Source organism: Azospirillum melinis, assembly GCF_013340935.1.
GTDB classification, from domain to species: Bacteria; Pseudomonadota; Alphaproteobacteria; order Azospirillales; family Azospirillaceae; genus Azospirillum; species Azospirillum melinis.
Genome location: NZ_WHOS01000045.1, coordinates 1 through 57671, shown reverse-complemented (window position 1 = coordinate 57671; position 57671 = coordinate 1). Strand labels below are relative to the sequence as shown.

Genomic DNA, 57671 nt, shown 5'->3' with positions numbered 1-57671 from the left:
GTCTCGGTCGCCGTCCTGATGCGCGCGGTCACGTCGCGGATCTGGAAGTCCTCCTGACCATGGCGTTTGGTCATCAGGGCCTTGACGGCATCGCGGGTCTCGGCGATGCGCCCGACATTGTGGACCGACACCAGGATCAGCTGGAGGTCGGGCTTGCCGACCAGCCGCTGCACCCCGGTGGACAGCGGCACGAACACCCAGTCGTCGGTGTCCTGGCTGCCGGTGAGGTCGCCCTTCTGCCCCATCACGCCGGTGACCTGGAAAGGGATGTTGTTGACCTGCACATGGCGTCCGAGCGGCGACTCCCCGTTCGGGAACAGCCGTTTCGCGACATTGTGTCCGAGCACGGCGACCGCCGCCCCGGCCCGCTCGTCGGCGGTGGTGAAGAAGGAGCCGAGCGCCACCGGCCAGCGGTGGGTCAGCGGCAGCGAGGCCGAGGTCGCCAGCCCACTGGTCCGGTGGTCGATGTTGCCGTAGCGCACCATCACCGGCATGTCGAGATAGGGCATGACGCTCTCGACGTTGGGAAGCCGCAGGATGGCCTCGCCATCCGCCTCGGTCAGCGGCGTGGTCGGCAGGCGGGGGTCGCCGCTGCCGGCCAGCACATAGACCAGGTTAACCCCCAGCGCGCCGACCCGCGCCATCACCGCCCGCTTGGCGCCCTCGCCGATGGCGAGCAGCGCGATCACCGACGCCACGCCGATGACGATGCCGAGCAGGGTCAGCGCCGTCCGGAAGCCGTTCGCCCCCAGCGAGCGCAGCGCCGCCGCGAACGCCTCCCCGGCGCTGGTCCGGACGGACGCGGGGGAGTGGCGCTCCACCGAGGCAGCGGCCGGGGCGGGAGCTGAGGCACTGGACCGGCTGCCGGTGTCGGCGACGATGCGCCCGTCCCGCATCTCCACCACCCGGTCGGCGGCCTCGGCCACCTTGCGGTCGTGGGTGATCAGGACGATGGTGCGGCCCTCGGCGGCCAGTTCGCGCAGCAGGGCCACCACCTCGGCGCCGCTGGCGCTGTCGAGCGCGCCGGTCGGCTCGTCGGCCAGGATCACCGGCGCGCCGTTCATCAGCGCCCGTGCGATCGACACGCGCTGCTGCTGGCCGCCCGACAGCTGGTTGGGCCGGTGGTGGCGGCGCTCCCCCAGACCGAGCCGGCCGAGCAGGGCCGCGGCGCGGCTTTCCCGCACAGCGGCGGGCAGGCCGGCATAGCGCCCCGGCATCTCGACATTCTCCTGCGCCGAGGTGCCGGGGATCAGGTGATAGTGCTGGAAGACGAAGCCGAAACCGTCGCGCCGCAGCGCCGCGCGCTCGTCGCCCTCCAGCTCCGACACGTCGCGCCCGTTGACCCGATAGCTGCCGGAGGTCGGGCGGTCGAGCCCGCCGAGGATGTTCATCAGCGTCGATTTGCCCGAGCCCGAGCTGCCGACGATGGCGACGAACTCTCCCGCCTCGACGGTCAGCGAGACGCCGCGCAGCACCTCAACCGCGACGCCGCCGCCGGTGGCGTAGGTCTTGCGGATGTCCTCCAGGACGAGGAGGGGGGCGCTCACAGCCGGAACCCGATGCGCGGCGGGCGGCCGTCGTCGGTCCGCCAGCCCACCACGATCCGCTCGCCCTCGGCCAATCCTTGCAGAATCTGGGCATTGAAGCGGTCGCGCACGCCGATGCGCACCTCGCGCGTCACGACGGTGCCGCCCTCCCCGATCATCGCGACGCTGTGCCGCCCGGACGCCTCGTCCGTCGCGGTGAGCGCCGCGACCGGGACGGTTAGTGCGTCCTTCGCCTCGGCGGCGACGAAGAAGACCTGGGCGGTCATCTCGGGGCGCAGCTCGCCACGCTCGTTGGCGACCTCGAACAGGGCGGTGTAGAGCACCACGGTGCTGGCCCCCGTCCCGCCGCCCGAGGACGCCGCGCCGTTGGCGGACCCGCCGGTCACCGGCTTCGGCGGCGCCGGCAGGATCTGCTGCAACCGCCCCGTCCAGCGCCGGCCGGGATGGCCGAGCGTGGTGAAGTAGAGCGGCATGCCGTCGGTCAGGCGGGTGACGTCGGCCTCCGACACCTGGGTCCAGACGGTCATGGCCGACAGATCGGCGATCCGCATCAGGACCGGCGCCTCGTAGGTCGAGTTGATGGTCTGGCCCTGGCGGGCATCCACCGCGATCAGCGTGCCGCTCATCGGCGCGTAGATGCGGGTGTAGCCGAGCTGCGCCTCGTCGGCCTGGAGGGTCGAGTCCGTCTGGCGGATCTGGGCGAGCGTGGCGTCGACCTGGGCGGCAGCGGTGCGCGCCTCCATCCGCGCCTGATCGTAGGACTCGCCGCGCCCGGCCTCGACCCGGCGCAACGCGGTCTGGCGGGCAAGCTGGGCCTGGGCGAAGTCGGCGCGCGCCCGCAGTTCGTCGAGCAGGGCGGTCAGGCGGGCGCGCTCGGCGCGGCCGGCCTCGACCTTGGCCTGTTGCAGGGCGGGGTCGATCTCGGCCAGCAGGTCACCCTCGCGCACCATCTGCCCGACCTTGACGTGCAGCCGCATCAGCTGCCCCGACACCTGGGCGCCGACATCGACATAGGCGCGCGGCTGGATCTTGCCGAGCGCGGTCACCGTGTCCTCGACGGTGCCGCGCCCGATCACCGCCAGCTCGGCGGACACCGCCGGGTCGCCGGGACGCAGCAGCGCGGCGGTGGCGAAGCCGGCGACGACCACCCCGACGGCGAAAACGGCCCTGTACCGGCGGCGGGCAGGCGGGGGGGATCTGGTCATGGTGGCGGTCGCTGTCCCTGGTGGAGATAAAATGCGCGAATGCGTGTCGTTCTCAATCATAGACGTTTGCCGACCCCTCGATCCTCACCCCTGAAGCGACGCCATCCACCGGACGGAAACCGGCGCACAGAGCACCTCCACGTCATGACGACCGCCGCCTGTCACCCCCTCACCCCCGTTTCGCAAAGTTTTTCCCAAGGGCCGATGTATTGATTGCGAATGATTATCATTCATGGTTAGGACTGGATTTCCGATGGATCGCTGGAACGGGTGTCGCCGAGGTCATGGCTGAAAGAGACCGGTCTTCCCTGTTGGGTCTGCTGATCGTCCATTACGAGGAGATGACCGGCCATCTGGCCCGGCGCCTCGGATCGCTCTGCCTTGCCGAAGACGTCGTGCAGGACACCTACCTGCGCCTGCGCAGCCTGACCGCCCTGCCGGAGATCGACAACCCGCGCTCCTACCTGTTCCGCATGGCCGACAACATCGCGCTCGACCGGCTGCGGGCGGAGACCCGGCGCGGACGCCGCTTTGCCCCGGCCGAGCTGGGGATGGAGCGCCCGCTGGAGGAGCCCGACGCGGAAACCGCCCTGGAACACAAGCAGCGGCTGGAACGGCTGAGCCACGCGCTGGCCGAACTGCCGCCGCGCTGCCGGGAGGTGTTTCTGCTTCACAAATTCGATGGATTGAGCCATGCCGACATCGCCGCGCGCCTGGGCATTTCGCGCAGCATGGTGGAGAAGCATGTGATGAAGGCCTTGGCCCATTGCCGCGACCGGCTGGCTCTGTGACCGGCCGCGACGGCAGACCGCCGGAGCCGTCCGGCGACCCGCGCGAGGCGGCGCTGGCATGGTTCGTCCGGCTGGAGTCCGGCGATGCGGACGCGGCCGACCGGGCGGCCTTCGCCGACTGGCTGGCGCGGGATCCCGCCCATCGGCAGGAATTCGACCGGCTGTCCGGGGTCTGGAGCGACCTCGGCAGCCTGCCGGACCCGCGCATGCCGACACCGCGCTTGCCGGACCCACGCCGGGCCGTCCGCCCGCAGCCGACCCGGCGCCGGTTGCTGGCATTCGCCATGGGCGGGGCCGCGGCCTGCGCCGCCGGGCTCGGAGGCACGGTGGTCCTGACCGGCTGGCCGGGCGAGATCCGCACCGGCACCGGCGAGCGCCGCTCGCTGGCGCTTGCCGACGGCTCGTCGGTCGAGCTCGACGCCGGCAGCGCGCTTGCCGTGGAGTTTTCCGCTGCGGAGCGCCGGGTCCGCCTGATCGACGGCCGGGCGCGCTTCGTCGCCGCCGCCGATCCGGGGCGCCCCTTTGCGGTGGCCTGTGCCGACGGCAGCGTCACCATGGTCGACGCCACCGTCACCGTGCACCGCCGGCCGGACGATGTGGTGGTTGCGGTCGAAAAGGGCACGGCCACGCTGGCGGCGGGGAACCGGCCGCCGGTGCATCTCGCCGCCGGCCATTGCCGCAGCTACGGTCCGGACGGACCCGGCCCTCTGCTGCGCGACGGGTTGGCGGCGGAGACCGCGTGGCGGCAGGGGCGGCTGGTCTTCCAGGCCCAGCCGCTCGATGCGGTGGTCGCCGACCTCAACCGCTACCATCCCGCCCGCATCCTGCTGTGGGACAGTCCGCTCGCCGCTCTGCTGGTCGACGGCAGCGTCGACATCGCCCGCCCGGACGCAGCGCTCAACGCCATCGTCCGCACCCTGCCCGTGCGCACGATGCGGCCTTTTCCCGGACTGGTCATCATCCGTTCCGTCTAGCCGATTCCGCAGAGTTTTTTTGCGAAGGGGGGTGAGGGACCGCCCTTCGGCCAGCGTCCTGACTCACCGAATGGCAAATGCAACTCATTCGCATTTTTGGGGGTCGTAGCGATGGTTGGTACTGGGGGCCGCCCGGCGGGCTGGATGGACAGGAGACAAACGGGCGGCCGGATCGGTTGGAAGCCGGTCCTGATGGGGATGCTTCTGGCGTCGACCGCGCTGCATGGCGCACAGGCGGCGTCCACCGCCGCGGCCGTTCCGCAGGTGGCGCAGCAGACCGGCACGCGCGCCTTCGCCATCGCCGGCGGTCCCCTGCCTGGCGTGCTGGCCGCCTACGGTCAGGCCGCCGGGCTTCAGATCCTCTACCCGACCGACATCGCGCAGGGCCTCTCCTCCCCCGGCGTGACCGGAACCATGGCCCCGCGCGAGGCGCTGGTGCGTCTGCTGGCGGGGACCGGACTGACCGCGCGCTTCGTCGATGCCGACACGGTGACGCTGGAAAAGCCGGTCAGCGGCAGCGACGGCGCGACGATGCTCGATACGATGACGGTGCAGGGCGTCGCGTCCAGCGACCGCGGCCGCAGCGAGGGCAGCGGCTCCTACGCCGCCGCCGGCCCGTCGACCAGCGCCACCAAGCTCGACCTGACCCTGCGCGAGACGCCGCAGTCGGTCAGCGTCATGACCCGCCAGCGCATGGACGACCAGGGGCTGAACGAGATCCGTGACGTTCTCAACCAGACCGTCGGCGTGACGCGGCAGCAGTCCGCGGCACTCGGCGCCGACGGCTCCGAGATTTATGCCCGCGGCTTCGCCGTCAGTAACTATCAGGTCGACGGCATCCCGCGCTCGACGGTGTACGGCTTCGGCGACAGCATCTCCGACATGGCGCTGTTCGACCGTGTCGAGGTGGTGCGCGGCGCGTCCGGCCTGCTGAACGGCGTCGGCGATCCCTCCGCAGCGGTCAATCTGGTCCGCAAGCGTCCGACCCCCACCGTCCAGGGCTATGTCCAGGGGCAGGGCGGTTCCTGGAACCGCTACCGCGGCGAAGCGGACCTGTCCGGCCCGCTGGTCGAGAACGGCCGCCTGCGCGGGCGCGTCGTCGGCGCCTATCAGGACGGCGACAGCTTCATCGACCGGCTGCACGAGCGCAAGAAGGTGCTCTACGGCGTTCTGGAGGCCGATGTCAGCGACGACACGCTGTGGACCGCCGGGATCGAATACCAGAAGCACAGGTCGGACGACGCCTCGCGCGCTGGCTTTCCGCTGTTCTTCGCCGACGGCGGCAGGACGGACTTTTCGCGCTCCTTCAACAGCGGCGCCGACTGGGCCTATTTCACGCACGACAACCTGACCGTCTTCAGCGACGTGAAGCACCGCTTCGGCAATGGCTGGACGGCGACGCTGAATGTCGAGCACAGCACGCGCGAATATGACGGCTTGCTCGGCTACGGCGTGCGCGGCACCCTCAACCGCGACGGCACCGGTATGGCGATCTGGCCCGGCCGCTGGAATTCGACCCTGCAGCAGACCTCCATCAACGCCGACGTGACCGGCCCCTTCGAGCTGTTCGGGCGGACGCACGACCTGATGGCCGGCGTCGGCGGCTATTACGCCAAGCGCAGCGGGCTCGACTATCCGCTCTGGTACATCGACGGCTACGACACCTCGATTTCCAACTACTACACATGGAACGGCCGCATCGCCCAGCCGACGCTGAACCCGACAGGCTGGTCGCAGACCAACGAACGGCAGATGGCGGCCTATCTCGCCACGCGGCTGCGGCCGACCGACACCCTGTCCGTCATCCTCGGCAGCCGCATCAGCCGCTGGGAGCAGAGCGAGGAGAGCCACCCGAACACCGCCGCCGGCACCGCGACGAAGCGGTCGGAGAACGGCGTCCTCACCCCTTATGCCGGCATCGTCGTCGACGTGACCGACATCTGGACGGTCTATGGCAGCTACACCAGCATCTTCAAGCCGCAGGACTACAAGGACGTCGCCGGCAAGAGCCTCGACCCGATCGACGGCGACGCCTATGAGGCCGGGGTCAAGGCCGAGTTCTTCGGCGGCCGCCTGAACGCCAGCGCCGCCGTGTTCCTGATCCAGCAGGACAATCTGGCCGTCGCCGACAGCGGCCGCTTCACCCCCGACGGCGGTCAGGCCTACAAGGCGGCCAAGGGCGCCAGGAGCAAGGGCTTCGAACTGGAGCTGACCGGCGAGATGCTGCCCGGCTGGCAGGTCGGCGGCGGCTTCGCCCACACCACCGTGAAGGATGCCAGCGGCCAGCGTCTGACGACCTATGTGCCGCGCGACACGCTGAAGATGTTCACCACCTACCAGCTGCCGGGCTCCTGGGACCGCCTGACCGTCGGCGGCAATGTGAAATGGCAGGGCGACATCTACAACGGCACCGGCAGCCGGCGCACCGAGCAGAGCAGCTACGCCGTGGTGGACCTGATGACCCGCTACCGGATCACCGAGAAGGTTTCGGCGACGCTGAACGTCAACAACCTGTTCGACAAGAAATACATGACCAGCATCCAGAGCTACGGCTATTACGGCGAGCCGCGCAACGCGATGCTGTCGCTCCGCGCGACCTGGTAAGCGGCGGGCGGACCCGCAACTCTCCCACTTGGTTCAGCCGCTTCGCCGAAGCCGGACCGAAGCCGGATCATGACTCCGCCGGCCGGCCGAGCAGTTCCGTCAGTTTCAGGAACTGGCCGGCCAGCGGGCTTGTCCGGCGCCAGACCATGCCGACGGTCCGGGAGGGCTGGGGATCCTTGAAACGGACGACGGAGACCGCACCCGAACCGGTCTCCACCCCCACGGCCATCTCCGGGATCAGCGTCACCCCCATGCCGGCCCTGACCATCTGGACCAGCGTGGAGAAGGAGTTCGCCTCCAGCGCCTTCCGCGGCGTGGAGGACGGCATGTTGCAGAAGGACAGGGCCTGATTGCGGAAGCAGTGCCCCTCCTCCAGCAGCAGCAGCCGCATCTCCCGCAGCATTTCCCCGGTGGGCACCGGCTTCCCCGCATCGTCGGCCGGGCGGACCAGCAGGAAATCCTCCGCGAACAGCGCCACCTCGGTCAGCGACGGCTCGAACACCGGCAGGGCGACGATCGCGGTGTCGAGCCGGCCGTCCGCAAGCTCTTCGATCAGTTTCGAGGTCATAGCCTCGCGCACCTCGATCTCGACCTGCGGGTGCTCCCGCGTGATCGCGCCGATCACGGCCGGCAGCAGATAGGGGGCGATGGTGGGGATCATGCCGATGCGCAGCCGGCCGCTGATCCGGTTGCGCGAGACCTGGGCAAGCTCCCCCAGCTGATCGACCGAACGCAGGATGTCGCGGACGCGCAGGGAGGCCTCCTGCCCGAAGGCGGTCAGGCGGATGCTCCTGCCGCCCCGCTCGACCAGTGCCGCCCCCAGCGCCTCCTCCAGCTCCTTGATCTGCATCGACAGGGCGGGCTGCGAAACGGCGCAGGCCGCCGCCGCGCGTCCGAAATGGGCGTGCTGCGCCAGCGCATCGAAATAGCGAAGCTGCCGGAGGGTGACCGAGCCGGGAATCATAAGCTTGCCTTATCGCAGCAATCACCAAAGACCATTTTACCTGATCGCGCGTTAACCATACAGTTTTATCCACGGATCATTCAGTGCCGCCACGCGAATCCGTAAGCGAAGCAGGAGGAACCTATGGACGCGAAGACCGACGAGAGCGCAGGCAAGTGCCCGTTCAGCGGGGGAGGCGGGGGAAGCGGAGGTGGTGGCGGCGGAGGCCGGGGCCGCCGGAACCGCGACTGGTGGCCGAACGCGCTCGATCTCGAAATGCTCCACCGGAATTCGGCCCTGTCCGACCCGATGGGCAAGGATTTCGATTACGCCAAAGAGTTCCAGTCGCTCGACCTCGACGAGGTCATCAAGGATCTGCATGCGGTGATGACGGACTCGCAGGACTGGTGGCCTGCCGACTTCGGTCATTACGGCGGGCTTATGATCCGCATGGCCTGGCACAGCGCCGGCACCTACCGCATCACGGACGGCCGCGGCGGTGCCGGCACCGGCCAGCAACGGTTCGCACCGCTCAATTCCTGGCCGGACAACGCCAACCTCGACAAGGCGCGCCGTCTCCTGTGGCCGGTCAAGCAGAAATACGGCCGCAAGCTCTCCTGGGCCGACCTGATGGTCCTGGCCGGCAACGTCGCCCTGGAATCGATGGGCTTCAAGACCTTCGGCTTTGCCGGCGGCCGCGTGGACGCCTGGGAACCGGAGGAGCTTTTCTGGGGTCCGGAGGGCAGCTGGCTCGGCGACGAGCGCTACAGCGGCGAACGCCAGCTCGCCGATCCGCTGGGCGCGGTGCAGATGGGGCTCATCTACGTCAATCCGGAGGGGCCGAACGGCAATCCCGACCCGGTGGCGGCGGCCCGCGACATCCGCGAGACCTTCCGCCGCATGGCCATGAACGACGAGGAGACCGTCGCGCTGATCGCCGGCGGCCACACCTTCGGCAAGACGCATGGCGCGGGCGATCCGTCCTTCCTCGGCCCGGAACCCGAAGCCGGGGCGCTGGAGGACCAGGGTGTGGGCTGGAAGAGCAAGCACGGCACCGGGTTCGGCGCCGACGCCATCACCGGCGGCCCGGAAGTGATCTGGTCCCAGACCCCGACACAGTGGAGCAACCACTTCTTCGACAACCTTTTCAAGTTCGAATGGGAGCTGACCAAGAGCCCGGCCGGTGCGTGGCAATGGCAGGCGAAGGACGCCGAGCCGTCGATCCCCGGCCCGGCCCCCGGCTCCGCGAAGCGCCTGCCCACCATGCTGACGACCGACCTGTCGCTGCGCTTCGACCCGGCCTACGAGAAGATCTCGCGGCGCTTCTACGAGAATCCGGACCAGTTCGCCGACGCCTTCGCCCGCGCGTGGTTCAAGCTGACCCACCGCGACATGGGGCCGGTCGTCCGCTATCTCGGCCCGCTCGTCCCGAAGGAGACGCTGATCTGGCAGGACCCGGTCCCGCCGCTCGATCATCCGCTGGTGGAGGATGCCGACGTCGCCGCCCTCAAGACCCGGATTCTCTCGTCCGGCCTTTCGGTCCCGCAGCTGGTGTCGGTCGCCTGGGCGTCGGCGTCCACCTTCCGCGGCTCCGACAAGCGCGGCGGCGCCAATGGCGCACGCATCCGCCTCGCCCCGCAGAAGGATTGGGAGGTCAACGAGCCGGCACAGTTGCAGACCGTGCTGCAAACGCTGGAAGCCATTCGGACGGACTTCAACGCGGCGGCCGGCGGCGGCAGGAAAATCTCGCTTGCCGACCTGATCGTGCTTGCCGGCGGTGCGGCCATCGAAAAGGCGGCCCAGGACGCCGGCCTGACCGTGCAGGTGCCGTTCTCGCCCGGCCGCACGGACGCATCGCAGGACCAGACCGACGTCGAGTCCTTCGCCCCGCTCGAACCGCGCGCCGACGGCTTCCGCAACTATGTCAACGGCGGCAGGCAGCAGTTCATGATCCCGGAAGAGGCGCTGGTGGACCGGGCGGCATTGCTGCGGCTGACCGGCCCGGAGATGACGGTTCTCGTCGGGGGCCTGCGCGTTCTCGGCGCCAATGCCGGCGGCGCCAGACATGGCGTTTTCACCGACCGGCCGGGAACGCTGACCAACGACTTCTTCGTCAACCTGCTCGACATGGGCACGGAGTGGCAACCTCCGGATGCGGACGGCATCTATGAAGGGCGGGACCGCAGGACGGGGCAGCCGAAATGGACGGCGACCCGCGTCGACCTGATCTTCGGGGCGCATTCGCAGCTCCGCGCGGTCGCGGAGGTCTATGCCTGCCGTGACGCGCACGAGAAGTTCGCGAAGGACTTCGTCGCCGCCTGGACCAAGATCATGAACGCGGACCGCTTCGATCTGGCCAGACCGTCCCACTGACGCGGACGGACTTCACCGGGAGGCGCCCCGGCCCCTGAAAGCGGGGCGCCTCCACAGGTCAACTCAATGGGCGGACCGATGAGGAACATGGGAGGCTCGATCATGAGCGACCGCCAGACACAGACCGACCGCGAGTGGCTGATCTTCATCGAGAGGGACATCGATGCTCTCGACCGGCAGATCTACCACGCGCGATGGACGATCACCCAGTCGAAGACGGCCCTCGAACGGCTGTGCGCCGCCCGCGACTCCCTGTTCGCCCAGGCGCAGGAGATCCTGGACCGCCTCGACGGCAAGCCATCGGCCTAGCCGGCCGCAGCACTCCACCGCCGGCCCCGTGACAATGCCCGGTCCGGACAGGCAGGACGGCGTCCGATAATAAGAATGGTTCGCATTCTAAGCTCGGTGCGGCTATACCGGTGCGACCGGCGTTCCGGGCGATGGCCCCAGGACTGCCGGCTCCCCTGCACCCGGCAACCCGCGCATCCGTGACCGACACTTTCCGCCCTCCCCTCCCCGCCGACCTCCAGCCCCGGCGCGCCCGATGACGGGCACCGTCGGCACATGGGCACGCAGGATCGCGGAGCTGTTCGATGCGCATCGGCTGCGGGTGGAGCGCGCCATCGCCCGGCGGACCGGCGATCCGCAGACGGCGGGCGATCTGGCGCAGGATGCCTTCCTGCGGCTTGCCCGTCTGCCCGACGGCGAGACGGTCCAGAATCCGGCGGGCCTGCTCTATGTGGTGGCCGACCGCATCGCGCTGGACCATTGCCGGGCCGCCCGGCGCCAGCGCCTGCGCGAGGCCGGTCCGCCCGACGATGATCTGCCGGCCGCAGGCCCCGCCGCCGACGCGGTGGTCGAGCGGACCCAGACCATGGTCCGGCTGCGCGGCGCCATCGATGCCCTGCCCCCCAAAACCCGCGAGGTGTTCCTGCTCTACCATGTCGAAGGGCTGCCCTACCGCGCCATCGGCGAGCGGCTGGGCATCTCGCCGCGCACGGTGGAATACCATCTGCGCACGGCGCTGGAACAGTGCCGCGCCCACATGAGGCGGCGCCCGCTGCGCTGACCGGCGTGGCCCGCATCCCGGCGGGTCATTTTCTTTGAGGGATCGGCCTCCGCCGGTCGTCTTCAACCATACGAGGCAATCAGGAGCTTGCGGCAAGACGTGACGGATCATCGGGACGACCAGCGCAGGGGACCAGCAGAAAACGAAACGGCTGACAATGGATCCGACATCGACGGATCCGATGGGGACCGGCTGTTCTCCGAAGCCAACGCGTGGTTCTTCCGCCTGCAATCCGACGATCACACCCCGGCGGAACGTGCCGCCTTCGCCGACTGGCTGGCCCGCAGCCCAGCCCATGCCGATGCCTGGACCGGGCTGCAATCCCTGCTGCACGACCTGAAGGAACCGGCCCGTGCCGCTTATGCCGCATCCCGCAGCGCACCGTCCCGCCGCCCGGCGGCGGCCGGTGTCCGGCGCTTCGCCGCGGCGATGGCGGTCCTGCTGGTTGTCGGCGGGCTCGGCGTCTGGCGTGGACCGATGCTCTACCAGAATGCCGTCGCCGATCAGGTCACATCGGCCGGACAGCGCCGGACCTTGACCCTGCCGGATGGCTCCACCGCCGAGATGAACGGCGGCACCGCTCTCGCGCTCGATTTCCGGGACGGCGAGAGGCGCGTCCGCATCCTGCGCGGGGAGGCGTGGTTCCACGTCACCCGCGACCCCGACCATCCCTTCGTCGTCGATGGCGGGGCCGGCGCCGCCCGCGTGCTGGGCACCCAGTTCAGCGTCCGGCGCGAGGACGGGCGCACGACCGTCACCGTCGGCGAAGGGCTGGTGGAGGTCTCCGCCCATCCCGGCACCGACAGCCACGCCCCCTGGCCCGACAGCGTCCGCCTGCATCCGGGCGAAAGCGCGGAGGCCGGTCCGCTCGGCCTGAGCGGGCCGCGGGCGGCCGATCCCGCCGTCGCCTTCGCATGGCGCCAGGGGCAGATCGTCTTCCGCCAGCAGTCGCTGGCCTCCGTCATCGCCGCGCTGAACGGGCAATGGCCGGGCCGGGTGGTGTTGCTGAACGACGAGGCGGCGGAGCGCGTGGTCTCCGGCGTCTTCGCACTCGACCGGCCCGATGCCGTGTTCGATGCGCTGGAACGCGGCCTCGGCGTCCACGCCACCCGCATCACCCCCTACCTGACCCTGCTGCGCTGAAAAATGCGCGGGATCCAAAAAATGCTGCCGGCCTGAAAAAACCTCCCAGGGATCTCCGCCGTCCCATCGTCATGTCCGGGAAAGAAGAGAATGAGACGCAGTCGCAGAACGCGGCGCGGTCTCTCACCGGATATCAGAGGCGAGCGATGGCATTGGCGAAGTTTGGGGCGAAGTTTGGCATGAAGGACGGATCTCGGGGCGGTGACCATGGTGGCCCGTCCGGCCGTGCATTCCTCGGGCGGCTGCTGGCGACGACGGTGCTGATCGCGCCGGGGCTGCTGCTGCCCGGCATTCCCGCGGCAATGGCGCAAACGAACCCGGCAGGCGCCGTCAGCTTCGCCATCGCGCCGCAGTCGGTCGACGGGGCGCTCGCCGCCTTCTCCGCCGCCACCCGCATCCAGGTGCTGACCCCCGGCGCCGTGACCCAGGGCGTCGCCTCCCCCGGCGTCAGCGGCGCGATGACCGCGCGCGAGGGGCTGAACCGCCTGCTGTCCGGCACCGGGCTGGTCGCCCGCTTCCTCAACACCGAAACCGTCACGGTCGAACGCGTGGCGGCTGGCGGCGCCGTCCAGCTCGATCCGGTGCAGATCGAAGGCAACCGGACCGCAACCGGTCCCAGCGCCCTGCCCCCGGCCTTTGCCGGCGGACAGGTGGCGCGCGGCGGACGGATCGGCGCGCTCGGCAACCAGGATGCGATGGACGTTCCGTTCTCCGTCACTGGCTACACCGCCGAGACCATCCGCAACCAGCAGGCGGAGACGATCGCCGACGTGCTGGCCAACGACCCGGCGGTGCGCAGCAGCCTCGGCTACGGCAATTTCGCCGAGAGCTTCGTCATCCGCGGCTTCCAACTGGCGGGCGAGGATCTGTCGGTTGACGGACTCTACGGCACGGCGCCGCGCCAGATCGTCGCCACCAACATGTTCGAACGGGTGGAGGTCCTAAAGGGCGCCAACGCCTTCCTGAACGGGGCGGCCCCCAGCGGCTCCGGCATCGGCGGCGGCGTGAACCTCGTGCCCAAGCGGGCGGAGGACGAACCGCTGACCCGCCTGACCGCCAGCTATGCCATGGACAGCCGGCTCGGCCTGTCCGCCGATGTCGGCCGCCGCTTCGGCGACGCCAACCAGTTCGGCGTGCGCGTCAACGCCGCCGTCCGCGGCGGCGACACCGCCGTCGACGACGAGAAGCGGACGCTGAAGCTCGGCTCCCTGGCGCTGGATTACCGCGGCGAGCGCGCCCGCGTGACGCTCGATGTCGGCACCCAGACCCAGCGGGTGGAGCAGGGCCGCCCGGTGGTCTATTTCGGCAGCTTCGTGCCGGCCGTGCCGTCGGCCTCGCAGAACTACGCGCAGCCCTGGACCTATTCGCAGATGCGCGACACCTTCGGACAGGTCCGCGCCGAATACGACATCCTGCCCAACCTGACCGCCTATGGCGCCTTCGGCCTGCGCAGCATGCGCGAGGACGGCGACTACGGCTCCCCCACCGTCACGCGGCCCGACGGCACCGGCACGGTCAGGCGCCTGACCGTCCCGCGCGAGGATTTCACCAGCACCGGCCAGGCCGGCGTCCGGGCCGACCTGCACACCGGCCCGGTCCGGCACCAGCTGAACGCCGGCGCCTCCGCGCTGCGGACCACCAACAACAACGGCTTCGAATTCGGCACCACCACCGCCATCAACCTCTACCGCATGGTCGGGATGCCGCGTTCGGCGACGACCTCGGCCAGCGGCATGACGGGCGACCTGCCGAAGGTCAGCGAGTCGGTGCTGCGCAGCCTCTACGCCTCGGACACGCTGTCGATCCTGGACGACCGGGTGATGCTCACCGCCGGCCTGCGCCAGCAGAACATCCAGGTCCGCGGCTACAACCGGGCCAACGGCGCCCGCACCTCCGATTACGACCAGTCGGCGTTGACGCCGGTGGTCGGGCTGGTGGTGAAGCCGATCAAGGAACTGTCGCTCTACGCCAACCGGATCGAGGGGCTGGCGCAGGGTCCGACCGCCCCGTCCACTGCCGCCAATGCCGGGGAGATCTTCGAGCCCTACCGCTCGGTCCAGTACGAGGTCGGCGGCAAGCTCGATTTCGGCAGCTTCGGCGGCTCGCTGTCGCTGTTCCAGACCACCCAGCCCAGCGGTGTCACCGACGCCTTCAGCCGCCTCTACAGCGTGTCGGGAGAACAGCGCAACCGCGGCGTCGAACTGATGCTGTATGGCGAACCGGTGCAGGGCCTGCGCCTGCTGGGCGGCGCCACCGTCATCGATCCGGAACTGACGGACACCGGCAACGCCGCGACCGAGGGCAAGGACGCCGTCGGCGTGCCGCGCCACCAGTTCAACGCCAACGTCGAATGGGACCTGCCCTTCCTTCCCGCCTCCTTCCCCACCGTGACGCTGACCGGCCGCGTGATCCACACCGGGTCACAGTATCTCAACACCGCCAACACGCTGAAGATCCCGAGCTGGACCCGCTTCGACGTCGGCGCGCGGATGATCGCCGACGTCCAGAACCGCCCGGTCACCATCCGCGCGGCGGTGGAGAATGTGACCGACAAGGCCTATTGGGCGTCGGCCTATGGCGGCTACCTGAGCCAGGGCGCCCCGCTGACCGCCAAGCTGTCCGTCTCGGTCGATTTCTGACCGGCCGGCAGATGTTGAGGGCGGCATGAGGAGCTTGCGATGACCAACCGAACCATCCGGGTCTGGACGCTGATCCACAAATGGACCAGCCTGATCTGCACGGTCTTCATGTTGCTGCTGTGCCTGACCGGCCTGCCGCTGATCTTCCATGACGAGATCGAGGCGCTGACCGCCGAACACACCCTGCCGCCGATGCCGGCCGAAACGCCGCTGAAATCGCTGGACGAGGCGGTGGCCACGGCGCTGGCCACATACCCCGGCGAGCGTCCGCTGTTCCTCAGCTTCGACGAGGACCGGCCGGTGGTGAACGTCACCACCGGTCCGGGGGCCCGCCCGCCGGTGTCGCAGATGCACATCTCCGCCATCGACCTGCGCAGCACCCGGATCCTGGCCGATTTGAACGACGACAAGGGCTTCATGCATGTAATGCTGCGCCTGCATGTGGACATGTTCGCAGGCCTGCCCGGCGAGCTGTTCCTGGGATTCATGGGCTTCCTGCTGTTCGTCGCCACTGTGTCGGGCGTGGTGATCTACGCCCCCTTCATGCGCAAGCTGTCCTTCGGCACCGTGCGGGCCGGGCGCAGCAGGCGGCTGAAATGGCTCGACCTGCACAACATGCTGGGCATCGTCACGCTGATGTGGGTGGTGGTGGTCGGGCTGACCGGGGTCATCAACACCCTGTCGGTGCCGCTGGTCGCCTACTGGCGGTCCAACGAGCTGGCGGCGATGATCGCCCCCTACCAGGGCAAGCCGGTTCCGGAGCGCTTCGCCTCCGTCGACGCCGCCGTCCGCACCGCGATGGAGGCGGCCCCCGGCATGCGCCCGCAATTCATCGCCTTCCCCGGCGTGCGCTTCTCCAGCAACCACCATTACGCGGTCTGGCTGAAGGGAGCCACGCCGGCCACCAACCGCATCCTGACCCCCGCCCTGATCGACGCCGAGACCGGGGCCTTCACCGACATGCGCTCCATGCCCTGGTACATGCTGGCGCTGCGGCTGTCGCAGCCGCTGCATTTCGGCGATTATGGCGGGCTGCCGATGAAGATCCTGTGGGCGGTGCTGGATGTGCTGACCATCGTCATCCTCGGCAGCGGCCTCTATCTCTGGTTCGCCCGCCGCCGCACCGCGCAGGACCACGCCGCCGCCCCCGGATTGCGCACCACCGTGGGAGAGGCTGCGGAATGAAGCCGCGCGCCCCCCTCCCCCTGCCGGCGATCTTCGGCATTCCCGCCGCAATCGCACTCGTGACCACCGCCGGATTGGTCACCGCCTTGCTGGACGACGGGCTGGTGGACGCCCTGTCCTGGGCGGCGCTGTCGGTGCCCGTGCTGGCCGCGGCCTGGTCCTGGCGGAACCGCGAGCGCTGACGGCTCATCCCGGCTTGGCGGAAGATCTTGGCGGCAGATTTTGGCGGAAGGCGGGAGCCTTGTCTTGCAAGGCCCCCGCACCCCGTTACGCCGGAACGGACTGCCGCACGTCCAGCCCTGCCCGCCGCTCCACATCCGCCAGCAGGGCGGCGAGGCGGTCGGCTTCGGCCTGGACCGCCGCCGCGTCGTACCAGCCGGGCAAATTGTCCTGGTCGGTGCGCGCCGTCGGGGCCTGCCCGGTCACCTGCACGAGGTTGGTTTCCTCGTTCGGATCCCGGTTCAGGTCGTACATCTCCCACTCCAGCAGGAGCGGGTTCGCCGGGTCGAAGTAGCGGGCCAGCTTGGCGCTGTCGGTGCGTACGCAGCGGATGTGGTTGGGCTGGCGCACCGGGCCGGGGGACAGGTCCGGCACCGGCGTGACCTTGAAGCCGCCGCTGCGCACCGCCTCGACGGTCCGGCAATACACCTCGTAGGCGCCATAATAGTCGGGCTCGGTGATCCGGCCGCCTTCGGAGGGCTGGGTCACCTCGTCGTCGGTCATGAACAGCACGCCTTCGCGCGGCTGGCCGTTGGGGTAGGTCACCGGCGTGCCGGGGGCCTTCAGCACCGGGGTCAGGTCGACGCCCGGCAACGGCGCCATGGTGTGGCGCTTGGCAAGCTCGTCCGCCGCCTTGTCCAGGGCCTTGCGGCCGACGCCGGTCAGGCCCAGCACGGTGGGCACGAGGTCGGCATGGCTGGTCACTGCATCCACATGCCGCAGCGAGGTTCCGTCGCCGCCCATCGACGCCGGGAACCGCACCACCATCGGCACATGCACGGCCTCCTCATAGGCGACGTGCCACTTCTCCAGCATCATGTTGTGGGCGGCACCCAGCTCGCCATGGTCGGCCACGAAGATCACGATGGTGTTGTCAGCCTGGCCCGAATCCTCCAGGGCCTGGAGCACGCGGTTGATCTGCGGATCGACCTGGGAATGCAGCCAGGCATAGAATTGCAGCAGCTGGATGCTGTACCCCTCCGGATCCTCGGAGAGCTGGAACGGGATGGTGAATTTCAGCGCCATCGCCACCGCGGCTTCCCAGTCGGCGGACCCGGCCACGTCCCCGGCGGCGCTGACGGCGCCATGGCTCGCCTTGGCGGACAAAGCGAGGCCGATCTTGTAGGCGGCGTCGAACTGGCAGGACGGCTTGGTCGACAGATCCTCGTTCCAGGTCGGAATCCGACCAGCGCAATCCTGCGGGAAGCCCTGCGGGTTGAGCGGCATCGCCATCGTGCCCTCGGTCGGCGGATACGACGACTGGCCCTGGAGGGGCACGTCGAGCGGGCCGAACACCGGCTGGGTCTTCGCAGCACTTCCATCGGTCGGCGGCAGGGCCTGCGAAATCACCGTGGGGTAAGTCGCGATGTCGTGGGGGTTGGTGAAGGACACCACCGCGAACCACGGGCGCTCTGCCGCATCGGTGGCGGGGGTGTTGGGGCCGCGCCGCGCCTCGTCCGCCGAAACCCCGTAATTGTAGGGCAGCGCCAGCCCGCGGCGGCGCAGGAACAGGCAGGCGTTGTCGGCGAAACCGGCGTCGCGGTAGAGGCCCAGGTTGTTGATCGCCGCCCCATGGGGCTCGGGATAGGACAGCTCCCAGTCGGAGAAGCCGTAGCGCTGGAGCGAATGGCCGGCCGGGTTGCTGACATGCCATTTGCCGAAATAATGCGAGGAATAGCCGATGGCCTGCATCCAATGGCCCATGGTGGGATGGCCGTCGGCCTCCAGCCAGGGGAAGCGCGCCGCGTTGCCGTCCTTGAACATGCCGTCGGTCTGGGTCACGCCGGTGCGGTTGCCGTACTGGCCGGTGAACATCACCGCACGGCTGGGGGTGCAGGCGCTGGACGCGATGGTGTGGTTGTGCAGCGCCACCGCGTTCCTGCGCAGCCGGGTCAGGCCGGGAAAGAAACGCGCATAGTCGTTCTCGCCCACATCCGCCTCGCCCCGGAAGCCCAGGATCCGCTTCAGCGGTTCCGCCAGCCCGCCCTTGGGACCATAGGAGAAGCGCGGGTAGCGGTACTGATCGACGGAGATCAGCAGGATGTTGGGCTGCGCGCCGTTGCGCTGCGGCCGGTTGGCGGTCTCGGTCATGGCATTATTATCCTTTGCGGTCCATATCGGGGAAAAGCAACGTCAATGGGTAATCGGCCTTCGGAAAATGAATGAATTTCCGTTGTGGAAGCTGGCCTGAATCCAGTCTTCTCCGTTTACCCCTTAAGGGTAGTTTGATAATATTCAGGGCGTCAAACGGTATTGGTGATAAACTTCGCTTAAGATTCGCAAATTTTATTCATACAGATGCATGCATTTTCCTTAAATATCACCTCCTATCTTTTGACATTGTTGCTGCAACGCTGGAAATCGGCTTTGCCATAGCGCGTCTGTGGCGGCAGGCCTGCTCACGGCAGGTCGCAGCGCCCCTTGGCAGCGTTCTTGCCGCATGGCCGTGGTTGCCGCGAGAGCCTGACAGGTATAGGGTTATCGTTATATCTTTCCAAATATAACTGTTTGAGGCTGCCGAGGCATGCTCCCACTCTCCCGCAGGATCGCCGCGCCGCTGCTCGGTTCCATCCTCATGTTCGGCTCCGGAGCGGGCTGGGCGTTGGAGGACCGGGTCGTCGTGATGACCAGCTACCCGGACGAGCTTGTCCAACGCTATGAGCAGGCGTTCGAGCGCGCCAATCCCGGCACCGACCTGCAGGTGGTCTGGAAACCGTCACGCGACGCTGCGGTTGAACTGGCCAAGCCCGACCAGGGCGGCGTCGACGTCTATTGGACGCCCTCGCTCGGCAGCTTTCCACGCCTGCGCGATGCAGGGGCCTTCCGGCCGCTGGCGGTGGACCGCGCCGTCCTGCCGGGCGTGGTCGATGGGCAATTCGTCTCCGACCGCCAGGGCTTCTTCGAGGCGTTCGAGGTCGCCGGCTATGGGATGATCATCAACCCGGCGGCTCTCGCCCGCGACCGCCTGCCGCAGCCGGCGACCTGGCGCGATCTGGCGGCGACGCGCTGGACGGGACGGCTGGCCCTGCCCATCGCCGGGCAGGTCGGCTTCTCCGGAGCGCTCTACGACATCCTGTTGCAGGCGGAGGGCTGGGAGGCCGGTTGGGCCCTGCTCGGCGAGGCGGCGGCCGACGCGACGCTGGTCGGCAGCGGCGGGCAGGTCAGCGAAAGCGTGGTGAACGGCGAGGCCGACGTCGCCGTGACGGTGGATTTCTTCGCCCGCAGCGCCATCGCCAACGGCCATCCGGTGGCGCTGGTCTACCCGCCGCGCACCGCCTTCCTGCCGGCCCAGGTGGCGATCGCCAGGGCCGCGCCGCATCCGGACGCGGCGCGCGCCTTCGTCGATTTCGTGCTGTCGGCGCCGGGGCAGGCACTGCTGTTCCATCCCGACATCCGCCGCTATCCGGTGCGTCCCGACGTCTATGCCCAGGCGCCGGCCGGCACCGTCAATCCCTTTCAGAGGATCGGGGCCGAACCCTATGCTTACGACATGGAGATGGGCTTGAACCGCCACGGCCTGATCGCGGCGCTGTTCGACACCCTGATCGCCGCGCGGCAGGACCGGCTGAAGACCCTGTGGGGCGCCATCCATGCCGCCGAAGCCGCGCTGGCCGCCCAGTCCACCGCCCAGTCCACCACGAATCCCGACCCGGAGCGCACCGCCCTGGTGGGCAGGGCGCGCATGCTGGCCGGTTTCGTTCCGGTTGCCGGCGCCGACGTCGACCGTCTCGCTCCAATGTTCCAGGACCGCCGCTCCAATCGCAATCCGGAGGAGCAGGCGGCCATGCGCAAAGACTGGTCCGCCCGCATCGACGCCGCCCATGCCGAGGCGCTGGAGCTCGCCCGCCGGGCGCTGCCGACGCCATGAGACGGGTTCTCCCTCTCGCCGCGGCCCTGCTGGTCGCCGCGACGCCCGTGCTGGCCGACGAGGCGGTGACGGTGCCGGTGCAGGGGCGCGACGCCTTCTCCAGGCCGCTGCCGGCTCTCGACCCGGTTCGCCGTGCCGCCTTCCATGCCGGCCGCTCGCTGTTCCAGCAGGTGTGGACAGTCGGCCCGTCGGAGGTGCGGCCCGATCTCGATGGGCTCGGCCCGCTGTTCAACCGGCAATCCTGCATCGCCTGCCATGCCAAGAACGGCCGCGGCGAACCGCCGGAGGGCGAGAGCGACAGCATGCGGTCCACCCTGGTCCGGCTGTCGGTTCCCGGCTCCGGGGTGGGAATGGCGCCGCAGCCGCATCCGGTCTATGGCGACCAGTTCAACCCCGACGGCATCCCCGGCGTGCCGGGCGAGGGCCGGGCGACGCTGGTCTGGTCGGAGCGCATCGACCGTCTGGCCGACGGCACGCCGGTCGCCCTGCGGCGGCCGGACCTGCGGCTGGGCAATCTCGGCTACGGGCCGTTGGGGCCGGAGGTGATGACCTCGGTGCGGATGGCGCCGCCGCTCGTCGGGCTCGGCCTGCTGGAGGCGGTGCCCGAGGCCGATCTGCTGGCGCTTGCCGATCCGGACGACCGCGACGGCGACGGGGTGCGCGGGCGGGTCAATCTGGTGTGGGATGCGGCGCGCGGCGCCTACGCAATCGGCCGCTTCGGGTTGAAGGCCAACCAGCCGAGCCTGCGCCAGCAGAATGCCGGTGCCTTCGACGGCGACCTCGGCCTGACCTCCACGCTGTTTCCGCAGCATGGCTGCACGGCGGCGCAGACCGCCTGCCGGGCGGCAGCAGGGGAAGGCCCGGGAGAAGACGCGGGAGACGATGCCCGGCCGGAGCTGAGCGACGAACAGCTCGATCTGGTGACGCTCTACACCCGCGCCCTCGCGGTGCCGGCACGGCGCAACGCCGACGATCCCCTGGTGCGGGTTGGAGAAGGCCTGTTCGCCGCCATCGGCTGCGCCGCCTGCCACACCCCGACCCTGCGCACCGGCCCGTCGGCGGCCCTGCCGGAACTCGCCGGCCGGACCATCCACCCCTTTACCGACCTGCTGCTGCACGACATGGGCGAGGGGCTGGCGGACGGGCGGCCGGACTTCCAGGCGACCGGCCGGCAGTGGCGGACACCGCCGCTGTGGGGGCTCGGCCTGACGGCGGCGGTCACCGACCGCCCGACCTACCTGCATGACGGCCGCGCCCGCACCCCGCTGGAGGCCATTCTCTGGCATGGCGGCGAGGCCGAACCGGCGCGCGAGGCGGTCCGTCGCATGCCTTCGCTGAACCGCAAGGCACTGCTCGCCTTCCTCGACTCCCTGTAACGCCACGTCCCACAGCGCTTCTACATTCTTTCGAATATAGCGAAGCCGCCAGCGGGCGCTTGAAGGGTCCGGTTCAAGCGCCCGGCCGGGATCAGAAGCTGTAGCGCGCGGTGACGAACATCGTCCGGCCCGGCTCCGGAAAACCGTCGGCCAGCGAATAGTTGGCGTCGAACAGGTTGCGCACCCCGGCCGACAGCTGGGCGTTGGCGGTCAGGTCGTAGCTGGCCTGGAGATTGGCCAGGACATAACCGCCGTTGCCGAGGAACACGGTGCCCGCGGTGCTCTGGCTGTAGCGGCCGCTTGCCGCCTCGACGCTCGGGACGATGCCGAGCTGTTCGGTCGGCCGCCAGTCGGCGTGCAGGAATAGCTTGTGGTTCGGCGTGCCGACCGCCTTGAGGTTCGGGATGTTGGGGTCGGACAGCGTCCGGATGGTCAGCGTGTAGTTGCCGCCGACCTCCAGCGCCGGGGTCAGTCTGGTGGTGACGGCGATCTCGAAGCCACGATAGAGGCCGGAAGCCATGTTGCGGCTCTGCGTCGTCGACTGGCCGTTGATGACGATCGGCGCGTTGGCGATCACGTCGCGCAGGCGGCTGAGGAAGACGGCGCCCTCGACACGGGTGGCCCCGAAACGCTCCGACGCGCCGATCTCGTAGTTGATCGCCTTTTCCGGCTTCAGGTCGGGATTGGAGGCGGCGCCGTTGAACCGGGTGCTGAAGCGCTCAAAGATGCTGGGGAAGCGGCTGCGGGCGGAGATGCTGGCATGCGCCTCGCCGGTCCTGGAGAAGCGGTAGACCACGGCGCCCTGGGCATTGGTGGCGTCGCTGTCCGCGCGCTTGTAGTCGATCATCGAGCCGGTGGCGGTGCCGTTCCAGTCCTGCGCCTCATGCAGGCGGCGCCAGTCGTGGCTGGCGCCGATCACGATGTCCAGCGCCTCCGTGGCGTGGAAACTGTTCTCCAGCGCGACCGACCAGGTGTCCTCCAGGTCCCGCTGCTTGGGCTCCAGAAAATTGCCGGGGTAGAGGCGCTGCCATTCCTTGTGGTCGTCGCGGCGGAAATGCAGGGCACCCTTCAGCGTGTTCATCGGGATCAGATCGGTGCCCAGCTCGACGCTGCCGCCATAGGCCTTGTCGTCGTAATAGCTGCGGAAGGAGCGTGACGTCGCCTGCCGCGTCAGGGCGGCATCATCGAAAGAGTAAAGCCCGTTCTGGAAGGTGTTGTAATAGAGCTTGGTCTTTGCGTAGGACGCGCTGCCGATCCTGGTGTTCGACAGCCAATAGACGCTCTGCAAATCCCAGTAGGGCCAGCTCCAGTAGCGCTGGTTGGCGACGGTGTCGTTCACGTTCAGCGGCGCGCCCTTCCTGCCCGACTGTTTCTGGACATTGATCGAGTATTCGTCGGTGTCGTTGGGCGTGAAGCCGGCCTTCAGGTTGACCGACCAGTCCTTGGTCTGCGACTGGTTGCGGTTGCCGCCATTCTCCGACGCCACCGGTTTGAAGCTCTCCGGCAGGCGGCTGTGGGTGGTCTCGGTTTTGGTGCCGCTGGCTTGCAGGTAGAAGCGCTCCTGCCGGGTGCCGGCCATGCCGTAGGTGGTGTAGCCGCCCAGGGCCGCCCGGTTGTCGAAGGACAGCCCCTGGCGCAGTTCCGCTTCGAAGGCGCGGGTCGGCTTGCGGGTGACGAGGTTGATGGCGCCGCCCATGGCGCCCGGTCCGTCCAGCACCGAGGCGTAACCCTTCGACACCTGAATTTCCGACAGGTCGGGGGTCAGCAGGCGGCCGAAATCGAGCCGGTTGTCGGCGGGAAGATAGATCCGCACACCATCCATCATCACCGGGATCTGGTAGCGGTCGAAGCCGCGGATGTAGACCAGCCGTTCGTTGCGCTGCCCGCCGGTCGTCGACGACGTGACGCCGGGAATGATGTCCATCGCCTGATCGAGCGACTGTTTGTTGAAGGTCTGCATCTCGTCCGCCGACAGGCTGGAACCGCCGATCGGCTGCCCGGCCGCCTGGGCCGACACGTTGATCTGGCCGAGCGTGAAGACGCCGGCCCCGGCATTGACAGCCGGATCGTTGGCGGCGTCGGCCGCGACCGCCCCGCCGGCGCTCAGCACCCCAATCGTAAACGTAATATACAGACAGGAACTACGCATCTCGCCCCCAATGGTAAGCCGTTACCCTCTCACCGATGCGGCGGACCCCTGCGGACCCCACCTGCCAACCGCAATCGATGTATCTGTACGGATATATCGATTGCGGTCACTCTGTCAAAAGGCTCTCTGCCTTGGGAGCAGGACGATCCGTCACTTAAGGCATGGCGTGCGGCCTCGTCGGGACGATGTCGCCATAGCAGTCGGAGTGATGGGAGCAGGCATCGCAGACGGTTGGCCGGTCGGTGGGCCGGCCTTCGGCGTGGAGCCGCTCGTAGAAGAAGCGCTTCCAGCGCAGCTTGCGGGTGTTGGCGGACGCCAGCGGTTGGAAATGGCGCCGAAGCAGATCCGCCAGCGAGTTTCGCCCCGCCAGCCCGAGGGAACGCCAGAGATGATCGTTTTCCACGCAAGCGCGCGCGATGACGACGGCGAAGGCCTCGGCAATCGGCTGATCCGTGCTGCGGTTGCGCAACAGCAGACCGAGGAAGTCCTCCTCCTCGCACTTCAACCACATGATCTCTGGCCGCATGGTCTCCGGCGCGGCTAAGGCGATGGAGGCGAGGCAGGCGTGGCGATGCTCCGCTTCCGCGTCGGCCAGACGATGGACGTGCCGGGAAAAGCAGCGCCCCGGCGTCCAGCCGGCAGCGGCCTCCGGGAAGACAGTCCCGACCAGGGCGCCCAGCCTGTCCGGGGACAGACCCAACGCGCATGGGTAGGGTGCCGACGCGTCGCTGCAACGGCGCAGCAGCATGCGCCCGAGATCCTGCGTATCGGCAAGGCTGCCTGATGCCGAGCACGCCATCAGGCGATGGTAAGCCACCGAGTCCGTCACGCCCGCCTCTCGTCGATCATGGTCGTCCGTATCTAGCGACCGATGACCGCTCGTGCCAAGGGGATGCTCTCGGGTCGGGCGGGCCGCCCGGCGCGTAGAGGGGGCGGGGCACGGTCAGCGCTCCCCGCCCGATGGCAGGCCGACCGGGTCGAAACCGAAGCGCGCCAGCGTCGCCTGCCCCTCCGGCGACAGGATCGCCAGCATCAGCCCGACGGCGGCCGGCTTCTGGAGGCTGGCGATCGCCAGGCCATATTCGGGACCGGTGGCGTAGGGCGGCGGAACCGGCACCACCTGGAGGTCGGGCGTGGCCTGGAGCCGCTGCTTGGCGCCGCTGCAATAGGCGATCATGACGGTGATGTCGCCGCGCGCGAAGGCCGAGGCAATCGGGTCGGGATCGGACGGGTCGGCGGCGGTGCTGCCGCCGACGATCTTCCTGGCCTTGGCGTCGAGCGTGGCGAAGGCGCCGGGATGCTGCTGCCCGATCCGCTGGAACATCTCCCAGGTGTAGTCGCCGCCGGGATCGGCCTTGGGCGTCGAGGTGCCGATCCGCACCGACGGGTCGAGCAGCCGCTCGGCGAAGGAAGCCGGCTCCAGCCTTGCCTCGGGTTTGGCGAAGGCGCACAGCCGGTTGCGGGTGAACATCGCCACGGCGGCGGCCCGCCCGTCCTTGCGCAGGGTCAGCGCATGTCCCATGTCGGCCGAGGTGAAGAGATCGACCGCCTCGCCCGCCTCGATCCGGTCGCGCATCAGGCCGGACGGTCCGAAGGCGGTGCGCACGCTGTTGCCGGTCGCCTTGGCATAATCGGCGGCGATGGCGGTCATCGCGGCGCGCAGGCTGCCCGCCCCATAGAGGACGACTTCCTCGGCGCGGGCCGTGGACACGGGGATGGCGGACGAGACAGCGGCGGTGGCGGCCAGCAGCGTCAGGACGGCAAGGCGGCGGAGCGGAATCATGGACTCTTGACCTCGATCGGTGGGGCGGCGGGCGTCAGCCCCGGATCGGGAAAGGCGGCGGCCCATTCATCATGAAGCAGCGCGCCGACCGCGCCGGCGGCGGACCTGCGAAGAACCGGGAGATGGACCATCGGGATGGCCGCATCTCTATATTCAAGCGAATATAACGTAGCAGGCTCGGCGAGGATCGGGCAATCATCCTGTTGCGTGACCGTGGCAGCGGAAGCCGGGTTGGGCCTGCTCCGGTCTCCTCGCCACGACCTCTAGATGGCACCATAAAGGGCAGTTCGGGCTCTGTTGCAAAGTTGACCGGCACGCGGCGGAATGGCTGAAGGTTGGAGGGAGCCAAGCCCTGTCGGACCTCAAGGAACGCCACTTCGGGGTGAGACCGTGCTGCGGGCGCTCCGCAAAGGCCAAGCGTCCAGCTTCAACATCACCCGCGACATGCAGGGGAGACGCGCCTTGTCGAACGGAACGGGCCATCAACCTTGGACCCGGTGCGCTCGCCGAGGCCGTCCAGTCCATCGGCCAGCAGCTCGAGCTCCAGGACGCATAGCATCGGCGGTGATGCCCGTAACCGTCATCTCGCGCCTGCCGGCCAACTTTGCAGTTTCAACAATCTGACATTGCCCTTGGCAGTCAGCCCAAGACCGGACCGCCTTCCTCGAGCAACGCCCCAGCGCCAGGAACTGAGGGAATCAGGCCCAGACGGGTGAGCATGCCGTACACAGTGCAGACCGCCGTGGAGACTGTCGGGATGCCCAGCATCTCCTCGATGGGGCGGATTGCCGGCAGGGATGGCATCTGCACGCAGGCCGAGGCAACAACGACGTCCGCCCCAGCCGTCTTCAGCGAACGCACGTCCTCGACCAGCCGCATGGGATCCCGGCGGCCGACCTCCAGGTTGTCGGCGATCTCGAAACAGCGCCAGTCGATCACCTCGATCCCTTCATGCTCGATGTAAGCGACCACCAGCTCGGTCAGGGGACGGGTATAGGGTGCCATCAGGGCGATGCGGCGCGCGCCGAGCGCCTTCAGCCCCTCGACCAGCGCGCCGGCCGAGGTCATCACCGGCGCTGCGCAATGGTTGTTGTGGGCAACTTCGGCCAGTTCGCGCTCCACAGTGCGGTGGTGGCCGAGGCCCATCGCCATGATGGCGACGAGGCAGGCCGTGCTCATCACGTCGACGCGGGCGTCGGCGAGTTCGGCGGCACAGCGCAGCCCCTCGCGGTTCATCGCCTCCAGCTCCTCCTTCACCACACGGTGCATGCGCATCCGGCTGGAATGGAAGGTGAAGCGTTCCGGCAGCACCGCCTCGCGGGCGCGCAGCATGGCCGGGATTTCAGTTTCCATGGTCGTGTTGGAACTGGGCACGATCTGCCCGATGCGGTAGGTGCGGGTCATGATGCGGGCTCCTCAGCTGCGCGATCGGGCGGGTTGCGGGGGAAGGGCGCCGGCCGTGCTGCCGGCCGTCCGCGGCAGCCGGCCAAGCGCCCAGAGCAGCAGGTTGCCGGCCAGCGCGATCAGGCACGGAATGGCGGCCACCACCAGAAGGTCCGCGGTGGACCAGTTCAGCCGCATCAGTTCTCCGCCGATGACCGGCCCGAAGATCGATCCCAGCCGGCCGATGCCAAGCGCCCAGCCCGCACCCGTCGAGCGAACCGGCGTCGGGTAGAAGGCGGCGGCGAGCGCGTTCAACGCGGACTGTCCTCCCAGGATGCAGAAGCCGGCCACCGCGATCACCGCGCCCGCGATCCCCAACGAGCCGGAGACCTGTCCGATCAGAGCCACGCCGAGTGCGCCGGCCAGCAGATTGATCGCCAGGGTCGGGCCGAAGCCGTGCCGGTCGACCAGCCAGCCGAGCAGCAGGTTGCCGACCAGCCCGCCGACCCAGAAGATCGTTCCCACCATCACCGCTGCCGAGGCGGGATGGCCGGCCTCCGTCATGATCACCGGCAGCCAGTTGGCGAGGAAATAGGCGGCAAGCAGGTTCATGAAGTTCAGCAGCCACAGCAGCGGCGTTGCCACCGCCATCGTGCCGCGGAACAGCTCCAGGATCGGCGCACCGCGCGCCGGACGGTCGGCCGCAGCCAGGATCGTGTCGTCGCGCACGGTCAGGTCCGGCTCGATCCGGACAAGCCAGCGCCGCACCTGCTCCAGCTTCCGCCCCCTCACCGTCAGGTATTGTAGGGATTCCGGCAGCAGGGCCAGCATCGCCACGCCCAGCAGCAGCGGGGCGGCCGCACCGGCGAGGAAAACCGCATGCCAGCCATAGGCCGGGATGAGCAGACCGGCGACGACCCCGCCCACGGCTCCGCCGAGGATGAAGCCGGATGAGGCGACCATCATCAGGGTGATGCGCACCCGCGCCGGGCTGAACTCCCCGGCCAGCGCCACGGCGTTCGGCACGATCGCACCCATGCACAGGCCCGTCAGGAAGCGCATCCATCGCAACTCCTCGACGCTGGCGGCCTGCGCGGTCGCGAAGCTGGAGAGTGCCAGATACAGCATGGCGGCGATCAGCACCGGGCGGCGGCCGAACCGGTCGGCGACCATGCCCATGACCAGGGCACCCAGGGTCATGCCCAGCAGCGCGGCACCGAATACGGTGCCGAGATCCGCCTTCTGGATGCCCCAGTCGCCGATGATGGCCGGCGCCACATAGCCCATGGCCTGGACATCGAAACCGTCGACGATCATGCACAGGGTGCAGAGCGCGACGACGCGCAATTGCAGGCCGCCCAGCCGGCTGCGCCCGATGACGTCGGAGACGCTGACCGTGTTCATGCCGTCCTCCCCAGGGGTTCGTCGGTGTTCTGCGCCTCATAGGCGGCGGTGAAGTGCGGATCGCGGCGGCGCAAATCCTCGTGGCTGACCTGCCCGGTGCGCCGCATGTAGTCGTAGGCGAAGCCGACGGGGTCGAGGTGGAGCTTGCCGGCGACCGTCTCGTACCAGTCCAGGCTGCGCGCGGCGGCTCCCTGGAAGCTGGAGGAGGACCGGCGGCGCTGCGCTTCGAAGGCGGCGAAGGCGGCGGACAGGTCGCCGGGATGGTCGACGATCCCGCGGTGAAGCGCGATGGCGTCCTGCATGGCCATGCGGGTGCCGGACCCCAGCGAGAAATGCACGGTGCGCAGCGCGTCGCCCAGAAGCACGACGTTTGCGTGGTGCCAGCGTTCGTTGCGCACGATGTTCGCCTCGAACCAGTGCGACCGGTTGGTCAGCAACGGGTTGCTGCCGAGGTCGGCATGGAATATCTCGGCGCAGGCGCGGCTGCTCTCCTCCTCGCTCATCCGGTCGAAGCCGGCGCGCAGCCACGTCTCCGGATCGACCTCGACCAGAAAGGTGCTGAACTCCGGGCTGTACTGGTAGCTGTGGGCGATGAAAACGCCCGCCGCGGTTTCGCGGAAGATCAGCGAGACGGGATGGAAGCGCTGGCGCGTACCGTACCAGGCGAACTTGTTGCGCCGCCGTTCGAAGCTGGGGCGGAACTGTTCGGCGTAGTGCAGGCGCACCGCGCTGTTGGCGCCGTCGGCCCCGACCAGCAGGTCGGCGTCATGCGCCAGCGCGTCGATGTCCGTGATGCGTTCGCCGTGGCGGATCTCCACACCCACCCGCAGGCAGGCCTGCTCCAGCGTTTCCAGCATGGCGAGCCGGGCGGTGCGGGAGAAGTGATTGCCGTGGATCTGCACGCGGGTGTCGCGGTGCACGATCTCCATGTAGTCGCAGCATTCGTGCCCGGCGGTGAACTCGGCGAAGAAATCCGGGTCAGCCTCCTTCAGAAAGGAAAGACCGACGTCGGAGAAAACGACACCCCAGCCGTAGGTGGCGCCCCGCGGGTTCTGTTCCAGGATTTGGATGTCGTGCGCCGGGTCGTGCTTCTTGGCGAGCAGGGCGAAATAAAGGCCGGCCGGGCCGCCTCCGATGATGGTGATCTTCATGCCGGGCCTCCTTCCGCCGCACAGCCTTCCGCCGCACAGGCGCCTTGGTAGCGTTCCAGCGCCTGCCGGAATGCCGGGGGGATGTCGATGGAGCGGCGTTCGCCGCGGGCGACGCAGACCGGGGTCAGATGCGCCAGGAACGCGACGTCGCCGTCGAGTGTGCGGGCGCAGATTCGCAGCACGTAGGTCCGGTTCCGGATTTCCGTGACCGTGACGGTCATCTCGAACTCCTCGTCCGGCCGCAGCGAGCGGCGGAAGTCGAAGTCGAGCGCGCGGGTGGGCGTGCCGAACCCCTGCTCGTCCTTGGCGCGCTGCGGGGTGGTGCCGAACAGGCTGCCGTAGAACAGCTCCGCGGCCGAAATGACGTATTCGCTGAAGGTGACGGTGTAGACGACGCCGGCCGGGTCGCATTCCCCCCATTTCACGCGGCGGCGGATCACCAGGGGGTTGGTGCCGACGATGTATTCGGTTGCTGTGAAGTCATTGGGGGTCATGCCGCACCTGCCGTGGATTCAGCCGCCAACATGTCGGCGATCAGTGTCTTCAGCGCCGGCTTGTTCAGCTTGCCGACGCGGGTGAGGGGGAACTCGTCCAGCACTTCGACGCGCTCCGGGCATTTGTATTTCGCAAGCCCGCAACCGGTCAGGAAGGCGCCCAGCTCCTGCACGTTCGGAGCCGGCATGCCTGGCCGCGTGATGATGAAGATGCAGCCCTTCTCGCCATAGACCGGATCGGGCATGGCGACCAGCTTGGCGTCGGCGACGCTGGGATGGCGGCTGACATAGGCCTCCACCTCCTCGCAGCCGATCTTCTCGCCACCGCGGTTGACGTTGTCGCGCAGGCGCCCTTCGAAGGCGTAGCAGGTCTGCCCGTTCACGACATGGGCCGTCATGATGTCGCCCGTGCGGTAGAAGCCATCGGACGTGAAGGCCCCGGCGTTCGCCGCCGGGTTGTCGAGATAGCCGCGCAGGCTGGACGGGCCGCGGAAGCACAGCTCGCCCATCTGGCCGGGCGGAACCGGGGTCTCGGTTCCCGGTTCGAGCAGCCGGATCTCGTCGAACGGACAGCCGGAGGTGCCCTGCGTGCGGTGCCGCCGCTCGGTCGGGGCGTCGGCCGGCGAGCCGAGAAGCAAGCCCTCGGTGATGCCGTAAAGGTTGGAGCAGGGCACGCCGATGTGCTCCTCCAGCTTGTCGGCACGGCTCATCGTCGCGAACAGCCGGAGGGAGGACAGGTCGTGCCGCCGGATGTCCGCATAGCCCATCAGCTGCGGCGCGATGGGGCCGACCGACAGTGCGTGGGTGACGCGGTGCGCCTCGATCAGCTCCAGCATGCGCCGGATGTCGACCTTCGGCATCAGGACGACGGTCGCGCCGCCGAGCATCATCGGCATCAGCGCATAGACCTGGGCGGCATTGTGCAGCAGGGGCAGCGACCACAGGATGCGGCTGTCCGCCGTCATCCGGTAGAGCCCCATCAGGTGCCGCACATGACCGAGATATTCGGCATGGAAGCGCGGAATGATCTTGGGCAGTCCGGTCGTGCCGCCGGACAGCTGGAAGGTCAGGACGTCCTGCGGACCGAAGGGCATGCCGGCCAGCCGGGCGCGCGCGGTTTCCGCCGGAACGGCGGCGATCAGGTCCTCCAGCGCCAGTCCGGCGGCCCCCCCGCCCTGCGCAACCACGAGATGTTGCAGGCCGGGGTGCCGTTCCATCATGGACATGGCAAACCCGGCGAGGTCGAAGCGGCTGAAGTCCGCCTGGACGAAGTAGCCGCGGGCGCCGCTCTGCCGGGCCAGCTCGCCGATCTCCACCTCGCGGTGCTGCGGCAGCGTGCAGACGGGGACGATCCCCGCCTTGAAGCAGGCGGCGAGCGCGATGACGGTCTCAACCGTCGTGCCCATCTGGAATATCGCGCGGTCGCCGGCGGCAAGGCCCAGCGCCAGCAGCGCCGCGGCCAGCCGGTCGCTCGTCCCGTCCAGTTCGGCGAAGGTCACGGTCCGCTCGTCGCCGATCAGAGCCGGCTTGTCAGGATGGCGCGCTGCGGTGGCACGCAGCACGTCCCCGACGGTGGACGGGATCCAGGCTCCGTCGGCAAGGTATCGCTCGGCCTGATCGGCCGGTGTGTAGACGACTCCGCTTATGGGATTGCGGATTCCTGTCATCTCTGTCCTCCCCTTGATGCGTTTTGATGCGCGGACCGCCTTAAGCAGCGGGGGCGATGACGACGCGGTCGCGGTCGAAGATCTCGATCCGGCCGCGGATGCCGCCGGTGAAAAGTCCGTACCAGACCGCCGGCTTCAGCCCGAGCGCACGACGCTGGAACTCGACCGGCCCTTCGGCATCGATACGGTCGTGGGTGTCCAGCGCGGTGACGGTGCAGTCGTCGCGTCCGCGGGCCGCACGGGTCAGGCTGGCGAATTCCTCCAGGCGCGGCACGAAGATGCTGACCGCCGCGGCGCGGTCGCCGTCCGCATCCAGCAACCTGGACTTCCGTGTCCAGATCTCGTCGATGGCGACGACGCGCCGGCCTTCGGCGGATGCCGCGTCCTCCGCGTCCAGGGCGGCCCGCAGGGTCAGGGCGGCGTCGGTGGCATCGATGGCGTTCAGCGGCCGCAGCTTGCGGGTGATCTCCACGAAATAGCCATTGGGATCGCGCACGTAGATGGACTCGATCACCTCGTGCGTAGTCTCCACCGAGACTGCCAAACCTTCGGCTTCCAGGCGCCGCTTCCAGTCCTTCAGCTCCTCTTCGCTGTCGACGAGCCAGGCGGTGTGGGTCGCATCGAAGACGTGGTCATCCGGCAGCGGCGGCATCGCTGCGCGCCCTTCCAGCGCCTCCGGCTGGTCGGACCCGAGATAATAGAAGAAGGCGATGGTGCTGCCGTTGCCGCTGTCGAAGAAGAAATGCAGGAAGTCGGGATGGGTGGCCGGGCCCCAACCGCGCGCCGAGATGACATGGACGAGCGGCAGGCCCAGCTTGTCGCGGTAGAACTCCACGGTTTCGCGCAGTTTCCAGGTCGGGCGGGCGCTATGGTCCACGCCGCGCAGGCGGAGCCTGGTCGCAGGTTGGTCGAGCATGCTGGTCTCCTTGAATTTCTATCGTTCAATTCCTATCGTTCGCGGCGCTCAGCCGCCGAAATGGTCGCGCAGCCACCCGCCGACCGCCCGGCCGGCGGCGTAGCGCCCCGGCTCCTCATCCGGGGTCAGTGCGCGGCCGTGGTGGTCGCCGCGGATGCGCAGATGGGTTTTGCGTCCTGTGGCGAAGCCGTCGAACAGAGACGCTACCCTCGACGGGAAGGTCGAGACGTCGCCGGTGTATTCGACCAGCAGCAACGGCTGTTCGACGGCTGCCGCGGTCTTGTGCAGGGAGGCGTTCGACGACAGGCCCGACCAGGTCGACAGCCACGCCTCAGGGGAGCAGACGCGGGCGAAGCCGACCGCGCCGTAGTTGGAGGCGAAGGGATCCCGCCCCCACAGGGAGCCATAGCCGCGGTCGGACGGATCGAGGCTGGGGTCGAAACAGTGCAGGTCGGCATCGGTCCGCCAAACGGTCATGAGTGGCGTGTGGGCGCCGCGCCGCCGGTCGTCGATGCCGCCGGTCTCCTTGGCGCGCTTGCGCGCCGCCAGCCGTTCCCCGATCAGGGCACGCGCCCGTTCGTCCAGGCGCGCGACCCGGGCCTGCTGCGCGGAGCGGTAGCGTTCGACGAAGTCCGGGGAGTAGCGGGACGGTCCCGGAGGCTCCGCGAAACCGTTCGCCGGACTGAAGGGATCGAGCGCCGGATCCACCGACAGCGCGTCATCCTCGTCGGTCACCGACGGGTCGATGCATCCCATCAGCAGCATGCCCTGGCCGGGGTGTGGCGCAACCAGCACCAGCCCATCCACCACCGGCATGTCAAGCGATGCGAGGTTGGTCGGCCGCCCGCCGGGCGTGCGGGCGATCCGCCGGTCCGGCGCCAACTGCGACTGCTGCATGTAGAAGGCGTAGAGACTGCCGCCGCCGGAGTTGCCGAGCAGGACGATGCGGCGGAAGCCCTGGGCGCGCAGGAAGGACAGCCCGGCGGCGACATCGAACAGAGCCGTCTCGTGCTCAAGCCGGCTGTCGTTGCCGACGGAGCGCGGCGACTGGGACCAGGCGGCGAAGCCGGCCTCCACGATGTCCGGGACAAGGTAATGGCAGGCCATGAATTCCCGCGGGTGCATGATGCACACGACCGTGTCGCTGCGCCCGCGGACATAAAGCGTGCCTCCCGTCGCCGCCCGGTCGGCCGTGCGCAGCGCCACGTTGCGCGTCAGCGTGCCGTCGGGAAGGTCGCGCGGGTTCCAATCGGTGTTGAGAAATCCCGCCGTCGCCGCCTGATCCGCTGACTGATGTGCGGCAGGCGCAGGTGTGCCCGAAACCGGCATGTCCATCGTCTCCCTTACGAAGGGCGGCGCGATCCGCCCGTATGTTGGTCTTGAGGCAGGCCGGCACGGCTGTTGATCGATGCTGCCCACCCTGCATATTTGACATGGTGACGAATAATTGACAGTACCGTCAATAGGTGGAAATTCCTGTCAAGGCGCGCTTTGTCGCACCCGCGCTGTGGTCATTGCCGTTCAGGGCAATGTTTTCAAAGCCTTCGATGCCCGCGGGATTGGGAAGCCTCGTCCGTCAACGCTTCAAAAATTTGACGTTCGCGTCAAAACCTCCCATCCTGCGGCGCGGAGAAGCCGGATAGGAGGACGGGGTGGGCAGAACATCGGCCAAAGCGGAAACCGGCCGGAAGGCGTTGCTGCGCCAGAGCGTGCTCGACGCGGCGGCAAAGCTGTTCGCCGAACGCGGCTTTGCCGGCACCAGCTTCCAGGATATCGCCGACGCGCTGAGTGTCGGACGCACGGCGCTGTACTATTATTTCAAAAGCAAGGAAGAGGTGCTGGCTTCGCTGGTGGAGGAGGTCACCGTCGTCAGCGATCGGCAATCCGCCATGCTCTCAGCCCGGACCGACGACGATCCGGTCGAGGTGCTGCGCTCCATGGTGAGCGGCCATGTCGAGCTTCTCCTCTCGCACGCCCTTCAGTTCCGGGTCGTCGATCGGACCGAGGTGGAACTGCCCCCCGACCTGCGCGCGGTGCACGAGCGCTCCAAACGGGCCGTGCTCGACCATTTCACGACGCAGATCGCACGAGGGATCCAGCAGGGCGTGTTCCGTCCGGTGGACCCCCGCGTCGCCGCTTTCGCGCTGATCGGCATGTGCAGCTGGACGACCTGGTGGTTTCACGATGGCGGGCGCAAGACGGCCAGGGAGGTCGCCGGGATTCTGGCGGATCTGGCGGTGCATGGCCTTTTGCGGACGGACGGTCAGCGCAAGGCGACCAGCGAGCCCGGCGATCTGTTTCGCCAGCTGCACGAGAATCTGGACTGCCTGGAACTCCTCTACAAGCGGCGGGATGCGGGAGCCTGACGGGGTTCCATTGATTTTGGCGCACAATCCTGCGTGAGAGCGGGGTCCACCGGCGGCCGGTTGTGATCGGGCGCCCTTGCGGCAGGCGGGCATGCCCGAGCTGGTCATCTGCCGGCTTCGGTGCCGCCCGACGGACGTGGAGGGAGCCGGATGGTCGCTCCGTCGCAGCGTGGCCGGCCCGTCATGCGCGGTGCCGGTCCCACAGTTCCATGAGAGAATCGATGGAGGCGCTGAGTTTCGCGGGCTCGGTGCGGTCCCTCGCCTCGAAGGCAATGCCCATGAGAAATGTGTGAAACACGGTCGCCAGCGCATCGGCGTCGGTCGAAGGCGACAGCTCTCCGGAGGCGACGGCACGGGCGATACAATCCCTGATCCCCTGCCGGTTCTTCATCCGATCGGCCGCCAGGACGCCGTCGATATGCCGGTTCTCAGGCGCGCAGTTGTTCGCTCCGAGGATCATGAGGCAACCCGGCGGATGCTCCTGGTTGGTCTGCATCTCGGCGGAGCGCCTCAGCGCACGCTCAATCGCCTGTCGCGGCGGCAGGCTGCCATCCGTCAGGCAGGCCGTCACCTGACCATACGTGGACTGGTATCGCCCGACGACTTCGCGGAACAGCGCTTCCTTCGATCCGAAGGCGGCATAGAAGCTCGCGGAAGAAATGTCCCCCATGCAGGCCTTGAGTTGCGCAAGCGAGGTCGGCTCGTACCCTTGCGCCCAGAACAGGGACAAAGCGGCATCGAGCGCCTCGTCGCGGTCAAACTCCCTCGGGCGTCCGGTTCGCGCCATGTCCCCTCCCTGCAGCCATTTCTATACTAACCGATCCACAAGTGCTTGCCAAGGGACGCCCGCCCCCGATATATGGACCGAACGATCCATATATAAGCGAGGGTTCGATGGCATCGACGACCACGATAACGACGCATGAGGAGACGGACCGGTTGCCGCTGGCAGGGCTGCTGGCTCTCGCGATGACCGGCTTCCTCTGCATCGTGACCGAAACCCTGCCGGCCGGACTGTTGCCACAGATCAGCGACGGACTGGCCGTGTCGTCATCGCTGGCAGGGCAGACCGTAACGGCCTATGCCATGGGCTCCGTCCTGGCCGCCATTCCCCTGACGCTTGCCACGAGCGGCTGGCGGCGACGCACTGTTCTCTTGCTGACCATCGTCGGGTTCCTGATCTTCAACTCGATCACGGCGATTTCCACCGCCTATTGGCTGACGCTGGCCGCCCGGTTCTTTGCCGGCGTCTCTGCCGGCTTGGCCTGGAGCCTGCTGGCAGGCTACGCACGCCGGATGGTTGCCTTGAGCCAGCAGGGCAAGGCTGTGGCGATTGCAATGGTCGGGACGCCGATCGCACTTTCCCTCGGTGTTCCGCTCGGAACGTGGCTCGGAACCTCGGTCGGCTGGCGCTGGGCCTTCGGCATCATGTCGTTGCTGACGCTGAGCTTGATCGCCTGGGTTCTCGCAAAGGTCCCGGATTATGCCGGGCAGGCCAAAGGCGAACGCAGTCCGTTGCCGCAGGTCTTCAAGACCCCCGGCGTTCGGCCGGTTCTCTGCGTGGTCATCGCATGGATGCTGGCCCACAATCTTCTCTACACCTACATCTCCCCCTTCGTTGCCGTGGCAAATCTCGCCGACCATGTCGATTTGGTGCTTCTGGTTTTCGGCGTCGCCGCGCTGGTCGGCATATGGGTCGCCGGAAAATCCGTCGATCGGGCTCTCCGCCGGACCGTGCTCCTCAGCTTGCTGGCGTTCGGCCTCACCTCGCTGGTGCTAGGGGTCTGGGCGGTGGTTCCGTCGGTCCTCCTGGTCGCGGTGGCGACCTGGGGCGTCACCTTCGGCGGTGCCGGCACACTTCTTCAGACGGCCTTGGCCGATGCCGCCGCTGACGGAGCGGACATCGCATTGTCGATGAACGTCGTCGCCTGGAACGCTGCGATCGCCGGCGGCGGTCTTCTCGGCGGCGTTCTGCTCGATGCGTGGGGAGTGTCCGCGTTCCCATGGGCCATGGCCCTGTTACTGGCAATCGGCTTCCTCATCGCCTGGCGCGCGAGGATCCACGGTTTTCCGGCCGGCCACCGCCTTTCGCCCGGCCAGGCCCTCGGCCACTGAGCGGTCAGACCGGGCTGGCGGCGATGGCCGGCCCGATAGACAAAACCGAACTCACCAGCCATGGCCCCGAGCGTGACGGAGGCGGTGCCCTGCCGATCATCGTCATCCTCGACAGCGGCCTCTATCTCTGATTCGCCCGCCGCCGCACCGCGCAGGACCACGCCGACACCCCCGGCTTTCGCACCACCATGGAAGAGGCTGCGGAATTAAGCCGCGCACCCCCTTCCCCTGCTGGCGATCTTCGGCATTCCCGCCGCAATCGCGCTCGTCACCGCGGCCGGGCTGGTCACCGCCTTGCTGGACGACGGGCTGGTGGACGCCCTGTCCTGGGCGGCGCTGTCGGTGCCCGTGCTGGCCGCGGCCTGGTCCTGGCAGAACCGCAAGCGCTGACGGCTCCTTCAGGCGCCGCGTCCGGCAGAAGGCGGAAGCCCCCGTTTTCAATGCCGCCGGAGCGCCCTTGGCGTAACCGTCCGGCGGAGGATCCGGTGTCAGGTCTTCAGATCGACGCGCTTGTAGAATGCCGAGGCCGCCTGCTCCTCCGCCGGCCGCTTGGCCATCTCCGCCACGCTGTCGGCATGCTGCGCGTTGGCGTCCCCAAGGCCCTTCTTCAACTGCTCGGCCAGACGCGCGCCTTCATCGCTTTGGGCCTTCATGCGGTCGAGACGCGTGCCGCTCCCGGAAACGCCGGACTTGGCCTGCTGCGGCTTCACCCCGGCCTGGCTGGCCTCGCCCGCAAGGCGCGCGGCCTTCTCCTCTGCATTCTCCGGCGGTTGCGGCAGCGGCTTGATGCTGCTGGGATCGAGGGTTTCCGTTGGCCCCAGCTCCTGCTGCATGGAGGTTTCATGGGCGGCGATGTCGTCGACGCTGCGGATGGGGTCACTCATCGCGCTCCCCTGCGAGGTCGCGGCGTCCGCCCCCTTGCCCGAGCGCGTCAGCACGTTCAGATGGATGCCGATATCCTTGGGATCCCCCTTGTAGGCCGCCAGGCTCTCCGTGCTCAAGGTGACGGTCACTAGGCCGTCCGCGCTTGTGAAGCCCTTCTCGAAGCCGCCACGGATGCTGCCGCCGTTCTTTTCGGTGTCCGCGCGCAGGTCACTGTACAGCTTGGACAAGCCACGGCTGAGTTCCGGATTCGAGGCGAAGCTGCCGCCGCGCTCAAGCCGAGGGGTCGATGCGTAGGCGTTGGATATTCCACTCATCACATTCTCCTCATGCATGGGCTGGAGGTTGGGCAAAAGACATCCTGGAATCTTTCATCGCATCATAGCGGCAGAGATCCTTAAGGATTGTTAATCGGAGCCATAAATTCCCGTTATCGTATTCAAGATTAGATTTCTAACTATTTTTAAGCCGGCAAGGCCAGATATTTATCGTTCATTGCGTGTCACGACGCCTTTCCATTCCTCAAGTCTTGTATGATGGCTTCAAGGGTTTCATCGGTGACGGCGCCTTGCGATATCAGCCCGTACTTCGTCGATGGAACCCAACCGAAGAAGAAGGGAGTGCCACCAATCTTCAATTTGGCGATCAAGTCCATGTCCGCCTTCAATCCGGCCTTGAGCGGCTCCGAGATTCGGTCGGCCTCCCATCTCGGAATATCCAGACCGACCTGTTTCGCGAATGACCTGAGATCATCCTCGGTGAAGCCCGTCTGCTTCTGTCCGGCGAAGACCGCGGCGCGATACTCATGATACTTGCCCTGCCGATCGGCCGCCTTGGCCGCCAACGCGGCAAGCTCGCTCGATGGGTGGAGGAAGCCGAGATCCCGGTAGATGACCCGGATCGTCTTGTGTTCTTGAATCTTCGCGCGAACGGCGTTCTCGGCTTCCTTGCAATAGTGGCAATTGAAGTCGGAGAATTCGACGATGGTCAGATCCGCCTGTTCGGCTTTTGCGCCGACCCCCGGCAGAGTGCTGTCGATCAGCACGTCCGCGCTTGCCAGAAAGCTGAGCAGATTGGGCTGCTGACTCGCCATATATGCATTTATGGATTTGAGGACGAGCTCTGGATGCGCCTCCACCCATTTCGAAATCTGGTCGTCGATCGCGGATGGAGACAGGTTCGCGTGTGGATTTACCTGCGCCCCCACATCCGCCGCGCCGCAGCCAACCACGCACAGGCCGATTGAAACGATCAACCGTTGAACTGCCTTCATCATCGAACCCCTGCCCTACAATAGCTCTGGTCGTTTCTTCGGCACTCGAACCGGAACGGCCCCGGCGGCATTCGAATGCCGCCGGGGCCGTTCCACCGATCACTTGAGCGAGTACGTGATCGAGTTGATGCAGCTGCTCCCGCTGCCCGACACGCCGTGGCTCACAACGGCGCAGACAGAGCCGGCGCTCTGCAGCACCGCAGTTTCGGACGTGAGGACGCAAGATCCGCTGCGGGAGTAGCTGTACCCACAGGAGTGCCCACCCGTCGCCGTGTAGGTGAAGACGCCGTTGGCCGGGGTGTTGAGCGGAACCGAGTAACGCGCCGTCGGGGCCGCCGAGGCGGTGACGGACGACGGAAGCGCCACGATCGCCGTCCCGTTCGGCCCCCCGCCAGAGGTCCAGTTCATCGTGGTGGTGCCGAGATTCTGCATGGTGATGCGAACCTCGGGGGTGGCATGGGCGATGCTGGCGGCACCGACGGTCATCACGGCCGCGATAGCCATCAGGCCAAGCTTGTGACGAACTGACATAAATTTCCCCCTTAGGTTATGAATCTAATGATTAGATAGTGATTTTTTCGCTCTCTTACCGAAGAGAAGCATCTTTAGGTAAGCAATTTTCTTATTTGATGCAACTTTAAAATTGCTACAAAATTGCATTTACTCTATATTATATGTAATAATAAAAATTTAATTTCTTTGAGTTGCGGAATATATTCCTGATATTCCCCACCTGCGCAAAAAGGCATCGCTGGTGAACTGGTTCTGTTGCAAAGTCTGACGTTGGTCGCGGAGAACCGCGGCATCAGCACTGTCGGATGGCGATCCCGAACAGGTCGGCCGGCATGTCGTTGGCCCGAATGGCGGCGACCTGCCCTTTGCGCACCATGGCCAGGATCTCGTAGCCGGCGATCGTCCAACGTGCGGTGTGGAAGCTTTTGAACCCGAGCCCCGGCCGCACCGCCGTTTGATCCACCGGTGGTCCTGTTCAACGATATTATTCAGGCATTTCACTTGGCGCAGCTTGGGCAAGCGCCACAGTTCGCCGGTCTCCTTCATCGTCCTGGTCGCACTCGGGTAAGCAGGGTTCTTGTCCACGGTGAGGGTGCGCGGGTTCCACGGTGTGCGCTTGCTTCAGCGCCTTGCGGACGAAGCGCAGGGCGGCCGCGGCATCGCGCTTGGCGCTGAGCAGGAAATCGATGGTCTGCCCACACGTGCATCGGCGGCGCGGTACAGGTACACCCACCGATCCTTCACCTTGACGTACGTCTCATCGACCCGCCAGGAGCCGGTCGTCGTGCGCAGATGCGGGCGCAGACGCTTGTCCAACTCCGGGGCGTAGACTTGAATCCGGCGGAAGAGCGTCGTGTGATCGACCGCCACGCCGCGGTCGGCCAGCATCCGTTCCCGGTCGCGGTAGCTGATCGGGAACTGCAGGGACCAGCGCACCGCCCACAAGATGACCCCGGCCGTGAACCGCCGACCCTTGAACGGGTTCTTCTCGGACCCCATCAGCCTGTCATCCAAGCCGACGAAAAGCGCCGCGTTTTACCCGATCTCTGGCCCGTCGAAAACGCTGAACAGACCCCGCTGGACGAGAATCCCCTGCTACGGACAAACTCTCAGGCATCGAGTTCGTTGTTAACGAAGTTGCTACGATAAACATGCCGGATTGCGTCAAGCATTATTGCAATTTCTGGAGAGGTGTCGTTACACCGGAAGCTCATGAAAAGCGGCGAGACCGCATGTGATTCTTCAAGTTGGCGATACTCGACTTTGTCCCGGCGCAGATGCTGCACAGATGCGGTCACCAGGCTAAATCCAACATCGGCTGCCACCAAACCCAGTGCCGTCTGCACATCCCGCACTTCCAGAATGGTGTCTGGCTTCAACCCTCGGGAGCGATAGAGCGCGAGCACCTGATCGGCAAAGCTCGGTCGCGGCGATTTGGGGTAAACAACGAGCGTTCCGGCTGTCAATTCATCAAGACGGAGCGGGCGCTCCTGCTCCAGCAGTCGGTGCCCTGACGGAATGGCGGCAATGATGGCTTCGTAGCGGAGCAGAGTCCGCGTGATGGCGGTGTCCTCCAGCGGAATGCGGCCGAAGCCGACGTCGATGCGACCCTCTTTTAGCGCCGCGACCTGCTCGACCGTTGTCAACTCCACCAACGAGACTTCCACATTCGGACGGATCGAGCGGTAACGGCGGATCATCTCTGGCAGCCAGCCATAGAGTGTGGACGCCACGAAGCCGATGGTGAAGCGGCTATGCTCGGCGTGGCGCAGGCGGCGAGCCAACGCCTTGATTTCATCGACGCGCTCCAGCACGTGGACCGCCTGTTCATAGATCAAGCGCCCTGGCTCCGTCAGACGCAGGGGACGGCTGTCCCGTTCGATGAGTTGAAGGCCAAGCTCCTCTTCCAATTGCTGTATCTGTCGGCTCAACGGCGGCTGCGCCATGTTCAGGCGCTCTGCCGCACGCGTGAAGTTCCGCTCGTTCACGACTGCCATGAAGTAGCGGAGATGCCGAAGTTCCATGAACGAGCCTCTCCCTCATTGAGTACGGCGGCCGGGGAGATAAGGCCGCCGCGCCATACCATACCTGGAGGGTATCAAACCAGACCAACTCGGTCTTTCACAATGTGCATGGCAACAGATAGCGTGATGGCACAACAAAGTTTTGCCGAGGACAGCCGCAGGATGACCAGAATTGACGGCATCGAGACCCTCATTGTCGATGTGCCGACCATTCGGCCGCATGTGCTCTCGATGGCCACCATGCACCGGCAGACCATCGTCGTAGTCCGGCTTCGCTGTTCCGACGGCGTTGTGGGCATCGGTGAGGGCACAACGATCGGGGGATTGAGCTACGGCGAAGAATGCCCCGAAGGTATCAAGCTGGCGATTGACACTTATATAGCCCCGGTGCTGCGAACCAGCGACCCCACCCGCGTTGCCGCAACCATGGCGCAGGTCGGCAGAGCCGTTGTTGGCAACCACTTTGCCAAGGCGGCGGTCGAGACGGCGCTCCTGGATGCCATGGGAAAGCGGCTCGGCCTCCCCGTTTCCGAACTGCTGGGCGGGCGCCACCGTGACACGCTGCCGGTCGCCTGGACGCTCGCCAGCGGCAACACGGCGAAGGATATCGACGAAGCCGAACGCATGCTGTCTTCGCGGCGGCACAACATCTTCAAGCTGAAGATCGGCAAGCGCCCGGTGGTTGACGACGTCGCGCATGTTGCTGAAATCAAACGCGCGTTGGGCGACAGAGCAAGCGTGCGCGTCGACGTCAACCAAGCCTGGGATGAAGCCACCGCGTCGCGCGGAATTGCAATGTTGGAGGACGCAGGCGTCGATCTGATCGAACAGCCGGTGGCGCGCAGCAATCGCTCGGCACTCGCACGTCTGGCCGCGCGCTTCATCGTGCCGATTATGGCCGACGAGAGTCTTCACGGGCCAGAGGATGCGTTCGCCATCGCATCTCAGGCGGCAGCCGATGTGTTTGCCGTCAAGATTGCCCAGTCCGGCGGTCTTCAGGCTGCGGCCCGCGTCGGCGCCATTGCGGATGCGGCGGGGATCGGGCTTTACGGCGGCACCATGCTGGAAGGGGGGATCGGCACCATCGCCTCCGCTCACCTCTTCACCACGTTCCCGCAGCTCGCCTGGGGCACGGAGCTGTTCGGTCCGCTGCTGCTGACCGAGGAAATCCTGACCGAGCCCCTGGCTTATGGCGATTTCAGCCTTCAGATCCCCAACAAGCCGGGCCTCGGCATCGACTTGGACGAGGACCGCATCGCCTTCTTCCGGCGTGACGGCCGGTAACACTCGCACACCCCCCCTTGATCGAGGCCAAGACCATGCTGTTCCAAGTCGAAATGGATGTCCGCCTGCCGCCTGACATGGCGCCACAGGTGGCAGACGAGTTGAAGCGGGTCGAGCGCGAACGCGCCCAACAGATGCAGCACGAGGGCAAGTGGCGGCACCTTTGGCGTGTCGCTGGCCGCTACGCCAATGTCAGCATCTTCGATGTCGAAAGCGCGGACGAACTTCACGCGCTGCTCACCTCGCTGCCGCTTTTCCCCTACATGGCGATGACGGTTACCGCCTTGTGCCGCCATCCCTCGTCCATCCGTGACGATGACCGCTGAACCGGTCGCCGCCTACCCGCCGATGAGGCACCCATAACCAAGGTTTAGGGAGAAAACGATGAACAAGAACCAGATCCAAGAGTTCGCGAAGCGCATCTCCGGCACCCAGATCGGTCCGGCCAACGAGCGGGTGAAGGCGATCGTCGACCGCATTCTGCTCGACCTTTTCGTGCTGATCGACGAGATGGACGTCACGCCCGAAGAATTCTGGTCGGCCTGCAGCTATGTCACCGAGCTCGGGAAGTCCAATGAAGTCGGACTGCTGGTGCCCGGTCTTGGCGTCGAGCATTTCCTTGACCTGCGCCAGGATGAGAAGGAGCGTGCTGCCGGAATGGACGGCGGCACACCGCGCACCATCGAGGGTCCGCTCTATGTGGCCGGTGCTCCCGTCTGCCAGGGCGAAGCCCGGCTCGACGACGACACTGACGACGGCGAAATCCTGTTCATGGATGGCCGCGTCCTCGACACCCGTGGCAATCCGGTTGCCGGTGCGCAGGTCGAGGTCTGGCACGCCAACAGCCGTGGCAACTATTCCTACTTCGACCAGTCGCAGAGCGCCTTCAACCTGCGCCGCACCATCGTCACGGATGCCGAGGGGCGCTACCGCTTCCGCAGCATCATGCCGTCGGGTTATAGCTGCCCGCCCAACGGGCCGACCCAAAAGCTCCTGACCCTGCTGGGCCGCCACGGTCATCGTCCGGCGCACATTCATTTTTTCGTGTCGGCACCCGGCTATCGGACGCTGACGACGCAGATCAACATCAAGGACGATCCCTACGTCCATGACGACTTCGCCTTCGCCACCCGCGACGGCCTGATCCCCGAGGTCGAGCACCACACGGACCCGACCGCCCTCCACGACATGGGCGTGAACCGGCCCTTCGCCACCATCACCTTCGACTTCGTTCTCCCGTCCGCACTGGATGGCGTGTTGAACACGCTTCCTGAGCGTCCGCGCGCCACGGCCGCCTGATCTTCCGGGGGGCCATGCCCGGCCCCATTCCCGCCATCTTGTGGAGGACCAGATCATGACTGCCAATCTCATGGCGCGGCTGGACGGCGCTGTCGTTGAGGACAAAGAGCAGGGCATTTACCGGTGCAGGCGCGACATTTTCACTGACCCTGAGCTGTTCGAACTGGAGATGACGCACATCTTTGAGGGGAACTGGATCTACCTCGCCCACGAAAGCCAAATCCCCGGCAAGAACGACTACTTCACCACCTTCATCGGCCGGCAGCCGATCATCATCGCCCGCAACAAGGACAACGAGCTCAACGCCTTCATCAACGCCTGCAGCCACCGTGGCGCGATGCTGTGCCGGCACAAGCGCGGCAACAAGGCAACTTACACCTGTCCGTTCCACGGATGGACTTTCAACAACTCCGGTAAGCTGCTGAAGGTCAAGGACCCGGAGTCCGCCGGCTACCCTGACGCCTTCAATCGGGAGGGATCGCACAACCTGACAAAGGTTGCCCGCTTCGCATCCTACCGCGGCTTCCTGTTCGGCAGCCTGAACGCCGATGTGGCACCGCTCACCGAGCATCTGGGTGAGGCCGCCAAGATCATCGACATGATCGTCGACCAGTCGCCGGATGGGCTGGAGGTGCTGCGCGGCTCCTCGTCCTACATTTATGATGGCAACTGGAAACTCCAGACCGAGAATGGAGCCGACGGCTATCACGTCAGCGCCGTGCACTGGAACTATGCGGCAACCACCAACCACCGCAAGACGGCCGCCGCCGGCGACAGCGTGCGGGCGATGGACGCCGGAAGCTGGGCCAAGCAGGGCGGCGGCTTCTATTCCTTCGAGAATGGTCATCTGCTGCTGTGGAGCCGCTGGGCCAATCCCGAAGACCGCCCGCTCTATGAGCGCCGGGACGAGCTGGCGGCACAGTACGGGGCCGCGCGGACCGACTGGATGATCGGCAATTCGCGCAATCTGTGCCTCTACCCCAACGTCTACTTGATGGACCAGTTCAGCTCGCAGATCCGCACCTATCGACCGCTGTCTGTCGACAAGACTGAGGTCACGATCTACTGCATCGCGCCGAAGAACGAGAGTGCGGAGGCCCGCGCCCGCCGCATCCGCCAGTATGAGGATTTCTTCAACGCCAGCGGCATGGCCACTCCGGACGACCTTGAGGAGTTCCGCTCCTGCCAGACCGGCTATCTCGGCAGTGCCGCCCCCTGGAACGACCTGTCACGCGGAGCGGCCCATTGGGTGGAGGGTGCCGACGAGGCGGCCAAGGCCATCGACCTGCAGCCGCTGATGAGCGGCCTGCGCACCGAAGACGAGGGGCTGTTCGTCGTCCAGCACCAGCACTGGCTCGACACCATGCGCCGCGCCGTGGCGGTGGAAGAGGCATCGTCCGGCCTGAAGACGCTGGCTTGACGGGGGAACGCATGACCATCACTCCTGAGACTCTGCAGGCCTTCCTCCACCGTGAGGCCCGCCTGCTCGATGAAAAACAATGGGACGACTGGGTGCAGCTTTACGCACCGGACGCTGTGTTCTGGATGCCCGCCTGGGATGATGACGGCGCGCTGACCACCGACCCGCAGCGCGAGATCTCCCTGATCTATTATGGCAACCGCGGCGGCCTTGAGGATCGCGTGTTCCGCATCAAGACGGAACGGTCGAGCGCCACCAGTCTGCCGGAACCGCGCACCTCGCACAATATCAGCAACCTCGAAGTCATCGAGCAGCGTGACGGTGTCTGCAAGCTGCGCTTCAACTGGTTCACGCTGAGCTTCCGTTACAAGGCGACCGACACCTATTTCGGCACGTCCTTCTACACGCTGGATGTTTCGGGTGAGACACCACTGATCAAAGAGAAGACGGTGGTTCTGAAAAACGACTACATCCACCACGCCATCGACATCTACCACATCTGATCGGCCGGGCGGGATCGATCATCCCGGACGGGCGACAACTGGCCCGACGCCCTTCTGTGCGTCTCAAAGCCAGGGAGACGACTCATGAGCTTTCACATCGCGCTGACCTTTGAGGACGGGCTGACCCGCTTCATCGATGCCAACCTCGGTGAAACGGTCGCGGATGCCGCTTATCGGCAAGGCATCAACATCCCGCTCGACTGCCGCGACGGCGCCTGCGGCACCTGCAAGAGCTTTTGCGAGGCCGGGCGCTATGACGGCGGCTCCTACATCGAGGATGCCCTGACAGACGCGGAGGCGGAGGAGGGCTACTGTCTGACCTGTCAGATGCGTCCGGCATCCGACATCGTCCTGCGCATCGCCGCATCGTCGGACATCTGCAAAACAAAGGCGATGAACGTCTCGGCCGAGGTGGTGTCCGTCACCCGCCTGTCGGACAGCAGCATCGGACTGTCCCTGGCCTTGGACAATGCCGCGCGCCTGGCCTTCCTGCCCGGACAGTACGTCAACATCGAGGTGCCGGGCACGGGACAGACGCGCTCCTACTCCTTCAGTTCGCCGCCAGGGGCAGAGCTTGCGACCTTCCTGATCCGCAACGTGCCGGGCGGGCTGATGAGCGGCTACCTGACAGGCAGGGCCAAGCCGGGCGACCGTCTGACCCTGACCGGACCGCTCGGCAGCTTCTATTTGCGCGAGGTCCGACGGCCGGTACTGATGTTGGCCGGTGGGACAGGGTTGGCGCCCTTCCTGTCGATGCTGGACCGCATCGCTGCGGTGGAAGGCAGCAATTCGCACCCGGTTCACCTCATCTACGGTGTCACCCTGGACCACGATCTCGTTGAGGTCGAGGCGCTGCAGAGATTTGCAGAGCGAATCCCAGGCTTTACCTTCACCACCTGCGTGGCCGACCAGGGCAGCAGCCATCCGTTGAAGGGATACGTCACCCACCATCTTCGGCCGGAGCATCTGAACGGCGGGAATGTCGACGTTTACCTCTGTGGTCCGCCGCCGATGGTTGAGGCCGTGCGCACCCATTTCCGCGACTGCGGCCTGACCCCGGCAAGCTTCCATTATGAGAAATTCGCCGCCAGCGAAGGGAATGGCCGATGACCATGAGCGGACGCTTCGATAATCAGGTGATGATTGTCACCGGTGCCGCTCAGGGCATCGGGCGAGCGGTTGCCGCACGGGCGGCAGGTGAAGGAGCCAGGCTGCTGCTGGTCGACCGTTCCGAATTGGTGCATCAGGTGGCGGAGGAGTTGTTGGGCCAGGGCGCCCCGGCGCTGGCGCTCACCGCCGATCTGGAGACCTATGCCGGCGCACAAGCGATGGTCGATGCTGCGGTTGAAGCTTTTGGGCGCATCGACATCTCCGTCCACAATGTCGGCGGCACCATCTGGATGAAGCCCTTCTGGGAATACCAGGAGGAGGAGATGGTGAAGGAAATAAACCGGTCACTCTGGCCGACCCTCTGGTCTTGCCGGGCGGTGGTCCCAGTGATGATCGCGCAAGGCCGCGGCAGCATCGTCAATGTCGGCAGCAACGCCACCCGCGGAATCCACCGTGTCCCCTACTCCGCTGCGAAGGGCGGGGTGCATGCCATGACCACCTGTATGGCGATGGAACTGGCGGACAAGGGGATCCGCGTCAACGCGGTCTCCCCGGGGGCCGTCGACAATGGACAGCGTGCCATCCCACGCAATCCAAAGCCGATGAGCGAACAGGAGACGATCTGGCAACGTGAAACCTACGACCAGGTCATGCGCGACACGATGATGGGACGGATGGGCACCCAAGAGGAAATCGCCGCTGCGATCTGCTTCTACGCGTCAAACGACGCATCGTACATCACCGGCCAAACCTGCTTCGTTGCCGGTGGCAGCATCGGCTGAACACCCTCGGCTGACCGCCGAGAGCGGAAGACAAACCCATCGCCAAATGACGTGAGGGGCGCCCACTGCCAAGTGGGCGTCGGCCGAACCGTCGGCATCCCGGCCCATCAACCCTAAAGCGTTGCCCTGCTCCGCGGGAGCATGCGGGTGGGTCCACTGCGCAACGCCGCAGCCTTTTCCCGTCCATCACGTCAACAGGGAGGAACGCCCGTGTCATCGACACCACGCGTCATCGACGTCCAGGACTTCATCAATGCCCACAAGGTTTCCGCATTCCAGGTCACGTTGATCGGCCTTTGTTTCCTGATCGTCGCCATCGACGGCTTCGACACGGCGGCGATCGGCTTCATCGCTCCGGCGCTGCGCGCCGAATGGCAGCTGGCGCCGGCCCAACTGGCGCCACTGTTCGGTGCCGGCTTGTTCGGGCTGATGATCGGGGCGTTCATCTTTGGGCCTCTGGCCGACAAGATCGGGCGCAAGCGCGCGCTGATCCTCACCGTCCTGTTCTTCGGGTTGACCAGCTTGGCGTCCGCCTGGGCGACGAACATCACCGAACTGACGGTGCTTCGCTTCCTGACCGGCATGGGGCTGGGCGGAGCGATGCCCAACGCCATCACCTTGACGTCAGAGTTTTGCCCGGACAAGCGGCGGTCTTTCCTGACCACCTTGATGTTCTGCGGCTTCACGCTCGGCTCGGCGCTGGGCGGGCTGGCGGCGGCACAGCTGGTGGCCGGCTACGGCTGGTCGTCGGTTCTGCTGCTCGGCGGCATCGTGCCGTTGCTGCTGGTGCCGGTCCTGCTGTTGACCCTGCCTGAATCGGTGCGCTTTCTCGTTCTGCAGAACGCCCCGGCAGAGCGGATGGCAGCAATCCTGAAGCGGATCGCTCCGGAGGCGGAGCTGGCCGGCGCGCGGTTCATCGGCGTGCACAGGCCGGCAGGCTCGCCGGTGGGGCAGCTGTTCCAGCCAGGGCTGGTCGCCGGCACGCTGCTGCTGTGGCTGACCTTCTTCATGAGTCTGCTCGTCTTCTACCTGCTGTCGAGCTGGCTGCCGACGGTGATCAGCAGCGCAGGCATGACCCTGAAGGATGCTTCGCTGATGACCATGATGCTGCAGTTCGGCGGTACAGTCGGGGCTCTTGTGATCGGCGCATCGATGGATCGTGTCGACCCTCACAAGGTTCTGGGCATCGCGTACGCGACTGCCGCCCTGTTCATCGCGCTGATCGGCAGCGCCACCACCTCCCCTGCCCTGCTTGCCACCGCCGTGTTCGGCGCCGGCTTCTGCCTGGCCGGTGCGCAGGTTGGCGTGAACGCGCTGGCGGCGGGCTTCTACCCGACAGCAAACCGCGCAACCGGCGTGGCCTGGGCCAACGCCGTCGGGCGCAGCGGATCGGTTCTCGGCTCCATGGTCGGCGGCACCGTTCTGTCCAGCGGCCTTGGCCTGCCGACCGCCTTCGCCATCGTCGGTATCCCGGTCATCCTGGCCGGGCTGTTCATGGTGGTCAAAGGCAGGTTGGCTCCGCAGCCAGCTCATCAGACGGCTGCCTCCCCGTCCTTCGCCGGCCCGCTGCCGGCCGCGAGCAGCATCGACTGACCGGGCTGCTGCTCCCGCCAACCACAACAGCGACGTCCCGGCCTTAGCGGTGCGGGACGTCGTCCCTTTCTTGTTGAGGAACGAGATCGTTGCAAAAGAACCTACAGGATTACATCGACGCGGCGCCGATCGGCTTCTTCCAATGGCGCCTTTATCTTCTCTGCTTTCTCTGCGCGCTGTTGGACGGGTTCGATACACAGGCGATTGCCTACACCGGCCCGTCGATTGCCAAAGCGTTCGGGCTTGCCCCCAAAGGCGGGTTGGCCGGCATTCTGATGGCCGGCACCATCGGAATGATGGTGGGAGCGATGACGCTGGGTCCGATCGGTGATCGTCTCGGCCGCAAGCCTGCCATTCTCTCCGCGCTGTTTCTATTCGGCATCAGCTCACTGGCCACTGGCTTTGCCACCACTCCCGAGCACGTCGTCGTGCTGCGCTTCCTCGCCGGTCTCGGCATGGGCGGAATGACGCCGGTTCTGCTGTCGCTGGTTGCCGAATACAGCCCGGTTCGCCGGCGCGGAACCGTGATGACCGGCATTCTGCTGGGTCTTCCGGCCGGGGCGATGCTGGGTGGGCTGTTGGCCTCCTCCTGGCTGCCGGCAATCGGTTGGGAAGGCATCTTCTTCGCCGGCGGAGCGGCCCCCCTGGTTCTTCTGGTGGTGGCCGGACTTCTTCTCCCGGAATCGCCGCACTTCCTGGTGGCCCAGGATCAGGAGCGGAACCGTGACCAAATCCAGCGGCTACTGGAGAGGACGACCGGTGAGCGGCCTGCACCCAGCATCAGCTTTCTCGTTCCGGCGCGCCTGGAAAAATCGCGGGTGTCAGCCCTGCTGGCGCCGGAATGGCGGCTGCGCACACTGGCCATCTGGACGACGTATTTCTTCAATTGGATCGCCTGGTACATGTTGCTTCTGTGGCTGCCGACCGTGCTGATCTCCGCCGGTCTGGCGACCGAACGGGCTGCTCTTGGGACAGTGACGGTCAATGGCGTCTTCATCGCCTGCGCCATCCCGCTGTCGATCACCCTGGCGCGGCTTGATGTTCGGGGCATTCTCCTCGCCATGTTCGCCTGCGGCGTTGCCACCTGCCTGGCTCTGGCCTTCGCTGCCGGCAACAATTGGACATTGGTGTTCGTGCTGGTTGGGGCAACCGGGTTCGGTGTCGGTGGCCAGCAGATCGCGCTCAACTATCTGATTGCAAACGTTTACCCGACCAGTTTGCGAGCCACGGGCACGGGCTGGGCGATCGGCATGGGGCGCGTGGGCTCGATCATCGGTTCGGCAGCCGGCGGCTGGTTCCTCCAAACCGGGGGGATCACCGGCTACTACGTTGCCATAGCCATCCCGCTGCTGGTTGCAGCGCTGGCCGTGGGGCTGATCCGCATCCGTAAGGAGCCTGTCGGGCGGGAGGCCTTGTCTGCGGCGCACTGATCTGCGTCGGACAGGCTGGTAAGTCTTCTCGGTTTCCATCAAACCTGAACAAGAGAGGAAGGAAACAATGGCGAACTTGTCGTCTCTTCGCGAGGCGGTTCGCGACCTCATCCACGATGGCGACACGGTCGCCCTGGAAGGATTCACCCACCTCATCCCCCATGCCGCCGGGCATGAGATCATCCGGCAGGGCCGGCGCGACCTGACGCTGGTGCGCATGACGCCGGACCTGATCTACGACCAGCTGATCGGCATGGGCTGTGCCGCGAAGCTGATCTTCTCCTGGGGCGGCAACCCCGGCGTCGGCTCCCTCCACCGCTTCCGCGATGCGGTCGAGCAAAGCTGGCCGCACCGTCTGGAGATCGAGGAGCACAGCCACGCCGGCATGGCGAACGCCTATGTCGCCGGCGCCTCCAACCTGCCCTTCGCCCTGCTGCGCGGCTACACCGGCTCCGACCTGCCGAAGGTCAACCCGAACATCCGCTTCATCGAGTGCCCCTTCACCGGCGAAAAGCTGGCCGCCATCCCGTCGGTCCGGCCGGACGTGACGGTGATCCACGCCCAGAAGGCCGACCGCCGCGGCAATGTGCTGCTCTGGGGCATCCTCGGCGTCCAGAAGGAGGCGGTGCTGGCCGCCAAGCGCTCCATCGTCACGGTGGAGGAGATCGTCGACGACCTGGAGGCGCCGCCCAACGCCTGCGTGCTGCCCTACTGGGCGCTGTCGGCCGTCTGCCCTGTTCCCGGCGGCGCCTATCCGTCCTACGCGCAGGGCTATTCGGAGCGCGACAACCGCTTCTACAAGGCCTGGGACCCCATCGCCCGCTCACGTGAGGATTTCCGCGCCTGGATGCAGCGCCATGTGCTGGACACCGACGATTTCGCCGGCTTCCGCCGCGTGCTGGCCGAAAGCATGAAGGAGGCCGCGTGATGAGCAGCACCGAAACTCTCGATTTCACCGCGACCGAGATCATGACGGTGGCGGCCAGCCGCCTGCTGAAGGACGGCACCGTCTGCTTCGTCGGCATCGGCCTGCCCTCGACCGCCGCCAACCTCGCCCGGCTGACCCATGCGCCCGAGGTGGTGCTGATCTATGAATCCGGCCCCATCGGCGCCAAGCCGACGGTGCTGCCGCTGTCGATCGGTGACGGTGACCTCGCGCTGACCGCCGACACCGTGGTCGGCACGCCGGAGATCTTCCGCTACTGGCTCCAGGGCGGGCGGATCGATGTCGGCTTCCTCGGCGCCGCCCAGGTCGACCGCTTCGCCAACATCAACACCACAATCATCGGCTCCTACGACGCGCCCAAGGTGCGGCTGCCCGGTGCCGGCGGCGCGCCGGAGATCGCCTCCCAGGCCAAGGAGGTCTTCATCGTCCTCAAGCAGAGCCCCAAGGCTTTCGTCGCCAAGCTGCCCTTCGTCACCTCGGCCGGCTATCTCGACGGCGGGGATGCGCGGGCCAGGGCCGGCATCCCCGGCGCCGGGCCGACCGCGGTGATCACCGACCTCGGCATCCTCACCCCCGATCCGGTGACCAGGGAGCTGACCCTGACCGGCATCCATCCCGGCGTGACGGTGGAGCAGGTGAAGGCGGCCACCGGCTGGGACCTGAAGATTTCGCCCGACCTGAAGACCACCGAGATCCCGGACGCCGGAACCCTGGCGGCGCTGCGCGACCTGCACGCCCGCACCGCCGCAGCTCATGGCATCTCCCAGGGGCAAGCCGGCGGCGGAGAAGGATAAAGCAATGCGTGACGCCTACATCTGCGACGCCATCCGCACCCCCATCGGCCGCTATGCAGGATCCCTGTCATCGGTGCGCGCCGACGATCTCGGCGCCGTGCCGATCCGCGCCCTGATGCAGCGCAACCCCTCGGTCGACTGGGCCGCGGTGAACGACGTCGTCTATGGCTGCGCCAATCAGGCCGGCGAGGACAACCGCAACGTCGCCCGCATGGCGGCGCTGCTGGCCGGATTGCCCGACGCGGTGCCGGGCACGACGATGAACCGGCTCTGCGGCTCCGGCCTCGACGCGCTCGCCGCCGCCGCCCGCGCCATCAAGGCGGGCGAGGCCGACCTGATGATCGCCGGCGGGGTGGAGAGCATGAGCCGCGCCCCCTTCGTCATGGGCAAGTCCGACGCCCCCTTCTCCCGGCAGGCCGAGATCTTCGACACCACCATCGGCTGGCGTTTCGTCAACCCGGCGATGAAGGCGGCCTACGGCACCGATTCGATGCCGGAGACGGCAGAAAACGTCGCCGACGACTGGAAGATCGCCCGCGCCGACCAGGACGCCTTCGCGCTGCGCAGCCAGGAGCGCGCCGCCCGCGCCATCGCCGACGGCAGCCTGGCCCGCGAGATCGTCCCCGTCACCATCCGCACCCGCAAGGGCGAGACGGTGGTCGCGACCGACGAGCATCCCCGCGCCACGACCATAGAGGCGCTGTCGGCGCTGAAGCCCATCGTCCGCCCCGGCGGCACGGTGACCGCCGGCAACGCCTCGGGCGTCAATGACGGCGCCGCCGCCCTGCTGGTGGCCTCCGAAGGGGCGGTGAAGCGCCATGGCCTGACCCCGCGCGCCCGCATCCTCGGCGGCGCCACCGCCGGCGTGCCGCCGCGTGTCATGGGCATCGGCCCGGTCCCGGCCACCCGCAAGCTGCTGGAACGTCTCGGCCGCCGCATCGCCGACATCGACCTGATCGAGCTGAACGAAGCCTTCGCCGCCCAGGCGCTGGCCGTCCTGCGCGAGCTTGGCCTGCCGGACGATGCCGCCCATGTGAATCCGAACGGCGGCGGCATCGCGCTCGGCCATCCTCTCGGCATGAGCGGCGCCCGTCTGGCGACCACCGCGCTCCACCAGCTCGAACGGTCCGGCGGCCGGACGGCGCTCTGCACCATGTGCATCGGCGTCGGCCAGGGCATCGCGGTGATGATCGAGCGGGTGTGAGGATCGGTAGGTGACCGTCACGCCCGCTCTGTTTGCCGAGCGGGCGTGACGACGTATTGGGAGGAAGAAAGATGGCATTTGTCGCGGCAGGCGATATTACAGTTCATTACGAGCTGACTGGACCATCGGATGCCCCGGTGGTTCTGTTCGCCAATTCGATCGGCACGAACTTCCACATCTGGGACGAACAGGTGAAAGCCCTTGGCGGTCGCATTCGTACACTGCGCTACGATATGAGGGGCCATGGACTGACCGATGCGACCCCGGGTGCTTACAGCATGAACATGCTGGCTGACGATGCGCTGTGCCTGCTGGATACGCTTGGCATCGAGCAGGCTCATGTCTGTGGTCTCAGCATCGGCGGAATGATGGCGCAAAGACTGGCCGTCAAGGCACCGGACCGTATCCTCTCGCTGGTGCTGGCCGATACGGCGAGCGTGATTGGTCCGCCGGAGATTTGGCAAAGCCGCATCGAGGCCATTCGGGCCGGGGGCATGGCAAGCATTGCTGCCGGCGTTATGCCCCGCTGGTTCACATCCGCTTTCCTGGAAAGCGAGACTGAGCGTGTGCGTGGCTATGTGAACATGGTCTCACGAACCTCTGATGCCGGGTATATCGGATGCGCCATGGCAATCCGTGATGCCGATCTTCGTGGCGATTGTGCGCGGATTGCCTGTCCGACGCTGGTGGTCGTGGGCGAGCAGGATCAGGCAACTCCACTGCCTCAAGCGGAGGAACTCATACGCGCCATCTCCAATTCTCAACTAAAGGTTATCACCGGAGCAGGGCATTTGCCGTGTGTCGAACAGCCTGCGGCTTTCACAGATGCTGTTTTCGACCACCTGCAGACTGTTGGCGTCGTCGCACCGAAGGAAACTGTTCGAGGAAACCGGAACTGGCATGCTCCGTGACCCATGCCTGCCGCATCGACCTCACTGGAGCGGATTGCCGGGCATTCGAATCTGGGGCATTGTCACGTGAGCTGAACCGGCGGGCCGCCGCCCTCACCGGCACGCTGCTGTCGGCACGGGCGGGGGGCGCCTTCCTCGACATGGGCAGCCCCTTCCTTCTCCAGTCGGTGGGAGCGGTCGTGCTCGGCGGTACCCTGATCTTCGGCGGCAGCGCCACCGCGGCCGGCACCCTGTTCGGCTCCGTCCTGCTGGTCCTGATCGTCACCACCATGCAGATCGCCGGGCTGCCCGGAGGAACCCAGGAGATCATCCAGGGGCTGGTCATCATCGCGGTCCTGGCCTTCGCCGGCGACGCTCGGAGCCGCGGGTCGGCATAGGCGGAGGCGGCATTGTCACGAGAACTGGGCCGGCGTGCAGCATGCTTCGATTTTCCGACAGGCTCACGCCACAGCGGTCGCGGCCGACTTTGGCGCACAATCCGGTGTGAGAGCGGAGTCCACACGCGGCCGGTGATGATCAGGCGCTTGATCTGGTCGAACAGCGGGCCGACCAGCGAGGCATCGCCGTCCTGCGTGATCGTCGGCTCCGAGGCGGGGATCCCGCCGGCATCGGGATCGACCGCCAGGTGGAGCTTTCTCCAGTTCCGGGTTCCATCCATGCAACGACGCGTCATCAGCCCAAGCGTGGCGTGTCACCTGACGGAACCTCTTTCCGGCCGAGCATGCCGGCCAGCGCCTGCATAAAGCGGTCTGCGGCTTCAAGCTGCGACACTTCGATGAACTCGTCAGGCTTGTGGCCCTGTTCCATCGACCCTGGGCCGCAGACAATGGTCGGGTAGCCCGCCCGGCTGTAATGTCCGGCCTCCGTGGTATAGGCGACGACGGCGCCGTCGTTGTCGCCGGTGATTCGCCGCACCATCGCAGCGATGTCGGAGTCGGGGTCGGCGACGAGGCCGGGGGTATCGCAGAACACGGAAAACGCGATCCCGGTTTCAGGAGCGACAGCGCGCATCTCCGGCTCCAGCGCGTCGCGGCAATAGCGTTCGACGGATTGCAGGATATGGTGGGGATCATCGGTCGGCAGATGGCGGATCTCCAGGTCGAACTCGCAATCCCGCGGCACGATGTTGAAGGCGGTGCCGCCTTGCACCGTGCCGACATGCAGCGTGGTCGAGGACGGGGCGAAGCGGTGGTCGAACGGCCCCTCCTTGTATCGCCGCTCGGTCTCCCGCCGGACGAAATCGATGATCCTGGCGGCATACTGGACGGCATTGACGCCCTGCGGGGCCATCGAGCTGTGGCACTCCAGACCGCGAACATGCCCGCGTGCACACAGGATGCCCTTATGTCCGACCACCAGCTTCATCATGGTCGGTTCGCCGACGATGCAGGCGGCCGGCCGGACACCGAACCGGTTGATCGCCTCCAGCAGGCTCGGCACACCGAGGCAGCCGATCTCCTCATCGTAGGAGAAGGCGAGATGCACCGGTCGGTCGAGCGCCGCCGCCTTGAAGCGTTCCACGGCATTCAGCGCGACCGCGATGAAACCCTTCATGTCGGCGGTGCCGCGGCCGTAGAGCCTGCCGCCGCGTTCGGTCAGGGTGAAGGGATCGCTGGTCCAGGGCTGGCCGTCCACCGGCACCACGTCGGTATGGCCGGACAGCACGATGCCACCGTCGCGGTCGGGACCGATGGTCGCCCACAGATGGGCCTTGGTCCCGGTTTCGTCACGGATCACCTCGGAGCGGATGCCGTGCCGCTCCAGGTAGCCGCGGACCCAGTCGATCAGCGCCAGGTTGGACGTCGAACTGACCGTGTTGAAGCCGACCAGATGGGCCAGGATGTCTCTGCTCGTCATGACACTCTCCGATAACAGTGCGGCTTGGCGGCCATCGCCCTTGGTCGTCCCAGGAGTCATCCCGGAATCATGACGGTTTCCTGCCGCGGGCACTCCGTGCGACGATCTCGCCGACGATGCCGCGGCGGAAGAGCAGCACGCAGACGACGAAGATGCAGCCGATCACCACCGGCACCGGCAGGCTGGTGGAGGCGAGATAGCTTTCCAGCGTCACCACCAGCCCCGCACCCACCACCGGCCCGAACAAGGTGCCCATGCCGCCCAGGAGCGTCATCAGCACCACCTCGCCCGACATCTGCCACGTCACGTCGGTCAGCGAGGCAAGCTGGAACACCAAAGCCTTGGTCCCGCCGGCAAGCCCTGCCAGCGAGGCCGACAGCACGAAGGCGACCAGCTTGTAGCGGTCGGTGCGGTAGCCGAGCGACACCGCGCGCGGCTCGTTCTCGCGGATCGCCTTCAGCACCTGGCCGAAGGGCGAATGC

General features: G+C 66.9%; 50 protein-coding genes and 2 pseudogenes (1 of these 52 running past the window's edge). 28 read left to right on the top strand and 24 right to left on the bottom strand.

What is annotated here, in order from left to right:
* Together GBZ48_RS26135 and GBZ48_RS26130 are read right to left on the bottom strand one after the other, a co-directional pair.
* Positions 1-1547, bottom strand: the 5' portion of a protein-coding gene (locus tag GBZ48_RS26135; RefSeq protein WP_174473690.1) for a MacB family efflux pump subunit. The gene continues 391 nt to the left of window position 1, outside the view; the window shows 1547 of its 1938 coding nt (coding positions 1-1547); it begins with the start codon at positions 1545-1547; its stop codon lies off the left edge, out of view.
* Complete coding sequence (locus GBZ48_RS26130) at positions 1544-2752, bottom strand: efflux RND transporter periplasmic adaptor subunit (protein ID WP_174473689.1); 1209 nt, start codon at positions 2750-2752, stop codon at positions 1544-1546. Before GBZ48_RS26130 ends, GBZ48_RS26135 begins: the two co-directional genes overlap by 4 nt.
* Before the next feature lie 284 nt (positions 2753-3036).
* On the opposite strand from GBZ48_RS26130, the gene GBZ48_RS26125 reads away from it, so the two are divergent.
* The 3 genes from GBZ48_RS26125 to GBZ48_RS26115 all read left to right on the top strand — a co-directional run bounded on the left by GBZ48_RS26125 (position 3037) and on the right by GBZ48_RS26115 (position 7121).
* Complete coding sequence (locus GBZ48_RS26125; protein ID WP_109047448.1) at positions 3037-3543, top strand: sigma-70 family RNA polymerase sigma factor; 507 nt, start codon at positions 3037-3039, stop codon at positions 3541-3543.
* The gene (locus GBZ48_RS26120; protein ID WP_174473688.1) at positions 3540-4517 is read left to right on the top strand and encodes a FecR domain-containing protein; all 978 of its coding nucleotides are present in this window, start codon (positions 3540-3542) and stop codon (positions 4515-4517) included. Before GBZ48_RS26125 ends, GBZ48_RS26120 begins: the two co-directional genes overlap by 4 nt.
* Before the next feature lie 192 nt (positions 4518-4709).
* The gene (locus GBZ48_RS26115; RefSeq protein ID WP_246307456.1) at positions 4710-7121 is read left to right on the top strand and encodes a TonB-dependent siderophore receptor; all 2412 of its coding nucleotides are present in this window, start codon (positions 4710-4712) and stop codon (positions 7119-7121) included.
* 67 nt (positions 7122-7188) lie between these two features.
* On the opposite strand, the gene GBZ48_RS26110 is transcribed toward GBZ48_RS26115, so the two are convergent.
* Positions 7189-8085: a hydrogen peroxide-inducible genes activator gene (locus GBZ48_RS26110; RefSeq protein ID WP_174473687.1), complete on the bottom strand. Its 897-nt coding sequence runs from the start codon at positions 8083-8085 to the stop codon at positions 7189-7191.
* Between the two features lie 123 nt (positions 8086-8208).
* Here GBZ48_RS26110 and katG point away from each other — a divergent pair, with 123 nt between their 5' ends.
* The 7 genes from katG (at position 8209) to GBZ48_RS26075 (ending at position 16655) form a co-directional block, all read left to right on the top strand.
* Positions 8209-10437 (top strand): catalase/peroxidase HPI, encoded by a 2229-nt coding sequence (katG, locus tag GBZ48_RS26105; protein WP_174473686.1) that lies wholly within the window; start codon positions 8209-8211, stop codon positions 10435-10437.
* A gap of 102 nt (positions 10438-10539) precedes the next feature.
* The gene (locus GBZ48_RS26100) at positions 10540-10746 is read left to right on the top strand and encodes a hypothetical protein (RefSeq protein ID WP_174473685.1); all 207 of its coding nucleotides are present in this window, start codon (positions 10540-10542) and stop codon (positions 10744-10746) included.
* Positions 10747-10981: 235 nt separating this feature from the next.
* Positions 10982-11506, top strand: a complete 525-nt coding sequence (locus tag GBZ48_RS26095; protein ID WP_174473684.1) for an RNA polymerase sigma factor — start codon at positions 10982-10984, stop codon at positions 11504-11506.
* A gap of 99 nt (positions 11507-11605) precedes the next feature.
* Complete coding sequence (locus tag GBZ48_RS36795; protein ID WP_343049671.1) at positions 11606-12649, top strand: FecR family protein; 1044 nt, start codon at positions 11606-11608, stop codon at positions 12647-12649.
* A 179-nt stretch (positions 12650-12828) separates the two neighbouring features.
* Positions 12829-15288, top strand: a complete 2460-nt coding sequence (locus tag GBZ48_RS26085) for a TonB-dependent receptor (protein WP_246307455.1) — start codon at positions 12829-12831, stop codon at positions 15286-15288.
* Positions 15289-15327: 39 nt separating this feature from the next.
* Entirely contained in the window at positions 15328-16473 is a 1146-nt protein-coding gene (locus GBZ48_RS26080; RefSeq protein WP_174473683.1) for a PepSY-associated TM helix domain-containing protein, read from the top strand.
* A complete protein-coding gene (locus GBZ48_RS26075; RefSeq protein WP_174473682.1) occupies positions 16470-16655 on the top strand; it encodes a hypothetical protein in 186 nt (61 codons plus the stop codon). Before GBZ48_RS26080 ends, GBZ48_RS26075 begins: the two co-directional genes overlap by 4 nt.
* A gap of 85 nt (positions 16656-16740) precedes the next feature.
* Here GBZ48_RS26075 and GBZ48_RS26070 read toward each other — a convergent pair whose 3' ends face one another.
* Entirely contained in the window at positions 16741-18783 is a 2043-nt protein-coding gene (locus GBZ48_RS26070) for a sulfatase-like hydrolase/transferase (protein WP_174473681.1), read from the bottom strand.
* Between the two features lie 433 nt (positions 18784-19216).
* Here GBZ48_RS26070 and GBZ48_RS26065 point away from each other — a divergent pair, with 433 nt between their 5' ends.
* On the top strand, positions 19217-20560 hold the full coding sequence (locus tag GBZ48_RS26065; RefSeq protein ID WP_174473680.1) for an ABC transporter substrate-binding protein: 1344 nt from the start codon (positions 19217-19219) through the stop codon (positions 20558-20560).
* Positions 20557-21936: a di-heme oxidoreductase family protein gene (locus tag GBZ48_RS26060; protein WP_174473679.1), complete on the top strand. Its 1380-nt coding sequence runs from the start codon at positions 20557-20559 to the stop codon at positions 21934-21936. The genes GBZ48_RS26065 and GBZ48_RS26060 overlap by 4 nt, the downstream gene beginning before the upstream one ends.
* 91 nt (positions 21937-22027) lie before the next feature.
* On the opposite strand, the gene GBZ48_RS26055 is transcribed toward GBZ48_RS26060, so the two are convergent.
* From GBZ48_RS26055 to GBZ48_RS26010, 10 genes are all read right to left on the bottom strand, one after another.
* Positions 22028-24046 carry a TonB-dependent receptor plug domain-containing protein gene (locus tag GBZ48_RS26055; protein ID WP_343049670.1) on the bottom strand — a complete coding sequence of 673 codons (2019 nt, stop codon included), beginning with the start codon at positions 24044-24046 and terminating at the stop codon, positions 22028-22030.
* Positions 24047-24239: 193 nt separating this feature from the next.
* Positions 24240-24914: a nitrogen fixation protein NifQ gene (locus tag GBZ48_RS26050; protein WP_343049669.1), complete on the bottom strand. Its 675-nt coding sequence runs from the start codon at positions 24912-24914 to the stop codon at positions 24240-24242.
* A gap of 114 nt (positions 24915-25028) precedes the next feature.
* Complete coding sequence (locus GBZ48_RS26045) at positions 25029-25868, bottom strand: extracellular solute-binding protein (protein WP_174473678.1); 840 nt, start codon at positions 25866-25868, stop codon at positions 25029-25031.
* Positions 25869-26507: 639 nt separating this feature from the next.
* Positions 26508-27272, bottom strand: coding sequence for a maleate cis-trans isomerase family protein (locus GBZ48_RS26040; RefSeq protein WP_281362495.1), 765 nt, complete (start codon positions 27270-27272; stop codon positions 26508-26510).
* A gap of 12 nt (positions 27273-27284) precedes the next feature.
* Positions 27285-28655, bottom strand: coding sequence for an MFS transporter (locus GBZ48_RS26035; protein WP_174473677.1), 1371 nt, complete (start codon positions 28653-28655; stop codon positions 27285-27287).
* On the bottom strand, positions 28652-29806 hold the full coding sequence (locus GBZ48_RS26030) for an FAD-dependent monooxygenase (RefSeq protein WP_174473676.1): 1155 nt from the start codon (positions 29804-29806) through the stop codon (positions 28652-28654). Before GBZ48_RS26030 ends, GBZ48_RS26035 begins: the two co-directional genes overlap by 4 nt.
* Positions 29803-30300 carry an acyl-CoA thioesterase gene (locus tag GBZ48_RS26025; protein WP_174473675.1) on the bottom strand — a complete coding sequence of 166 codons (498 nt, stop codon included), beginning with the start codon at positions 30298-30300 and terminating at the stop codon, positions 29803-29805. Before GBZ48_RS26025 ends, GBZ48_RS26030 begins: the two co-directional genes overlap by 4 nt.
* Positions 30297-31967 (bottom strand): AMP-binding protein, encoded by a 1671-nt coding sequence (locus GBZ48_RS26020; protein WP_174473674.1) that lies wholly within the window; start codon positions 31965-31967, stop codon positions 30297-30299. Before GBZ48_RS26020 ends, GBZ48_RS26025 begins: the two co-directional genes overlap by 4 nt.
* A gap of 40 nt (positions 31968-32007) precedes the next feature.
* Positions 32008-32883: a VOC family protein gene (locus GBZ48_RS26015; RefSeq protein WP_174473673.1), complete on the bottom strand. Its 876-nt coding sequence runs from the start codon at positions 32881-32883 to the stop codon at positions 32008-32010.
* A 48-nt stretch (positions 32884-32931) separates the two neighbouring features.
* Complete coding sequence (locus GBZ48_RS26010; protein WP_174473672.1) at positions 32932-34212, bottom strand: alpha/beta fold hydrolase; 1281 nt, start codon at positions 34210-34212, stop codon at positions 32932-32934.
* Between the two features lie 365 nt (positions 34213-34577).
* Between GBZ48_RS26010 and GBZ48_RS26005 the strand changes: the two genes are divergently transcribed.
* Positions 34578-35249, top strand: coding sequence for a TetR/AcrR family transcriptional regulator (locus tag GBZ48_RS26005; RefSeq protein WP_174473671.1), 672 nt, complete (start codon positions 34578-34580; stop codon positions 35247-35249).
* Positions 35250-35430: 181 nt separating this feature from the next.
* Here the strand turns inward: GBZ48_RS26005 and GBZ48_RS26000 are convergent, their stop codons facing one another.
* Positions 35431-36036 (bottom strand): TetR/AcrR family transcriptional regulator, encoded by a 606-nt coding sequence (locus GBZ48_RS26000; RefSeq protein ID WP_174473670.1) that lies wholly within the window; start codon positions 36034-36036, stop codon positions 35431-35433.
* A gap of 107 nt (positions 36037-36143) precedes the next feature.
* Between GBZ48_RS26000 and GBZ48_RS25995 the strand changes: the two genes are divergently transcribed.
* A complete protein-coding gene (locus tag GBZ48_RS25995) occupies positions 36144-37364 on the top strand; it encodes an MFS transporter (RefSeq protein ID WP_174473669.1) in 1221 nt (406 codons plus the stop codon).
* 488 nt (positions 37365-37852) lie between these two features.
* On the opposite strand, the gene GBZ48_RS25990 is transcribed toward GBZ48_RS25995, so the two are convergent.
* The 6 genes and pseudogenes from GBZ48_RS25990 to GBZ48_RS25970 all read right to left on the bottom strand — a co-directional run bounded on the left by GBZ48_RS25990 (position 37853) and on the right by GBZ48_RS25970 (position 42056).
* The gene (locus tag GBZ48_RS25990; protein WP_174473668.1) at positions 37853-38599 is read right to left on the bottom strand and encodes a hypothetical protein; all 747 of its coding nucleotides are present in this window, start codon (positions 38597-38599) and stop codon (positions 37853-37855) included.
* 149 nt (positions 38600-38748) lie between these two features.
* Positions 38749-39522: a DsbA family protein gene (locus tag GBZ48_RS25985; protein ID WP_174473667.1), complete on the bottom strand. Its 774-nt coding sequence runs from the start codon at positions 39520-39522 to the stop codon at positions 38749-38751.
* 96 nt (positions 39523-39618) lie between these two features.
* The gene (locus GBZ48_RS25980; RefSeq protein WP_174473666.1) at positions 39619-40023 is read right to left on the bottom strand and encodes a hypothetical protein; all 405 of its coding nucleotides are present in this window, start codon (positions 40021-40023) and stop codon (positions 39619-39621) included.
* A 301-nt stretch (positions 40024-40324) separates the two neighbouring features.
* Complete coding sequence (locus GBZ48_RS36980; RefSeq protein ID WP_343049674.1) at positions 40325-40495, bottom strand: hypothetical protein; 171 nt, start codon at positions 40493-40495, stop codon at positions 40325-40327.
* 26 nt (positions 40496-40521) lie between these two features.
* A pseudogene (locus GBZ48_RS36975) lies at positions 40522-40920 on the bottom strand (DDE-type integrase/transposase/recombinase); the annotation flags it as partial.
* A gap of 221 nt (positions 40921-41141) precedes the next feature.
* A complete protein-coding gene (locus GBZ48_RS25970; RefSeq protein ID WP_174473665.1) occupies positions 41142-42056 on the bottom strand; it encodes a LysR family transcriptional regulator in 915 nt (304 codons plus the stop codon).
* A 162-nt stretch (positions 42057-42218) separates the two neighbouring features.
* On the opposite strand from GBZ48_RS25970, the gene GBZ48_RS25965 reads away from it, so the two are divergent.
* From GBZ48_RS25965 to GBZ48_RS25900, 14 genes are all read left to right on the top strand, one after another.
* On the top strand, positions 42219-43340 hold the full coding sequence (locus tag GBZ48_RS25965; RefSeq protein WP_174473664.1) for a muconate/chloromuconate family cycloisomerase: 1122 nt from the start codon (positions 42219-42221) through the stop codon (positions 43338-43340).
* Positions 43341-43357: 17 nt separating this feature from the next.
* On the top strand, positions 43358-43666 hold the full coding sequence (catC, locus tag GBZ48_RS25960; protein WP_425486013.1) for a muconolactone Delta-isomerase: 309 nt from the start codon (positions 43358-43360) through the stop codon (positions 43664-43666).
* A 58-nt stretch (positions 43667-43724) separates the two neighbouring features.
* Positions 43725-44639, top strand: coding sequence for a catechol 1,2-dioxygenase (catA, locus tag GBZ48_RS25955; RefSeq protein ID WP_174473663.1), 915 nt, complete (start codon positions 43725-43727; stop codon positions 44637-44639).
* A 55-nt stretch (positions 44640-44694) separates the two neighbouring features.
* The gene (gene benA, locus GBZ48_RS25950) at positions 44695-46059 is read left to right on the top strand and encodes a benzoate 1,2-dioxygenase large subunit (protein ID WP_209798449.1); all 1365 of its coding nucleotides are present in this window, start codon (positions 44695-44697) and stop codon (positions 46057-46059) included.
* A gap of 11 nt (positions 46060-46070) precedes the next feature.
* The gene (benB, locus tag GBZ48_RS25945; RefSeq protein ID WP_174473662.1) at positions 46071-46562 is read left to right on the top strand and encodes a benzoate 1,2-dioxygenase small subunit; all 492 of its coding nucleotides are present in this window, start codon (positions 46071-46073) and stop codon (positions 46560-46562) included.
* A gap of 84 nt (positions 46563-46646) precedes the next feature.
* The gene (gene benC / locus GBZ48_RS25940) at positions 46647-47672 is read left to right on the top strand and encodes a benzoate 1,2-dioxygenase electron transfer component BenC (RefSeq protein ID WP_174473661.1); all 1026 of its coding nucleotides are present in this window, start codon (positions 46647-46649) and stop codon (positions 47670-47672) included.
* Positions 47669-48454 carry a 1,6-dihydroxycyclohexa-2,4-diene-1-carboxylate dehydrogenase gene (locus GBZ48_RS25935; RefSeq protein WP_209798450.1) on the top strand — a complete coding sequence of 262 codons (786 nt, stop codon included), beginning with the start codon at positions 47669-47671 and terminating at the stop codon, positions 48452-48454. The genes benC and GBZ48_RS25935 overlap by 4 nt, the downstream gene beginning before the upstream one ends.
* Positions 48455-48664: 210 nt before the next feature.
* Entirely contained in the window at positions 48665-50047 is a 1383-nt protein-coding gene (locus GBZ48_RS25930; protein WP_343049668.1) for an MFS transporter, read from the top strand.
* A gap of 89 nt (positions 50048-50136) precedes the next feature.
* Entirely contained in the window at positions 50137-51477 is a 1341-nt protein-coding gene (locus GBZ48_RS25925) for an MFS transporter (RefSeq protein ID WP_174473659.1), read from the top strand.
* Positions 51478-51544: 67 nt separating this feature from the next.
* Positions 51545-52405, top strand: a complete 861-nt coding sequence (locus tag GBZ48_RS25920; protein ID WP_174473658.1) for a CoA transferase subunit A — start codon at positions 51545-51547, stop codon at positions 52403-52405.
* The gene (locus GBZ48_RS25915) at positions 52405-53217 is read left to right on the top strand and encodes a CoA-transferase subunit beta (RefSeq protein ID WP_174473657.1); all 813 of its coding nucleotides are present in this window, start codon (positions 52405-52407) and stop codon (positions 53215-53217) included. The genes GBZ48_RS25920 and GBZ48_RS25915 overlap by 1 nt, the downstream gene beginning before the upstream one ends.
* A gap of 4 nt (positions 53218-53221) precedes the next feature.
* A complete protein-coding gene (gene pcaF, locus GBZ48_RS25910; protein ID WP_174473656.1) occupies positions 53222-54421 on the top strand; it encodes a 3-oxoadipyl-CoA thiolase in 1200 nt (399 codons plus the stop codon).
* Positions 54422-54492: 71 nt separating this feature from the next.
* Positions 54493-55332 (top strand): 3-oxoadipate enol-lactonase, encoded by an 840-nt coding sequence (gene pcaD, locus GBZ48_RS25905; RefSeq protein WP_174473655.1) that lies wholly within the window; start codon positions 54493-54495, stop codon positions 55330-55332.
* Positions 55329-55709 (top strand): ABC transporter permease, encoded by a 381-nt coding sequence (locus tag GBZ48_RS25900; protein WP_246307461.1) that lies wholly within the window; start codon positions 55329-55331, stop codon positions 55707-55709. Before pcaD ends, GBZ48_RS25900 begins: the two co-directional genes overlap by 4 nt.
* Before the next feature lie 149 nt (positions 55710-55858).
* Here GBZ48_RS25900 and GBZ48_RS25895 read toward each other — a convergent pair.
* The 3 genes and pseudogenes from GBZ48_RS25895 to GBZ48_RS25885 all read right to left on the bottom strand — a co-directional run.
* A pseudogene (locus GBZ48_RS25895) lies at positions 55859-55978 on the bottom strand (IS5/IS1182 family transposase); the annotation flags it as partial.
* Positions 55979-56004: 26 nt separating this feature from the next.
* Positions 56005-57189, bottom strand: coding sequence for an acetylornithine deacetylase (gene argE, locus GBZ48_RS25890; RefSeq protein ID WP_209798451.1), 1185 nt, complete (start codon positions 57187-57189; stop codon positions 56005-56007).
* Positions 57190-57256: 67 nt separating this feature from the next.
* Positions 57257-57671: branched-chain amino acid ABC transporter permease (locus GBZ48_RS25885; protein WP_174473653.1), on the bottom strand; the 415-nt coding region annotated here is incomplete at its 5' end.

Coding starts and splice junctions, on each gene's coding strand:
- GBZ48_RS26130 (WP_174473689.1), bottom strand. CDS start 2,752: ATGACCAGATCCCCCCCGCCTGCCCGCCGCCGGTACAGGGCCGTTTTC.
- GBZ48_RS26125 (WP_109047448.1), top strand. CDS start 3,037: ATGGCTGAAAGAGACCGGTCTTCCCTGTTGGGTCTGCTGATCGTCCAT.
- GBZ48_RS26115 (WP_246307456.1), top strand. CDS start 4,710: ATGGGGATGCTTCTGGCGTCGACCGCGCTGCATGGCGCACAGGCGGCG.
- GBZ48_RS26110 (WP_174473687.1), bottom strand. CDS start 8,085: ATGATTCCCGGCTCGGTCACCCTCCGGCAGCTTCGCTATTTCGATGCG.
- katG (WP_174473686.1), top strand. CDS start 8,209: ATGGACGCGAAGACCGACGAGAGCGCAGGCAAGTGCCCGTTCAGCGGG.
- GBZ48_RS26100 (WP_174473685.1), top strand. CDS start 10,540: ATGAGCGACCGCCAGACACAGACCGACCGCGAGTGGCTGATCTTCATC.
- GBZ48_RS26095 (WP_174473684.1), top strand. CDS start 10,982: ATGACGGGCACCGTCGGCACATGGGCACGCAGGATCGCGGAGCTGTTC.
- GBZ48_RS26085 (WP_246307455.1), top strand. CDS start 12,829: ATGAAGGACGGATCTCGGGGCGGTGACCATGGTGGCCCGTCCGGCCGT.
- GBZ48_RS26080 (WP_174473683.1), top strand. CDS start 15,328: ATGACCAACCGAACCATCCGGGTCTGGACGCTGATCCACAAATGGACC.
- GBZ48_RS26075 (WP_174473682.1), top strand. CDS start 16,470: ATGAAGCCGCGCGCCCCCCTCCCCCTGCCGGCGATCTTCGGCATTCCC.
- GBZ48_RS26070 (WP_174473681.1), bottom strand. CDS start 18,783: ATGACCGAGACCGCCAACCGGCCGCAGCGCAACGGCGCGCAGCCCAAC.
- GBZ48_RS26065 (WP_174473680.1), top strand. CDS start 19,217: ATGCTCCCACTCTCCCGCAGGATCGCCGCGCCGCTGCTCGGTTCCATC.
- GBZ48_RS26060 (WP_174473679.1), top strand. CDS start 20,557: ATGAGACGGGTTCTCCCTCTCGCCGCGGCCCTGCTGGTCGCCGCGACG.
- GBZ48_RS26045 (WP_174473678.1), bottom strand. CDS start 25,868: ATGATTCCGCTCCGCCGCCTTGCCGTCCTGACGCTGCTGGCCGCCACC.
- GBZ48_RS26040 (WP_281362495.1), bottom strand. CDS start 27,272: ATGACCCGCACCTACCGCATCGGGCAGATCGTGCCCAGTTCCAACACG.
- GBZ48_RS26035 (WP_174473677.1), bottom strand. CDS start 28,655: ATGAACACGGTCAGCGTCTCCGACGTCATCGGGCGCAGCCGGCTGGGC.
- GBZ48_RS26030 (WP_174473676.1), bottom strand. CDS start 29,806: ATGAAGATCACCATCATCGGAGGCGGCCCGGCCGGCCTTTATTTCGCC.
- GBZ48_RS26025 (WP_174473675.1), bottom strand. CDS start 30,300: ATGACCCCCAATGACTTCACAGCAACCGAATACATCGTCGGCACCAAC.
- GBZ48_RS26020 (WP_174473674.1), bottom strand. CDS start 31,967: ATGACAGGAATCCGCAATCCCATAAGCGGAGTCGTCTACACACCGGCC.
- GBZ48_RS26015 (WP_174473673.1), bottom strand. CDS start 32,883: ATGCTCGACCAACCTGCGACCAGGCTCCGCCTGCGCGGCGTGGACCAT.
- GBZ48_RS26010 (WP_174473672.1), bottom strand. CDS start 34,212: ATGCCGGTTTCGGGCACACCTGCGCCTGCCGCACATCAGTCAGCGGAT.
- GBZ48_RS26000 (WP_174473670.1), bottom strand. CDS start 36,036: ATGGCGCGAACCGGACGCCCGAGGGAGTTTGACCGCGACGAGGCGCTC.
- GBZ48_RS25995 (WP_174473669.1), top strand. CDS start 36,144: ATGGCATCGACGACCACGATAACGACGCATGAGGAGACGGACCGGTTG.
- GBZ48_RS25985 (WP_174473667.1), bottom strand. CDS start 39,522: ATGATGAAGGCAGTTCAACGGTTGATCGTTTCAATCGGCCTGTGCGTG.
- GBZ48_RS25980 (WP_174473666.1), bottom strand. CDS start 40,023: ATGGCTATCGCGGCCGTGATGACCGTCGGTGCCGCCAGCATCGCCCAT.
- GBZ48_RS25970 (WP_174473665.1), bottom strand. CDS start 42,056: ATGGAACTTCGGCATCTCCGCTACTTCATGGCAGTCGTGAACGAGCGG.
- GBZ48_RS25965 (WP_174473664.1), top strand. CDS start 42,219: ATGACCAGAATTGACGGCATCGAGACCCTCATTGTCGATGTGCCGACC.
- catA (WP_174473663.1), top strand. CDS start 43,725: ATGAACAAGAACCAGATCCAAGAGTTCGCGAAGCGCATCTCCGGCACC.
- benA (WP_209798449.1), top strand. CDS start 44,695: ATGACTGCCAATCTCATGGCGCGGCTGGACGGCGCTGTCGTTGAGGAC.
- benB (WP_174473662.1), top strand. CDS start 46,071: ATGACCATCACTCCTGAGACTCTGCAGGCCTTCCTCCACCGTGAGGCC.
- benC (WP_174473661.1), top strand. CDS start 46,647: ATGAGCTTTCACATCGCGCTGACCTTTGAGGACGGGCTGACCCGCTTC.
- GBZ48_RS25935 (WP_209798450.1), top strand. CDS start 47,669: ATGACCATGAGCGGACGCTTCGATAATCAGGTGATGATTGTCACCGGT.
- GBZ48_RS25920 (WP_174473658.1), top strand. CDS start 51,545: ATGGCGAACTTGTCGTCTCTTCGCGAGGCGGTTCGCGACCTCATCCAC.
- GBZ48_RS25915 (WP_174473657.1), top strand. CDS start 52,405: ATGAGCAGCACCGAAACTCTCGATTTCACCGCGACCGAGATCATGACG.
- pcaF (WP_174473656.1), top strand. CDS start 53,222: ATGCGTGACGCCTACATCTGCGACGCCATCCGCACCCCCATCGGCCGC.
- pcaD (WP_174473655.1), top strand. CDS start 54,493: ATGGCATTTGTCGCGGCAGGCGATATTACAGTTCATTACGAGCTGACT.
- argE (WP_209798451.1), bottom strand. CDS start 57,189: ATGACGAGCAGAGACATCCTGGCCCATCTGGTCGGCTTCAACACGGTC.